This window comes from Gordonia malaquae NBRC 108250, assembly GCF_000344135.1.
Taxonomy (GTDB): domain Bacteria; phylum Actinomycetota; class Actinomycetes; order Mycobacteriales; family Mycobacteriaceae; genus Gordonia; species Gordonia malaquae.
The window spans coordinates 1-43684 of record NZ_BAOP01000038.1; the positions used below are offsets into that span (position 1 = coordinate 1).

At 65.1% G+C, this 43684-nt stretch carries 37 protein-coding genes, 2 tRNA genes and 2 pseudogenes; 23 read left to right on the plus strand and 18 right to left on the minus strand.

Going from position 1 to position 43684, the window contains the following annotated elements; all coding sequences use genetic code 11:
* Positions 1 to 44: 44 nt before the first annotated feature.
* Positions 45 to 2912, minus strand: coding sequence for a leucine--tRNA ligase (gene leuS / locus GM1_RS18460; protein WP_008381401.1), 2868 nt, complete (start codon positions 2910 to 2912; stop codon positions 45 to 47).
* A gap of 98 nt (positions 2913 to 3010) precedes the next feature.
* On the opposite strand from leuS, the gene GM1_RS18465 reads away from it, so the two are divergent.
* Positions 3011 to 3586 carry an SdpI family protein gene (locus tag GM1_RS18465; protein ID WP_008381403.1) on the plus strand — a complete coding sequence of 192 codons (576 nt, stop codon included), beginning with the start codon at positions 3011 to 3013 and terminating at the stop codon, positions 3584 to 3586.
* A 5-nt stretch (positions 3587 to 3591) separates the two neighbouring features.
* A complete protein-coding gene (locus tag GM1_RS18470) occupies positions 3592 to 4584 on the plus strand; it encodes a bile acid:sodium symporter family protein (RefSeq protein WP_008381405.1) in 993 nt (330 codons plus the stop codon).
* On the opposite strand, the gene GM1_RS18475 is transcribed toward GM1_RS18470, so the two are convergent.
* A complete protein-coding gene (locus GM1_RS18475; protein ID WP_008381407.1) occupies positions 4572 to 5186 on the minus strand; it encodes a DedA family protein in 615 nt (204 codons plus the stop codon). The genes GM1_RS18470 and GM1_RS18475 overlap by 13 nt on opposite strands.
* Positions 5187 to 5208: 22 nt before the next feature.
* On the minus strand, positions 5209 to 5802 hold the full coding sequence (locus GM1_RS18480; RefSeq protein ID WP_008381409.1) for a YqgE/AlgH family protein: 594 nt from the start codon (positions 5800 to 5802) through the stop codon (positions 5209 to 5211).
* A gap of 147 nt (positions 5803 to 5949) precedes the next feature.
* Here GM1_RS18480 and GM1_RS18485 point away from each other — a divergent pair, with 147 nt between their 5' ends.
* Positions 5950 to 7248: an MFS transporter gene (locus GM1_RS18485; RefSeq protein ID WP_008381411.1), complete on the plus strand. Its 1299-nt coding sequence runs from the start codon at positions 5950 to 5952 to the stop codon at positions 7246 to 7248.
* Positions 7249 to 7261: 13 nt separating this feature from the next.
* Here GM1_RS18485 and GM1_RS18490 read toward each other — a convergent pair whose 3' ends face one another.
* From GM1_RS18490 to GM1_RS18500, 3 genes are all read right to left on the minus strand, one after another.
* On the minus strand, positions 7262 to 7654 hold the full coding sequence (locus GM1_RS18490) for a hypothetical protein (RefSeq protein ID WP_052005478.1): 393 nt from the start codon (positions 7652 to 7654) through the stop codon (positions 7262 to 7264).
* 62 nt (positions 7655 to 7716) lie between these two features.
* Positions 7717 to 8808: an aminotransferase class V-fold PLP-dependent enzyme gene (locus GM1_RS18495; RefSeq protein WP_008381420.1), complete on the minus strand. Its 1092-nt coding sequence runs from the start codon at positions 8806 to 8808 to the stop codon at positions 7717 to 7719.
* A gap of 115 nt (positions 8809 to 8923) precedes the next feature.
* Entirely contained in the window at positions 8924 to 10402 is a 1479-nt protein-coding gene (locus GM1_RS18500) for a CCA tRNA nucleotidyltransferase (RefSeq protein WP_008381421.1), read from the minus strand.
* Between the two features lie 88 nt (positions 10403 to 10490).
* Here GM1_RS18500 and GM1_RS18505 point away from each other — a divergent pair, with 88 nt between their 5' ends.
* Genes GM1_RS18505 through GM1_RS18520 form a run of 4 tightly spaced genes read left to right on the plus strand, consistent with a single transcriptional unit; the run spans position 10491 to position 18169 of the window.
* Positions 10491 to 11465, plus strand: a complete 975-nt coding sequence (locus GM1_RS18505; protein ID WP_008381422.1) for an NUDIX hydrolase — start codon at positions 10491 to 10493, stop codon at positions 11463 to 11465.
* Positions 11455 to 14007 (plus strand): DUF6049 family protein, encoded by a 2553-nt coding sequence (locus GM1_RS18510; RefSeq protein ID WP_008381424.1) that lies wholly within the window; start codon positions 11455 to 11457, stop codon positions 14005 to 14007. Before GM1_RS18505 ends, GM1_RS18510 begins: the two co-directional genes overlap by 11 nt.
* Positions 14004 to 17561, plus strand: a complete 3558-nt coding sequence (murJ, locus tag GM1_RS18515) for a murein biosynthesis integral membrane protein MurJ (protein ID WP_008381427.1) — start codon at positions 14004 to 14006, stop codon at positions 17559 to 17561. The genes GM1_RS18510 and murJ overlap by 4 nt, the downstream gene beginning before the upstream one ends.
* Before the next feature lie 2 nt (positions 17562 to 17563).
* Positions 17564 to 18169: a DNA-3-methyladenine glycosylase I gene (locus tag GM1_RS18520; RefSeq protein ID WP_008381430.1), complete on the plus strand. Its 606-nt coding sequence runs from the start codon at positions 17564 to 17566 to the stop codon at positions 18167 to 18169.
* Between the two features lie 7 nt (positions 18170 to 18176).
* Here GM1_RS18520 and GM1_RS18525 read toward each other — a convergent pair whose 3' ends face one another.
* Positions 18177 to 19058: a sterol desaturase family protein gene (locus GM1_RS18525; protein WP_008381432.1), complete on the minus strand. Its 882-nt coding sequence runs from the start codon at positions 19056 to 19058 to the stop codon at positions 18177 to 18179.
* 57 nt (positions 19059 to 19115) lie between these two features.
* Between GM1_RS18525 and GM1_RS18530 the strand changes: the two genes are divergently transcribed.
* Positions 19116 to 19811 (plus strand): TetR/AcrR family transcriptional regulator, encoded by a 696-nt coding sequence (locus GM1_RS18530; protein ID WP_008381433.1) that lies wholly within the window; start codon positions 19116 to 19118, stop codon positions 19809 to 19811.
* On the opposite strand, the gene GM1_RS18535 is transcribed toward GM1_RS18530, so the two are convergent.
* Positions 19798 to 20118 carry a hypothetical protein gene (locus tag GM1_RS18535; protein ID WP_040520678.1) on the minus strand — a complete coding sequence of 107 codons (321 nt, stop codon included), beginning with the start codon at positions 20116 to 20118 and terminating at the stop codon, positions 19798 to 19800. The two genes, GM1_RS18530 and GM1_RS18535, sit on opposite strands and share 14 nt — an antisense overlap.
* A gap of 172 nt (positions 20119 to 20290) precedes the next feature.
* On the opposite strand from GM1_RS18535, the gene sigM reads away from it, so the two are divergent.
* The 5 genes from sigM (at position 20291) to GM1_RS18560 (ending at position 23843) form a co-directional block, all read left to right on the plus strand.
* On the plus strand, positions 20291 to 20851 hold the full coding sequence (sigM, locus tag GM1_RS18540) for an RNA polymerase sigma factor SigM (protein ID WP_008381435.1): 561 nt from the start codon (positions 20291 to 20293) through the stop codon (positions 20849 to 20851).
* 114 nt (positions 20852 to 20965) lie between these two features.
* Positions 20966 to 21157 (plus strand): hypothetical protein, encoded by a 192-nt coding sequence (locus tag GM1_RS18545; protein ID WP_008381436.1) that lies wholly within the window; start codon positions 20966 to 20968, stop codon positions 21155 to 21157.
* A 102-nt stretch (positions 21158 to 21259) separates the two neighbouring features.
* Positions 21260 to 22198, plus strand: a complete 939-nt coding sequence (gene trxB, locus GM1_RS18550; RefSeq protein WP_008381438.1) for a thioredoxin-disulfide reductase — start codon at positions 21260 to 21262, stop codon at positions 22196 to 22198.
* A gap of 32 nt (positions 22199 to 22230) precedes the next feature.
* Positions 22231 to 22560, plus strand: coding sequence for a thioredoxin (gene trxA, locus GM1_RS18555; protein WP_008381440.1), 330 nt, complete (start codon positions 22231 to 22233; stop codon positions 22558 to 22560).
* Between the two features lie 134 nt (positions 22561 to 22694).
* A complete protein-coding gene (locus GM1_RS18560) occupies positions 22695 to 23843 on the plus strand; it encodes an N-acetylmuramoyl-L-alanine amidase (RefSeq protein ID WP_008381442.1) in 1149 nt (382 codons plus the stop codon).
* Between the two features lie 401 nt (positions 23844 to 24244).
* Here the strand turns inward: GM1_RS18560 and GM1_RS18565 are convergent, their stop codons facing one another.
* The 9 genes and pseudogenes from GM1_RS18565 to rpmH form a co-directional block, all read right to left on the minus strand.
* Complete coding sequence (locus tag GM1_RS18565) at positions 24245 to 24961, minus strand: hypothetical protein (protein WP_008381443.1); 717 nt, start codon at positions 24959 to 24961, stop codon at positions 24245 to 24247.
* A gap of 97 nt (positions 24962 to 25058) precedes the next feature.
* Positions 25059 to 26120 (minus strand): ParB/RepB/Spo0J family partition protein, encoded by a 1062-nt coding sequence (locus tag GM1_RS18570; protein ID WP_008381444.1) that lies wholly within the window; start codon positions 26118 to 26120, stop codon positions 25059 to 25061.
* The gene (locus GM1_RS18575) at positions 26120 to 27064 is read right to left on the minus strand and encodes a ParA family protein (protein WP_008381445.1); all 945 of its coding nucleotides are present in this window, start codon (positions 27062 to 27064) and stop codon (positions 26120 to 26122) included. The genes GM1_RS18570 and GM1_RS18575 overlap by 1 nt, the downstream gene beginning before the upstream one ends.
* 61 nt (positions 27065 to 27125) lie before the next feature.
* Positions 27126 to 27842: a 16S rRNA (guanine(527)-N(7))-methyltransferase RsmG gene (gene rsmG / locus GM1_RS18580; protein ID WP_008381446.1), complete on the minus strand. Its 717-nt coding sequence runs from the start codon at positions 27840 to 27842 to the stop codon at positions 27126 to 27128.
* Positions 27843 to 27976: 134 nt separating this feature from the next.
* Positions 27977 to 28507 carry a Jag family protein gene (locus GM1_RS18585; protein ID WP_008381447.1) on the minus strand — a complete coding sequence of 177 codons (531 nt, stop codon included), beginning with the start codon at positions 28505 to 28507 and terminating at the stop codon, positions 27977 to 27979.
* Between the two features lie 51 nt (positions 28508 to 28558).
* The gene (yidC, locus tag GM1_RS18590; protein WP_008381448.1) at positions 28559 to 29689 is read right to left on the minus strand and encodes a membrane protein insertase YidC; all 1131 of its coding nucleotides are present in this window, start codon (positions 29687 to 29689) and stop codon (positions 28559 to 28561) included.
* Between the two features lie 61 nt (positions 29690 to 29750).
* A pseudogene (gene yidD, locus GM1_RS18595) lies at positions 29751 to 29996 on the minus strand (membrane protein insertion efficiency factor YidD); the annotation flags it as partial.
* Positions 29993 to 30406, minus strand: coding sequence for a ribonuclease P protein component (gene rnpA / locus GM1_RS18600; protein WP_008381450.1), 414 nt, complete (start codon positions 30404 to 30406; stop codon positions 29993 to 29995). The pseudogene yidD and the gene rnpA, both read right to left, overlap by 4 nt.
* A gap of 28 nt (positions 30407 to 30434) precedes the next feature.
* On the minus strand, positions 30435 to 30578 hold the full coding sequence (gene rpmH / locus GM1_RS22085; protein WP_006337454.1) for a 50S ribosomal protein L34: 144 nt from the start codon (positions 30576 to 30578) through the stop codon (positions 30435 to 30437).
* 302 nt (positions 30579 to 30880) lie between these two features.
* On the opposite strand from rpmH, the gene dnaA reads away from it, so the two are divergent.
* The 10 genes from dnaA to GM1_RS18650 all read left to right on the plus strand — a co-directional run bounded on the left by dnaA (position 30881) and on the right by GM1_RS18650 (position 42854).
* Entirely contained in the window at positions 30881 to 32398 is a 1518-nt protein-coding gene (gene dnaA / locus GM1_RS18605) for a chromosomal replication initiator protein DnaA (RefSeq protein WP_008381451.1), read from the plus strand.
* A 516-nt stretch (positions 32399 to 32914) separates the two neighbouring features.
* Positions 32915 to 34117, plus strand: a complete 1203-nt coding sequence (gene dnaN / locus GM1_RS18610; RefSeq protein ID WP_008381452.1) for a DNA polymerase III subunit beta — start codon at positions 32915 to 32917, stop codon at positions 34115 to 34117.
* 36 nt (positions 34118 to 34153) lie between these two features.
* A complete protein-coding gene (gene gnd / locus GM1_RS18615) occupies positions 34154 to 35068 on the plus strand; it encodes a phosphogluconate dehydrogenase (NAD(+)-dependent, decarboxylating) (protein WP_008381453.1) in 915 nt (304 codons plus the stop codon).
* 16 nt (positions 35069 to 35084) lie between these two features.
* Positions 35085 to 36308: a DNA replication/repair protein RecF gene (gene recF / locus GM1_RS18620; protein ID WP_008381454.1), complete on the plus strand. Its 1224-nt coding sequence runs from the start codon at positions 35085 to 35087 to the stop codon at positions 36306 to 36308.
* Complete coding sequence (locus GM1_RS18625) at positions 36305 to 36844, plus strand: DUF721 family protein (RefSeq protein WP_008381455.1); 540 nt, start codon at positions 36305 to 36307, stop codon at positions 36842 to 36844. Before recF ends, GM1_RS18625 begins: the two co-directional genes overlap by 4 nt.
* Positions 36845 to 37020: 176 nt before the next feature.
* A complete protein-coding gene (gene gyrB, locus GM1_RS18630; protein ID WP_008381456.1) occupies positions 37021 to 39078 on the plus strand; it encodes a DNA topoisomerase (ATP-hydrolyzing) subunit B in 2058 nt (685 codons plus the stop codon).
* Between the two features lie 147 nt (positions 39079 to 39225).
* Complete coding sequence (gene gyrA / locus GM1_RS18635) at positions 39226 to 41727, plus strand: DNA gyrase subunit A (protein ID WP_008381458.1); 2502 nt, start codon at positions 39226 to 39228, stop codon at positions 41725 to 41727.
* A gap of 52 nt (positions 41728 to 41779) precedes the next feature.
* Complete coding sequence (locus GM1_RS18640) at positions 41780 to 42589, plus strand: DUF3566 domain-containing protein (RefSeq protein ID WP_008381460.1); 810 nt, start codon at positions 41780 to 41782, stop codon at positions 42587 to 42589.
* A 76-nt stretch (positions 42590 to 42665) separates the two neighbouring features.
* A tRNA-Ile gene (locus GM1_RS18645) sits at positions 42666 to 42742 on the plus strand.
* Positions 42743 to 42781: 39 nt separating this feature from the next.
* A tRNA-Ala gene (locus tag GM1_RS18650) sits at positions 42782 to 42854 on the plus strand.
* Positions 42855 to 43117: 263 nt separating this feature from the next.
* Here GM1_RS18650 and GM1_RS22795 read toward each other — a convergent pair.
* Positions 43118 to 43684: pseudogene (locus GM1_RS22795) on the minus strand (hypothetical protein); the annotation flags it as partial.

The window sequence follows — 43684 nt, forward strand, 5'->3', positions numbered from 1 at the left end:
ATTCCCTCAAGTCTCGATCTGAGTACTGACTTTAGACGTAGCTGCTACGGGATGATGTTCACCATGCGGCCGGGAACGTAGATCACCTTGCGCGGTTCGCCGTCGAGCAGCGCCGCGATCTTCTCGTCGGCCAGCGCGGCGGCGACGACGGTGGCCTCGTCGGCGTCGGCGGCGACCGTCACTCGACTCCGGACCTTGCCCTTGACCTGGACCGGGATCTCGACGCTGTCGTCCACGAGGTACTGCTCGTCGACCTCGGGGAACGGTCCGTGCGCCAACGATCCCTCGTGGCCGAGGCGTCCCCAGAGCTCTTCGGCGAGGTGCGGAGCGAGCGGAGCGAGCATCAGCACCACTGCCTCCACGGCCGCTCGCGGTGCGCCCTTCGGGTACGCCTTCGTCAGGTGGTTGGTCAGCTCGATGAGCTTGGCGACTGCCGTGTTGGTCCGCAGGTTCGCGAAGTCGTCACGAACACCATCGGCAGTCCGGTTGACGGCCTTCAGGGTGTCCACGTCGGCCTCGTCGTCGATGACGCGGACCTCGCCGGACTCCTCGTCGACGACCAGACGCCACACACGCTGCAGGAAGCGCTGCGCGCCGACGACATCCTTCGTCGCCCACGGACGCGACTGGTCGAGCGGACCCATCGACATCTCGTAGACGCGGAGGGTGTCGGCGCCGTAGTCGCGGCAGATGTCGTCGGGAGCCACGGAGTTCTTGAGCGACTTGCCCATCTTCCCGTACTCCTGATTGACCTCTTCATCCTGGTAGAAGAACTTCCCGTCCTTCTCCACGACCTCTTCGGCAGGCACGTAGACGCCACGCGAATCGGTGTACGCGAACGCCTGGATCATGCCCTGGTTGAAGAGGCGACGGTACGGTTCCACGCTGGTCACGTACCCGAGGTCGAACAGCACCTTGTGCCAGAAGCGCGAGTACAGCAGGTGCAGGACCGCGTGCTCCATGCCGCCGATGTACAGGTCCAGACCGCCGGGGTCGTTCGGCCCGTGCAGGGCCGGACGCGGACCCATCCAGTACGCCTCGTTCTCCTTGGCGCACAGAGTCTCGTCGTTGGTCGGGTCGATGTAGCGCAGCTGGTACCAGGAGCTGCCCGCCCACTGCGGCATCACGTTGGTGTCGCGCGTGTACGTCTGTACGCCGTCGCCGAGGTCCAGCTCGACGCTCACCCAGTCGGTGGCCTTCGCCAGCGGGGGAGACGGCTCGCTGTCGGCGTCGTTCGGGTCGAACGCGACGGGCGCGTAGTCGGCCACCTCGGGCAGCTCGATCGGCAGCATCGACTCCGGCAACGCGTGCGGAGCGCCGTCGGCGTCGTACACGATGGGGAACGGCTCACCCCAGTAGCGCTGACGGGCGAAGAGCCAATCCCGCAGCTTGTACTGAATGGTTCCGGTACCCGTGCCCTCTGCTTCCAGGCGTTCGATGATCGCGGCCTTCGCATCGGCCACGTTCAGTCCGTCGAGGAAACCGGAGTTCACCAACGGGCCGTCGCCCGTGTACGCCGCCTCCGCGATGCCGTCGTCCGAGCCGATCACTTCCAGCAGTGGGAGGCCGAACGCCGTCGCGAACTCGTAGTCGCGGGTGTCGTGCGCCGGCACCGCCATGATGGCGCCCGTGCCGTACCCGATCAGGACGTAGTCGGCGATGAAGACCGGCACCTGCGCACCGTTGACGGGGTTGGTGGCGTACGCACCGGTGAAGACGCCGGTCTTCTCCTTGTTCTCTTGGCGCTCGACGTCGCTCTTGGCCGCGATCGACGCGCGGTACGCGGCGACGGCATCAGCGGGAGTGGCCGCGCCGGCAGTCCAGCGAGCATCCACACCGTCGGGCCATACGTCGGCGACCAGCGCGTCGACCAGCTCGTGCTCGGGCGCCAAGACCATGTAACTGGCGCCGAACAGCGTGTCGGGACGCGTGGTGAACACCTCGATCGGCGAACCGACGGCGGTCGCGAACTTCACCTGCGCGCCGCGCGACCGGCCGATCCAGTTGCGCTGCATCGTCTTGACCTTCTCCGGCCAGTCGAGCAGGTCGAGGTCGTCGATCAGGCGGTCCGAGTACGCCGTGATCCGCATCATCCACTGGCGGAGGTTCTTGCGGAAGACGGGGAAGTTGCCGCGCTCGGACTTGCCGTCGGCGGTCACCTCCTCGTTCGCGAGCACAGTGCCGAGCCCGGGGCACCAGTTGACGAGCGAGTTGCTCACATACACGAGGCGATACGAGTCGATGACGTCGTTCCGTTCGGCGACCGACAACGCAGACCATGCGCGTCCGTCATCCAGCGTCCGTGCGCCCGAAGCGAACTCGTCGACGAGCTCAGAGATCCGGCGGGCCTTGCCCTGCGAGGCGTCGAACCAGGCGTTGTAGATCTGCAGGAAGATCCACTGAGTCCAGCGGTAGAACTCGACATCGGTGGTGGCGACTCGACGTCGCTCGTCATGCCCGAGGCCGAGACGCCGGATCTGTCCGAGGTAGCGCTCGATGTTCGCCTCGGTGGTGGTGCGCGGGTGTGTGCCGGTCTGCACCGCGTACTGCTCGGCCGGCAGACCGAACGAGTCGAAACCCATCGTGTGCAGGACGTTCTTCCCGGTCATCCGCTGGAACCGGGCGAAGACGTCCGTGCCGATGAAGCCGAGTGGATGGCCGACGTGAAGTCCCGCACCCGACGGATACGGGAACATGTCCTGCACGAACAGCTTGTCGTCGGCGTCGGCGCCGGAGCCGTCGAACGCGCTGAAGTCGCCCGCGAGCGGCCCGACCGGGTTCGGTGCGTGGAAGGTGCCGTCGGTCGCCCAACGCTCCTGCCAGCGCGACTCGATCTCACCGGCCGTTGCGGCGGTGTACCGATGCCCGGGAACAGACTCGGCGGGACGATGCGAAGAATCAGCGGAGGTCACCCCACCAGGGTAAATCGTCGCTGTTCGACGCCCAAAAGCACGGTTGCCGTCGTCACACGATTCGAAACGGGAACGAGGTCGGTCGTACAGTTGGTTCTGTGCACATCTTGTCCGTCGTCACCGCCGTTCTCGCGCTCGTGCTCGCAGTGTTCTGGGCAGGCGTCGGCACGGCCGGCTTGCTCGGCGCGCTCAAGCGCAATCGGTGGATCGGAGTCCGATCCGATGAGACGATGCGCTCCGCCGAAGCATTCACCGCAGGCAACAAGGCGGCCTCGCCTGGTTTCCTCTTCACCGCACTGATTCTCGCGATCGGCGGTGTGCTCGGATTCTCCGGCGACCTCGGCTTCCTGTTCGCGATCGTCGCCATCGTCGCCGGTTTCGGAATCGCGGTCCTCGCCGCCGGATTCGGTGTCCGAGTGGCAGCAGCAGTCCCCGAGCCGGAGAACGAGGGCGGATGCAGCTCGGGCTGCTGCTCGGGTGAGACCACCGACTCGGCCGCCGACGACGGACACGGCGACGACCCGGCCTCCGACTGCGGGACCAGCTCGTGCGGCTCGTGTGCACTGCAGGGCATGTGCACCACCGACGACGCCGTGGCAGATCGGCCCGCTCACTCCGCTCCCGGCGCCGCGGCAGATCGGCCCGCTCACTCCGCTCCCGGCGCCGTGCACTGATCAGTATGCGCAAGCTACTCGAGAAGTCGCCGATCGACGGTTTCATCCTCTCGATCTTCGCCGCGGTCGTCGTCGCCGCAGTCCTCCCGGCAAGCGGAGTGTTCGCCGAGGTGATGGACTGGGTCGTCACCTGCCTGATCGCACTCCTGTTCTTCCTGTACGGCACCCGGCTGTCACCCCGCGAGGCGCTCGACGGTCTCACTCACTGGCGTCTGCACACCACGATCCTGGCCTTCACATTTGTGCTGTTCCCGATCGTCGGACTGCTGCTGAAGCCCGTCCTGACCCCGATGATCGGCTCCGACCTGGCCGCCGGTTTCCTCTACCTCACGCTTGTTCCGTCGACCGTGCAGTCGTCGATCGCGTTCACCTCGATCGCCCGCGGCAACGTGGCCGGCGCCATCGTCAGCGCATCGGCGTCCAACCTGATCGGCGTCGTCTTGACCCCGGCGCTGGTCGTGCTGACGATGAGCTCCACCGCCGGTGTTCACATCAGCGGGGACTCGATCCTGAAGATCTGTCTGCAGATCCTCGTCCCATTCATCGTCGGGCAGCTCGCGCGACCGCTGGTGAGCCCGTTCTTGAAGAAGTACGCCGAGCCTACGAAGTACGTCGACCGCGGCTCGATCGTCTTGGTGGTCTACGTCGCGTTCAGCGAGGGCGTGCAATCGGGCCTGTGGAGCAGTGTCACCGCGTTCGAAGTGATCATGGTTGCGGTGGTGTCACTGGTCCTGGTCTGCGTGATGCTCGCTTTGACGTGGTTCGTCCCGCGCCGGATGGGCTTCGACCGGGCCGACTCGATTGCGATCCAGTTCTGCGGGACCAAGAAGAGCCTCGCGACCGGCCTCCCCCTGGCGAGTGTCATGTTCAGTGGATCGATCGTCGGTTTCATGGTGCTGCCGTTGATGATCTTCCACCAGATCCAGTTGGTCCTCTGCGCCTGGCTGTCGGCCCGCTACGGCCGTGACGCTCCCGCGCAGGAGACTCAGGTCGCCTGAGTCTGGCGGATCCGCCGGTAGATCAGGAACGCCAACGACAGCAGTCCGACGCCGATCGCGACCATCAGTGCAACGTCGGCGCCGAGCGTGGCTCCGACCGCCCACGAGATCAGCAGGACGGTCGCCGTCCAACTGACCGCTCCGATGGCACTGGCTATCGCGAACCGCCGGAACGGCATCCGACGGGCACCTGCGACCAGCGGGATCAGACTTCTGACGAACCCGATCCAGCGTGCGGACGCGACTGCGACGATCGCGTCACCCGGACTCGGCGCCTGTTGTCGTGCCCGGATCATGCGCCGTGTCATCCGGCGACCCAACCGCGTGGCGCTCAATCGAGGACCGAATCCTCGTCCCACCCAGTAGCCAGTCCAGTCGCCTGCGATCGCGGCCATCGCGCTCAGCACGATGAGGACGCCGATGTGCGCGGATCCGATCGAGGCGACGACCCCCGCCGCGATCAGCACACCTTCGCTCGGCACCACAACACCCACGACGACGACCGACGTCTCGATGTAGACGACTCCCGCGGTGATCACGTACACCGCCCACGCGGGTGCCGCGTCGATCCATGACGTCAACTGATCGGTCAGGAAGTGCATTCTGGTGTCAACCGCGAGGCGGTCAGTTGTCTTCCGGGCGCAGGGGATACGTGGACAGCAGCGGCAGCGGCCACGGCTGTCGCTGCAGCACTCGCTGCCAGATGTCGACCGAGGGCTCCGACAACAGATCGGTCGGGAGTCCCGGAGCCACGATCCAGCTGCTCTCGGCGAGCTCATCGTCCAACTGCCCGGCCTCCCACCCCGCATATCCGGCGAAGATCCGGACACCGGTGAGCACGGTCGCCATCTCCTCCGGGTCTGCGTCGAGGTCGACCATCGCGACCGGCCCGAGCACCTGGTGGAGTTTGGGCTGCTTGGCGACGTCGACGCCGGCTTTCGCCACACCGAGGCACAGCGCCGACGACGTTCCCACCGGTCCGCCGACGAAGACAGCACGCGGACTGGCCGCCAGGTCGGCCCAGCGGGGGAGGATGTTGTGGACCGCGGCGTCGCTCATCCGGTTCAGGACGACGCCGAGCGTGCCCTGCTCGTCGTGCTCGATCACATAAACGACGGTCCGCACGAACGTCTCACCCGACAACGCTGTGGACGCGATCAGAAGCGCCCCGGGAGCCACCTCGGGTCGATCGTGAATGAACTCACCGCCGGACACCATCCCATCATGACACCAGATGGCCCGGTGTGGACGTGACGCGGCCACGACGTTGCCCGAATCGAGTCGTTCACGACAGGCCTGCGAATCATTCATGTGACGTGCGCCGACCGTGCGATCCGCGTTGTCTTCCGTCGGTAGGATCAAGAGGTGAGCTTCTGGTCGCAGGTCAAGTCCCCGGGCCTGCTTCGCCTGCTCGGAGTCAGGGTGTTGAGCCAGCTCAGCGACGGCGCGTTTCAGGCGGCGCTCGCGTTCTCGATCTTGTTCAACCCGGATCGGCACACCGACCCGATCGCGATCGCCGCCGGATTCGCCGTTCTTCTTCTTCCGTACTCGGTTCTCGGTCCGTTCGCGGGTGCACTCCTCGACCATTGGGACAGGCGCCGCGTCTTGGTCTGGGTGAACGTCTTGCGGGCCCTCGCGGTCGTTCTCGTGGCCATCACGATGAGCGCCAATGTCCCCGACACGGCTGTCCTCCTAGCGGCCCTGGTGGTGACCGGATGCAGTCGCTTCGTCGCGTCGGGTCTGTCCGCCGGACTGCCCCATGTGGCGCCCGCGTCGGTGATCATCGAGATGAACGCGGTCTTCACCACTCTCGGCGCAGCGATGCTCGCCGCGGGCGCAGCCGTGTCGACGGTGCTGAGGGCGGTTTTCGGCGCAGACAACGCCGGATCGGGCGCCACCCTTCTGTCCGGAGCGGTGTTCGCTCTCTGTTCCGGTCTGCTCGCCGCGACCTTCGCCCCCAAGCGTCTCGGACCCGACCGACCCGACGGCGCGGGGCACTCTGCGCTGTACTCGATGGGTCGTGGGCTCGCCCACGGCATCCGCGCCGTGGCCGACCATCCCAGCGTCGCCGTGGTCCTCGGCGCCATCGGCGTCCACCGCATCATCTTCGGCATGAACACGTTGATGTTCCTGCTGATCGTCCGCAACTTCGACCTCGGTTGGCCGCTGTTCACCAACGTCCGTGCGATGGCCGCGATAGGCGCCGCGGTCGCACTCGGCGCGCTGATCGCCGCCGTCTCGACGCCGTGGTCGGTCCACCACTTCGGACGACGCCGCACCATCGCGTGGGCACTCGTCGTCGGAGCGCTGGCCGAAGCGCTCATCGGACCGCTGCAGGCGGCGACCGTTCTGCTCAGCGCCGGTCTCCTCGGACTGGCAGGCCAGACGGTCAAGCTGTGCGGCGACGTCGCCATGCAGTGCGACGTGCCCGACTCGTACCGCGGTCAGGTGTTCGCCGTTCAGGACGCACTCTTCAACTCGGCCTTCGTGGCAGCCGCCTTCGTCGCCGCACTGGTGATCCCGGCCAACGGTTTCTCGGTCGGGCTGATCGCGGTGGGAACGCTTCTGTACGTTCTCGGCGCCGCATTCGTCTTGCGGTCGAACCCGGCGGCCGTCGAGGGCCCCGACCCGGCCGCCGTCGAACGAGAACAGCACCTCGTCTGACCTTCCGCCCTTCTCAGTCCATCGGTCGAGAGTCGTCGGCGTACCCGTCTCCGTCCGAGTCGATCAGGACGGTGTCGTCGGAGCCGTCCCCGTCAGTGTCCAGAGCAGATTCTCGCGGCCTCTCGAGCGGTGGTGCGGGCTCGACGGGACGTTCCCAGAGTCCCCTTCCACCGTCGGTGAACACCGATTCGGGGCGACCGTCATCGTCGAGATCGAGCGCCGAGCGGTCGGCGACACCGTCGCCGTCGGAATCCCACATGGCGTCGTCGGTGAAACCGTCACCGTCGAAATCGAGGCTCACGGCGTCGAGCAGACCGTCACCGGACAGGTCCAGATCGGCAGGCGAACGCCACGTCGAGAGCTCGCCGTCGCCGGTTCCGAATCCGTACTCGATGACGGGGTCCATACCAGTTAGACGCACAGACTCCGTCTGAGGTTCCGCCGCCCGCGGCGTGTCGCTGGTGTCGGTCAGTACCCCATGGTGCGGATTGCGTTGGCGAGATCGTCGAGCTGCTCGCGACGGACGTCGAGATGAGGGGAGACGCGTAGGAACGACCGGTCGCCTGCGAGCGGTGCCCGCCACGGCTCCGCAGCGGTCACCAGAATCCCCGATTGCAGCAGCTTTGCTTTCGCCGCGTGCAGGTCGGACGGTCCCCATCCGGGCGGCGGCGCGAGCGTCACCAGCGCAGACGCCTCGTCGACAGGCTCGACCACCTCCCAGCTGCCGATGCCGTTGAGACGTTCTCGGGTGATGCGGCCGATGGCCGCGAGCTCCGCGTACACGCGGTCCGGGCCGATCTCGACGACCTCGGCGACCGCTTGACCGAGTCCGAGCTGACCCGCGATGAACGACTCGGAGAAGAACACGTCGATGTGCGCGAGCGCGTCGGGCCGGACCGCGACGAAGCCGACCCCGCGTGGGCCGGTCAGCCACTTGCGGGCGGTGCCATACACCGCGTCCGCGCCGGTCACCGTCGGCACGTGTCCGACGGACTGGGCCATGTCGACGACGACGGGCACACCGGCGTTGTGGGCGACCTCGACGATCTGTTCCACCGGCTGCACCACACCGCTCGCCGAGCCGATGTGGCAGACGTGGATGAAGTCGGGCTGCTCGAACTGCAGCATGTTCTCCAGCGCATCGACGTCGATCCGCCCGTAGACGTCAGCATCGGGCAGCGCCCGGACCGCGAAGTTCCGTCGCTCGAACTCGGCGAGGTTCGGGCCGAACTCGTTCTTCCCGACCCAGACGATCGGCGACATGGGCAACGCCCAGCCGTTGAGCAGAGCCCGCAGCGCCGCCCGAGCGCTGTCGCGGTAGGAGAGCTCTTCCGGGCTGTGCCCGATCAGCGAGGCGATCGCAGCGCGGCTCGCGTCGAGCGCCTCGGCCTGATCGTCGGCGGCGACGTATGCGCCGCGTTCTGCCTCGCGTTGAAGGTGTCGAGTGATCGAGTCGACGGTCGACCGTGATGATCGACCCGCCGACGCCGCGTCCAGATGAGCGAGCGACGGCTCGACTCGCGCTGCATGCCACTGTTCCCCGAGTTCACTGCAGTACATGGCCACGAATCTACCCTCGGCGCTGATCCGGCGAACACGACGACGATCACAGCCCGGGAAACTATCCGAAGCGAGGTCTCTGGCCGAGTCGGACGGCTCAACGGCGCCCCGCCGATCAGCGAGCCGAGCGCTCCGCCCACCAGGCCCGGAGCGCCGCTTCGGCGTCATCGTGGCTCATCGGACCGGCGTCGAGCCGCAATTCCTTGAGGTACCGCCACGCTTCGCCGACGAGGGGACCCGGAGGGAGGCCGAGGAGCTCCATGATCGCGTTGCCGTCCAGATCGGGACGGACCCGATCGAGGTCCTCCGCCTCCTTGAGGACCGCGATGCGCAGTTCCAACTCGTCGTATGTCTCCTGGAGCTTTCGGGCACGTCGACGATTCCGGGTGGTGCAGTCCGCGCGCACCAGCTTGTGCAGTCTGTCGAGCAGTGGACCGGCGTCGGCGACGTAGCGGCGGACCGCGGAATCTGTCCACCGTCCGTCGCCGTACCCGTGGAAGCGCAGGTGCAGAAACACCAACTGCGACACCTCGTCGACGATCGCCTTCGGGTACTTGAGGGCACGCATGCGCTTGCGGACCATCTTCGCGCCGACCACTTCATGGTGGTGGAAGCTGACGCCGCCGCCGTCCTCGTGACGCCTGGTGGCAGGCTTTCCGATGTCGTGGAGGAGCGCCGCCCACCGCAGCACGAGGTCCGGGTCGCCCGTCTCCAGGTCGACAGCCTGCTTCAACACCGTCAACGAGTGCTGGTAGACGTCCTTGTGCTGGTGATGCTCGTCGATCGTCAGCTTCATTCCGGGGATCTCCGGGAGCACCCGGTCGGCGAGCCCGGACTCCACGAGCAGGTCGACTCCGTCGAGGGGGAACTCTCCGAGGATCATCTTGTCGAGTTCCACCCGGACACGTTCGACGGTGATCCGATCGATCTGTTCCGCCATCTCACGAGTCGCGTCGAGGACCCGGTCGGCGAGCGCGAATCCGAGTTGTGACACGAATCGAACACCGCGCAGCATGCGGAGCGGGTCGTCATTGAACGAGTTCTCGGGCGCAGACGGAGTATCGATGACACCCGCGAGCAGATCGCTCATGCCGTCGAGAGGATCGCAGAACTCCTGGGTCCCGTCCGGCAGAAGGCGCACGGCCATCGCGTTCACCCGGAAGTCACGCCGGATCAGGTCGCCGTCGAGCGTGTCGCCGAAGGTGACGATCGGGTTTCGACTCACCTGGTCGTACATATCGGATCGGAACGTGGTGATCTCGACCATGTGATCGTCGAACTGTGCGCTGACGGTCCCGAAATCGATGCCGGTGTCCCAGACCGCAGGCGCCCAGCCGCGGAGGATCTCGCTGATCACATCCGGTCTGGCGTCTGTCGTGAAGTCGAGATCGTTGCCCAGCCTCCCGAGCACCGCGTCTCGCACCGAGCCTCCGACCAGGTACAACTCGTGTCCACGGTCGGCGAACCGGGCCGCCAGCGGGGTCACGACGTCGCTCAGGGAGGAAAGGGTGACACTCGCCGCTGCAAGGAGGCGGGTACGACGTTCGGCGCGAGCGTCGTCCCTCGCGCCACCGCTCTGCGCACTGCCGGTCATGGGATGCAAGACTACCGACCCCGACATGCGGCTCGCGCGGTCAGCCTTCGATAGCTAACAGACGGTAACGAACGGCTAGCATCGGAGTGTGTCTGCCGAACCATCACTGCACCATACGGACGTCGCCTCCGACGCTCCGTCGGGCAGTGGTGCCGCAGACAAGGCGACGAGCGGCGGTCCGGATCAGCCACAGCGCAACCGTCGCAACCGTCGCGGTCGACGCCGCCGTGGACGCCGCTCCGGCAGGCCCGCCGATGCCGCCAAGGTCGATGAGGCGACTCAGGACGACCGATCGGCTGCTGACAGCACCCCGAAACCATCCGACCTCGCTGCGCGCTCCCGACGAGGCAACTCGTCCTCGTCGAACGCCGACAAGAACTCTCCCGCGTCGATGCCGCGCACCAAACGTCGCGGTGGACGCCGCGCACCCGAACCGGAACCGTCACCCAAACTGCGGACCGTCCGGGAGACGTCGGCGGGAGGTCTGGTGCTCGCCGACCTCGACGCGCCTTTCGACGACATGACGGCCGCACTCATCGGTCGGGTGGACCGCCGAGGCCGAACGATGTGGTCCCTGCCCAAGGGGCACATCGAGACCGGCGAGACGGCCGAGCAGACCGCCATGCGCGAGGTGGCCGAGGAGACGGGCATCTCCGGGACCATCGTCGCACCGCTGGGCAAGATCGACTACTGGTTCGTCAGTGAAGGCCGACGCATCCACAAGACCGTCCATCATTACCTTCTGCGGTTCACCGGCGGCGAACTCTCCGACGAGGACTACGAGGTGAGTGAGGTCGCGTGGGTGCCGCTCAGCGAATTGCCACGGAAGCTCACGTATTCTGACGAGCGACGTCTCGCCCGGATGGCCGAATCGGTGATCGCCGATCTCCGTAGCGACCCCAGCCGGTTGGCGCAGTCGGAGGCCTCCTGCATCCGTACCGAACCGAACGACTATGAGAAAGCCGCAGCCGCCCGCAATCAGCGCCGAAACGAACCGCCGCCCCCGGTCAAAGCCCGGCGGCGCAGGCGGCGACCGCGGCGCCCGGCCAACGGTGACTCGTAGCCGCGCGGGGCGCGGGGCGCGGCTGACGGCATTCGCCGCCGCAGTGTTCCTGATCGTCGGATTTGTTCTGGTCACCGGCGGCGTCGGGCCTGCCGCAGCCGAACCGGACGGCGGCCCCAACACTCACTACGCGTCTGTGGCCCTCACCGAGGTGACTCCGTCGACCGTCACCGGGAGCACGGGACACACGGTCACCGTGCGCGGAAGGGTGACCAACACCTTCGACCGTCCGATCCGCGACGTGATCGTCCGACTCCAGAGAGCGTCCGCCGCCACCTCGACGGATCTGCGCACAGTGCTCGACGCCGACCCGTCCGTCTACGAGACCTCGACGTCGTTCACAGACGTCGTCAAGGAACTCGCACCGCGGCAGAGCGCCGACTTCACCGTGTCGGTGCCGCTCTCGAACGGCGGGCTTGCGATCACGAAGGCGGGCGTCTACCCGCTGTTGGTCAATGTGAACGGAACCCCGGACTACGGCGGCCAGGCGCGCATCGCCGACTCCCGCACCCTGTTGCCCGTGTTGTCGCTTCCGGCAGACCGCACCCGGGCCCAACAGTGGACGGAGCCGGGGTCGGGCACCGACGTCGATCCTCTTCTGGGACGTGACGGATCCATCGCCGCGGACGACTCGAGCCCGACGGCGTTCACGTTCCTGTGGCCGTTGGCCGCACCTCCCCAGCAGGCCGCGGGAACCCTCGGCGGAGACACCGCCGACATGCGCCTCACCAGCGACGCCATGGCCGCTTCGCTCGAACCGGGCGGGCGACTGGGGCAGTCGTTGAAGGCGCTCGAGTCGATCGTCGGCGTCTCCGACAACGGTGACCCGAAACCGGCCGAGGCCGACGACCGCGTTCGCAGCGCCATCTGCATCGCCGTCGACCCCGACCTGCTCGTGACTGTGAAGGGGATGGCGTCGGGGTACGTCGTCACCGACGATCCGGCAGATCCGGCTGCATCCACCCGCAGCGGCGAAGGATCGTCGACTGCGAAGGCGTGGCTTCAGCGACTGTCCAAGGTCGCGTCATCGATGTGCGTGACGGCACTCCCGTACGCGCAGGCCGGCCTCGACTCACTGCACCGGATCTCCGACGCCGCACTGTCGGACGACGCGATCGCCGGTGGATACGACACCGTCGACGATCTGCTCGGAGTCACTTCGGTCCGCGGACTCACCGTGCCCGCGGTAGGTACGCTCACCGACCGAGGCCGCACCTTTCTGAACGGACGTGAGGGCTCAGGCGCGGCCGCAGTGGTCTCGACGTCCGTCGACCCCGGCCAGAGCGATCGCACCGGCTCATCGATCATCGGCCGATACCGTTCCGACGGATTCGCTCTCCAGACCTACGACGCCGGTGTCAGCAGTGCGCTCGGAGCCGTCGGCGCCCACGCGAGCGTGCCGTCGTACATTCCGGCGTGGCAGCGGGTCGACACGTCCGGCGAGTCGGACGTGTCGCGCAGGCAGACGGCCGCCGCTTCGCTCGCCCTGCCCATGCTCGACGTCCCGACCCGCACCGAAGGTGAGGGCCCGCCCGAGATCACCGAGGTGACAGGTCGCAGCGCGTTCACCGTGCCACCCGTGTACTGGTCGCCGACACCGGCCGACGCACGCGCCATCCTCGACACCGCCGGCCTGATGGTCGCCTCCGGGACAGCGAACCCGGTCCCGCTGAAGGACGTCGTGGCTGGACTGGCCGAGGCGAACTCGCGTGCCGATCTGGTCGTCCCCGGCGATGTTCCGCAGCTCGCTGCCAGCGGCTACCCGCTGTCGTCGAAAGACCTGACGACGGTACAGCGCGACCTCCGCCTCATCGGGCAGCTGGAGGACTCGTTCGCCACCGGTCACGATCTGCCGTTCACTCCCGACGAGTACCTCGATCCGCTTCGGCGCGATCTCCTGCGCGCGGTGTCCACTCCGGCGAGCACGGATCTCACCGTCTACCGAGTCGAACGGCCCCGACGCCTCACCGCGGTCGGCCTCACCCTCAGCCACATCAAACAGTCGGTGTCCCTGCTCGATCCGAGCGGGCGGTACACGCTCGCCTCCGAACGCAGTCCACTGCTGCTGGTGGTCCGCAACGACCTCGCACTGCCGATCAAGGTGCGCCTGGACATCACGGCACCGGACGAAATCAGCGTCGGCGACGTGGGTGTGGTCGAGATCCCGGCCCAGGGCACCCGGCAGTTGCAGCTGCCGACCCACGCGTCCAGCTCTCAGCCTGCGACTGTCCGGATCGCACTCGTCACCAGCAACGACGTTCCGCTGAGCACTCCGGTCGACTTGTCCATCTACGCGAACGCCTACGGCAAGCCGCTGTTCTACATCACGATCGCGGCCGGCGTCATCCTGATCCTGCTGACTGCGCGGCGCCTGTGGCACCGGTTCCGCGGCGAGCCCGACCCGGCCGATGAGGATCGGCCCGAACCCGACGAGCACGAACGTGAACTCGCCTCCGCCGGCTACCAGCAGCGTCTGGCCGCCGAGCGTGTCGTGACCGACACCCCGGAGCGCGAGAACCCCGACCCCGGAGAGCGTGCATGACGACCGAGCAGAAGCAAGCAGTCGACACCCCGTCCGACGAGAGCGTGATGCGGACCGGTGGGTCCATCGCGATCGCCACCCTGACGAGCCGCATCACCGGGTTCGTCCGCACGGTCCTCGTGCTGGCGATGCTCGGACCGGCGATCTCGTCGGCGTTCCAAGCCGCCTACGTCCTGCCGAACATGATCGCCGAAGTCGTGCTCGGCGCAGTGCTGACCGCCATCGTGATTCCCGTGCTGGTGCGCGCCGAGGCTGAGGACGACGACGGAGGCGTCGGGTTCATCAACCGCATCTTCACACTCACGCTCGTCGTGCTCGGTGCGGCGACACTCATCGCGCTCATCGCCGCACCGCTTCTCACCATGTTGAATGTGGGTGACGACGGCAAGGTCGATCGGTCCCTGACCACTGCACTCGCATATCTGCTGCTCCCGGAGATCCTGTTCTACGGCCTCTCTGCCCTGTTCATCGCGATCCTGAACATGAAGGGGATGTTCAAGCCCGGTGCGTGGGCACCGGTTCTGAACAACATCGTCCAGATCACGACGCTGGTTCTGTTCAAGCTGATGCCGGGCGAGCTCACCCTCAACCCGGCGCGGATGTCGGATCCCAAGCTGATCGTCCTGGGTGTCGGCACCACGCTCGGCGTTGTGATCCAGGCGGGCATTCTCCTGCCTTATCTGCGCAAGGCGGGCGTGAAGCTGAGCCTCAAGTGGGGCTTGGACGATCGTCTTCGCCGGTTCGGCAACATGGCGGTCGCGATCATCGGTTACGTCCTCGTGCTGCAGGTCGGCCTGGTGATCACCTACCGCATCGCGGCGCATGCATCCGATTCCGGCATCTCCGTCTACGCCACCCACTGGCAGCTCCTGCAGCTGCCGTACGGCGTGCTCGGCGTGACGATCCTGACTGCGATCATGCCTCGACTGTCCCGGAACGCCGCCGCCGACGACACCGCTGCTGTCGTCGACGACATGTCCCTCGCGACTCGACTCACGATGATCTCGCTGGTACCGGTCGTCGCGTTCATGACGTTCTTCGGGCCTGCCATCGGCATCGCGGTCTTCAACTTCGGGGAGTTCAACGCGCACACGGCGTCGCAACTGGGCTCGGTGCTCGCCTGGGGCGCCTTCACTCTCATCCCGTACGCGATGACCCTCGTACAGCTGCGAGTCTTCTACGCCCGTGAGGACGCCTGGACTCCCACCGCGATGGTCCTCGGCATCACCGTCGTCAAGGTCGCGGCGTCGTACCTCGGCCCGGTCCTCTTCGACGATCCGGAACTCGTCGTCCGGTGGTTGTCCCTCTCCAACGGCCTCGGGTACCTGGTCGGCGCGATTGTCGGCCACCTTCTGCTCAAGCGCACCCTCGGCGGGGCGGTGATGACCGATGTGGCGCGCTCGTCGCTGATCACGTTGGGGGTCTCCGTCGTGACCGCCGGAGCAGTGTGGGGGATCGCCGAAGTCACCGGCCTGCATCGCATGTCCACCGAGGCCGGCAAGATCGGGTCGGTCGCGTATCTCGCGATCACCGCGATCGTGGTGCTCGGTGTGGTCTATCTGATGTTGACGGCGCTCAAACTGCCCGACATGGTCGCGATCAGCAACACGGTGATGCGTCTGGTGGGCCGCTTCATCCCGAAGCTGGCACCTGCCCCCGAGCCGGAGGCGGATCGCGATTCGCACACGATGACGGTCCAGTTCCCGCGGATCTCGTCGGACGAATCATTCCCGTACGCTGGGCAAGTAGATGTCCGACGCCGCTTCGACCGTGGCACGGCCACGTGGCAGGAGTACTCCGCGTACTCCGGCGGGGCCGCGGGCGAGACGACCGTCATCCCTGTCATCCGTCCCGGACGTCCGGCGCGCCCGCCGATGCGCCCGGCCGCTGGGCCGACGCAGCCTCAACGCCCGCAAGGAGTTCAACCGATGTCCGCATCCGACTCGGACGACGACCGTCGTCCGTCGACGGAGCCGACACGGGCGATGATTCCGAAAGCCGATGTGCCCGCCCAACCGCGCGGGCCGAAGTTGGTGCCCGGTGCCGCCGTCGCGGGTGGACGTTACCGACTGCTCGAGCCGCAGGGCGGCACTCGCGGTCTGGCGTTCTGGCGCGCGAAGGACACCGGACTGGACCGCGAGGTCGGTCTGACGTTTGTCGATCCGCTGCAACAGGCTCCGCCGATCAATCCAGGCGATCGCGATCCGCAGGACGAGGGTCCACAGGCCATCCTTCACCGCACGCGGCGTCTCGGGCAGTTGCACACCGCGGGCGTGGCGCGCGTCCTCGACGTGGTGCGGAGCGCGTCCGGCGGCATCGTCGTCACCGAGTGGGTGAACGGCTCCACACTGGCCGAGGTCGCCGCGACCGCGCCGTCGGCCACGGGTGCCGCACGTGCAGTTCGGGCGCTCGCCGCAGGCGCCGAGGCCGCTCATCGTGCGGGCGCGGTGCTGTCCATCGACCACCCCGACCGCATTCGCATCAGCTCCGACGGCGACGCGGTGTTGGCGTTCCCCGCGATTCTGGCCGATGACGACAGGTCGTCTGACGTGCGTGGACTCGGCGCGGTCCTGTACGCGCTCCTACTGAACCGCTGGACGCTCGACGGCGAGACAGGCAAGGAACTGACGACCGCCGCCATCGCACGCGGCCTCGTCGGCGGCATGCGCCTCGCTGACCCCGATCCGCGGAATCCCGGGCAGCCGATAGCGCCGATGCAGGCTCGCCAGGAGATCCCGTTCGAGATCTCGGCGGTCGCTTCGCGTGCTCTCGAAGGCGACCGAGGCATCCGAACTGCCGCCACCGTGCAGCACGTTCTCGACCAGGCGACGGTCGTCGATCTGCAGACCGACATGCTGCCGCGAGTCGAGACGCGCATGCCTCCGGTGTCTGTCGCACCGATCAGCCGGACACGCAAGGAACGGTTGATGGGCGAAGGGCAGGCGGGAAAGCGGAACGTCGCACTGCTCGCGGGCGGCGCCTTGTTCATCCTGTTCGTCATCGTGGCGGTCATCGTCGCCGCAACCAACATGTTCGCCTCGCCCGACGACGAGAACGACCTCGACTCGTTCCTGCCGAACTCGTCGTCGAGTGCGTCGCAGACGCCCGGCACAGACGGCGGATCACCGTTGTCTGTCGCTACCGTCACTCTGCTGGATGTGTCGGATCAGGACCCGGACTCGTCGAGCAACATCACGAACGTGCTCACCGGTGCATCGCCGGCGTGGAAGACCGACAACTATCGCGGTGCCCAGTTCGCCGGCCTCAAAGACGGCCTCGGTCTGATGTTCCGGCTGAAGGCCCCGGGACCGGTCAAGTCCGTCACCATCGAGACGACGACGCCCGGCTTCAGTGTCGAGCTGCGCACGGCATCCCGCAGGCCCTCATCACTCGACGCGACGACCGAGGTCGGGAGCGGAACGGTCGACGCCAAGAAGGTGACGTTGAAGGTCGGGTCCCCGTCGAGCTCCGGTTACTTCATCGTGTGGTTGACGTCGCTCCCGGAGAACGGCAGCGGGTATCAGGCAGTCATCAACCGCGTCACCCTGCGCTGACGATGGACGACGGCGCGGTTCTCTGCGACGACGGGCTGCTCCGCACCCCGTGGGGCGCAGTGCCCGGCATGATGCGCGAGTACTACGACACCGAGTGGGGCCTCCCGGTGGTCGGGGAGAACGCCTACTTCGAGCGGCTGTCGCTGGAGGGATTTCAGGCAGGACTGTCATGGGCGACGATCCTCCGCAAACGTCCCGCGTTCCGCGAAGTGTTTGCCGACTTCGACGTCGACACGGTCGCAGCCTTCGGGCCCGACGTCGTCGACTCGCTGCTGTCGGATGCTCGGATCGTCCGCAATCGGGCCAAGATCGAAGCCACCATCGGTAACGCGCAGGCCACCGTCGGCTTGCGCGACGAGGGAGGGCTCGAAGCCTTCCTGTGGTCGTTCAAACCCGCGCAGACACCGTGCCCCGTTCGGATGAGTGAGGTCCCAACGACGTCCAACGAATCAGTGAGAATGTCGAAAGCTTTGCGCAAGAAGGGGTTTCGGTTCGTCGGTCCGACAACCATGTACGCACTGATGGAAGCTGTCGGCATTGTCGACACACATCTCGTCGACTCGCACCGCCGAGGCGCGTCCGGGGTCTGGCCCGTGCCGGCTTCCTGAGCCGAGACTAGGACGACGTCGCCGTCGGCACCCATCCCGGTGGTCCGAGGACGTATCCGAGCTTGTCGCGCAGGGTCGGGGCCGACCGGACGTCGCGCGCGATCGCGGCGTATTCGTAGGTCTGCAGAGTCCAGACGTTGTAGGTGTCGACCGGCTTGGTGAGTCCGTAGTGGGGACGGTGGAGTTCCGGTTGGAACGATCCGAACCACCGATCGAAGATGATGAACACCCCTCCGTAGTTGCGGTCGAGGTACTCGGCGTCGCTGCCGTGATGCACGCGGTGGTGCGACGGTGTGTTCATGACGTACTCGAACGGCCGCCACATGCGATCGATGTGCTCGGTGTGCACCCAGAACTGGTAGATCAGGTTCACCGCGTACGTCCCGAACACCACCGCGGGCGGAATGCCGAGCGCGGGGAGCGGAAGCCAGATGATCAGGCTCATCGTCGGATTCCACTTCTGCCGCAGTGCGGTCGCGAAGTTGTAGTACTCACTGGAGTGATGCGCCTGGTGCGTCGCCCAGACCAGGCGCACCCGATGTGCGATCCGATGCTGCCAGTAGTAGAGGAAGTCGACGGCGACGAACCCGATCACCCACGTGTACCAACCCGTGATCGGCAGCTGCCACGGTGCGACGTAGGCGAACAGCGCCGTGTAGACGGCCAACGCGACGATCTTGCCGAGAGCCGATGTGCCTATCGACACCAGACCCATCACCAGGGATGCCTTGGTGTCCGCTGCCGCGTACGCTCCCTTGCCGGGCCTGCCGTCGTCGTCGACGTCGGACAGTTTGGCGGCTGCTAACAACTCGAGGCCCAGCATCAGCGCGAAGAACGGGATCGCGAGCACTGTCGGTTCGCGCATCGCCTCGGGCAGGGAACTCCACATTTGTGGAACGATAACGAGTCAGTTCTGCCCGGTCCACTGTGGAATATGATTGGCACGATGAGCAGCACTGTCGGCGGACGCACGTACGGTGGGATGACAGCCGAGGATCGACTCGTTCAACGTCGAGAGTCCCTGATCGGGGCCGGGCTGGAGCTGTTCGGGACGCAGGGGTATCCGAAAGTCTCCGTGAAGCGGATCTGTGACGACGCCGGACTCACCCAGCGGTACTTCTACGAGTCGTTCCCCGATCGCGCGGCTCTGCTGGCCGAAGTGTACTCGCGGTGTGTTGACACGGCCCGTCACGCGACAGTCGCTGCTGCGGCGAGCGTCTTCACCGAGGCGGGCATCAGTGGGGGAGCGATACCGCCCGAGCTGATCCCGCGGGTCACCACCGAAGCCCTCGGAGCCATGATCCGGTGTCTGGCCGACGACCCCAGACGCGCTCGGATCATGATGATCGAAGTCGTCGGAGTGAGTCCAGAACTGGAGAAGCTCCGACTGACGGCGATTCACGAATGGGCGTCACTCATCGTCGGCATAGCCGTCGGCGACGATGCTCCGACCTCGCACCAACGCATGGCTGCGATCGGGCTCGTCGGTGCACTCACTCAATTGCTCGTCGAATGGCAGATGGCCGTCACCGATCCGATCACCCCCGAGATGGGACCGGAGCTCTTCGAAGTGGAAGCGATCCATGCCGTGATGACCGACATGTTCACATCCACCTACGAACGGATCTTCACGCCTTCGTGATCCATTGCGTGCGGATCCTGTCGGCCACCGCCTCCGCGTCCGGCACCACGAACAGAACTTCGGACCCGTCGCTCAGCGTCACGCACAAGCGATCCTGCTTGCCACCACTCCAGAACTTGCCCGTGCCCGGCGCCGTCCCGATCGCCGACGCGTATCGATGCTGGACAGCGAAGCGCGCGCCCTGCGTCCGCTTGCCCTTCGGCTCGAACACGATGTGAGTCTTCGTCAGCTCGAGCCGACCGGGTACAGCGACCATCCCCGCCGATCGGGCAGCAGTCCACGTCGCCAACGGCTGATCTTCGGTCATGGGTCGAGGATACCGATGTGGAGTGGTCGCGATCCTGGACCGACCACCACGTTGTGAACCCGCGACCTGGTTGTCCACAGATTCGACCCAAACATGCAGCAGAATCCGCGTGTTATCCACAACTACCTAGAAACCGCTGAATCGGACTGTCGATCTGCCTAGTCTCATTCGCATGACTCGGGGGACGATCGATTCGCGCAGCGACTACCAGTTGGTACAGGACCACGCCCGCGGCGAGGCCTCGGCATTCCACGAACTGATCGCACGCCATCAGAACAAACTGTGGGCCGTCGCATTGCGCACCACGGGAAACCACGACGACGCGTCCGACGCACTACAGGAGGCGTTACTGTCGATCCACACTCGGGCCGACAGTTTCCGCAACGACTGCAGCGTGTCGAGTTGGATGCACCGCATCGTCCTGAACGCGTCTCTCGATCGACTGCGACGCGTCAAGCACCACAGTGCCTCCCTGTTGTTCGAGGACGACGAGACTCTCATCGATCCCCAGGACCACAACGCCGACATCGACTTGTCCGTGTCGATCGGCCGGGCACTGGACGTCCTCCCTGCCGAACAGCGCGCGGTGATCGTGCTCGTCGACGTGTACGGGCACAGCGTCTGCGAGGCGTCACGATTGCTGGGCGTGCCCGAAGGCACGGTGAAGAGCCGGTGCAACCGGGCCCGCAAGAAGCTCGCCCTGGTGCTGGGTCATCTGCGAGACGATGAATGACAGATACCGGCGACACGCCCGGCATGCTCGTAGATGGAACCGAAGTCCGGGTTACATGCGTCTAACTGGTGAAGGGACCGAACAATCAACGTGAGGGCAGGCGGACAGATTCTGATGGAACACAACGGAGCGGTACGACGACCACTGGACGTCCCCGACTCCGAACCGACCGACAGCCCGACATTCACCGCCGCGGTCGACGCGACGATCGCCGACCTCCGCTCGCTGAGGGAGGAAGAGATGCCGGTGCCTGACGATGTCCAGGCCCGGATCCGAGAGACCATCGCAAGCCTGACCCACCGCTGAACCCGAACACCCCGGCCCGCCGGGAACATCAGCCCATATCCTTGTGTTGAACGTTGAGCCGCGCGAAAAGCACGCGCTCTACAAACGCGACACGGAGGATAGATGAGCGACACCGACAACCAGATCCACGAACTGATCATCGTGGGTTCGGGACCCGCCGGCTACACGGCTGCGATCTACGCGGCACGCGCTGAGCTGTCGCCCGTCGTCTTCGAGGGCGTGTCGTTCGGCGGCGCTCTGATGACCACCACCGAGGTCGAGAACTTCCCCGGTTTCCAGAAGGGCATCCAGGGGCCCGAGCTCATGGATGAGATGCGGGAGCAGGCCATCCGTTTCGGCGCCGACCTTCGCATCGAAGAGGTCGACACCATGCGCCTCGAGGGCGACATCAAAGAGGTCGAGGTCGGGGGAGAGGTGTACCGCGCACGCGCCGTGATCCTCGCGATGGGTGCTGCCGCACGCTACCTCGGAGTCCCCGGGGAGCAAGAGCTGCTCGGCCGCGGAGTCTCGTCGTGTGCAACGTGTGACGGCTTCTTCTTCAAGGAGCAGGACATCGTGGTGGTCGGCGGAGGCGACTCCGCCATGGAGGAGGCCACCTTCCTCACCAAGTTCGCCCGCAAGGTCAGCCTCATCCACCGTCGCGAAGAGTTCCGCTCGTCGAAGATCATGCTCGAGCGTGCTCGCGAGAACGACAAGATCGAATTCGTGACGAACACCGCCGTCTCCGCAGTCAAGGGCGACGGCTCCGTGTCTGAGCTCGAGCTCGTCGACACGGTCACCGGCGAGACCCGCACTCTGGCCGCCACCGGAATGTTTGTCGCCATCGGGCACGATCCCCGCAGCGAACTCGTCCGCGGACAGGTCGACCTCGACGACGATGGTTATGTGAAGGTCGACGGCCGTTCCACGTACACCAACATCCCCGGCGTGTTCGCCTGCGGCGACCTCGTCGACCACACCTACCGCCAGGCGATCACCGCCGCCGGCAGCGGCTGCTCGGCCGCCATCGACGCTGAGCGCTGGCTCGCCGAGCACGCCTGACAGTCCACCACTGATAACTAAGGAGCACTCCCATGGCAGTTCACACCGTTGATGTCACCGACGCCACGTTCGCGTCCGACGTCCTGGAATCGAACAAGCCCGTCCTCGTCGACTTCTGGGCCACCTGGTGCGGACCCTGCAAGATGGTCGCTCCCGTCCTCGATGAGATCGCCCGTGACAACGGCGAGAAGATCACCGTCGCCAAGATCGACATCGACGCCAACCCCGGAGTCGCCCGCGACTTCCAGATCATGTCGATCCCGACCATGATTCTGTTCGAGAACGGCAAGCCCACCAAGACCATTCAGGGCGCCAAGCCGAAGGCTGCGATCCTGCGGGAGCTCGCCCCCGTCCTCGAGTGACCATCGGGTCTCAATAGCCGACTTCATTTGTCGGCACCACCGGAGACCTGAGAGAATAGAGCGGTGCAGTGACGGCCGCCGATCTGCACAAGATCGGCGGCCGTCACCCTTTTGCGAGAGAAGTGGGGTTCTCCATGCCGGTATTGCGTCTGGGCGACCATGGCTCGGCAGTAGCCGAAGTCAGGGCGATCTTGGCATCACGGGGATTGCTCCCCGCCGCCCCGACAGCAGCGCCGAGCAACGAGCGAAGCCCGTGGTCGCCACCAGAGGCTGTGTTCGACGCCGCCTGTGATCGGGCAGTCCGTGCGTTCCAGCAAGAGCGTGGACTCATCGTCGACGGCATCGTCGGACACGCCACGTACAACGCACTCAGGGAAGCGTCGTACACATTGGGCAGTCGAGTCCTGCTGTACCGTCTCTCGGCCCCGATGACGGGCGACGACGTCGCAACCCTCCAGTCGCGATTGCAGAACCTCGGCTACTACCACGGGCTGGTCGACGGAGTCTTCGGCGATGTCACCCACAACTCCGTCGGCCTGTACCAAACCGAATACGGCCTCTCCTCCGATGGAATCTGCGGCCCCGAGACGCTTCGCTCTCTCAATCGTCTCGGCACCCGCATCACCGGCGGTTCCCCACATGCCATCCGGGAAGAGGAGCACGTGCGACGCTCGGGTCCCCAGCTCACCGGTAAGCGAATCCTGATCGACCCGGGCGCCACCGATGACTCGGACGCAGCGATCCTGTGGGACCTCGCATCGCGTCTGGAAGGTCGCATGTCGGCTGCGGGCATGGAGACCTTCCTGTCGCACGACGGCAAGTCCTCACCCGATGACGATGAGCGTGCCCGTGTCGCCAATCTCGCCGATGTCGATCTGATGATCTCGCTTCGTGCCGGCCACTACGCCAACGACAATGCCAACGGCGTCGCGACGTTCTACTTCGGCAACACCCACGGTTCGTTCTCGACCATCGGCCGCAACCTGGCCAGCTACATTCAGCGCGAGCTCGTTGCGCGCACCGACTTCCTCGACTGCCGCACCCACGAGCGCACGTGGAACATCCTCCGACTCACGCGCATGCCTGTCGTCCTCGTGGAGGCCGGCTACATCACCAATCCGCACGACGCTGCGATCCTTTCCGACGCCGCTGCGCGCGACACGATCGCCGAGGCTGTGCTCGTCGCGGTGAAGCGTCTCTACCTCCTTGGCGAGAATGATCGCCCGACAGGCACGTACACCTTTGCCGACCTCCTCGAGGCAGAGCGAATCACACCGATGTAGTTCATTTTGTTTCCCGTGAAACAACGGCCCGGCTGATTTCAGCCGGGCCGCTTTCGTATCTGTTCGTTGCTGTTCCCTCTCCTGCTTGTTGGCCGAGCGTCACATCTCTGCTCGTTGAGCGAGCGAAGCGAGTCGAAGCGTCCCACAACAACAGCGCTCGGAAGACGGCGGTTCAGCAGGCTGAAGGGCAACGCTTGCCCTACGAGCTGGAGGCAACGCGTGAGGAAGTGCGGCAGCCGTGAAACGAGCAGAAGAAGTGACGCTCGCGGTCAACACTCTGCCTTTCACGACCGCTCGATGCCACTGAACCCTGTCGGACCGGTGCTTGACTCCTACTCGAGCAATGCAGCGCCGCTTGATTCACGTGAAACATTCGCCCATCGAGGGCGGTCGCGTACAGATCAGCAGACGGGGGAGGGGAGGGGCGATGGGGCCGACAGGCTGATGTCGGCTTCAAGAACGAGCTTCTCAAGGGCACGTTCGACTGCTGATTTCCAGCCGAGGCCTTCGTCGAGCTCAAGCCGCAAGCGCGGGAGATACAGATCGGGCGCCACGACCTCGAATCCCGCGTCGAGTAAGAATAACGTCGGCATCAGACAGAGTTGGCAAGTATCCGATGCCATACCGCTGCCCAGCATCAGGCCGACGAGATCCTGCTCAAGGGGTTCACGATCTCCACTGAAACCGAACGCCTCAATCGCTCGGACACCGCGTCGTACGACATCGCTCACGACGGCGTCAACCAGAGTGTGTAGCGCGTCATCGAACCCCGGCTCCACGCGCACGGTGGTCAGCAGCACGGCATCGGATCCGACGGGTCCGGTGGGGAACCGTCGAGCCCGCGGCACACGATTCGGGGGAGCGTACAGTGCCGTGCCGACGACATTGCCCGTCGTCGACTCGACCGCCACTTGACCGCACGTACCCCATTCCAGGAGCAGTCCCGAGATCCACGCTTCTTTGTCGAACTCGCTTTCCAGCGTTCCACGTGAAACTGATGAGGATGGATCTAGCGTCTCGCCGTCGCCCTGAACCATCTCCCAGAACACGCAACGGCGTGTATGCGCCGGCAACGAATGGAACATCTCGAGTTCCAGAGGCGTCACTGACACGCTCATCGCTGCTCCAATCCGGCATGTTCTGGAAGTCCTGTCACTGTGACGTTTTGGACTAGTGCACCCGTACCACCGCTGGTAAAACGGGTATTTCGGTCATCTACTGGGAGTCTGTGTTCTCCGCAATCACGGTGACAATCCGCTCCAGATCATCAACGGAACCGAACTCGATGACGACCTTTCCCTTCCGCTTGCTCAGGCTCACCGTCACCTTGGTGTCGAGACGGTCCGACAACCGATCGGCGACGTCTTGAAGACCGGGCATCTGCATCTGCTGACGCTTACGCGGAGTGGCCGTCGGCACCTCACCATCGTGGTTGGCGAGAGTCACCGCCTCCTCGGTCGCACGAACGGACAACCCCTCGGCGACAATGCGGGCAGCCAGCGCCTCCTGAGCGTCGGCGCCCGTCTCCAGAGAGAGAAGGGCGCGAGCGTGACCTGCCGACAGAACGCCCGCTGCTACCCGTCGCTGAACCGGTATCGGGAGCTTCAGCAGACGGATCATGTTGGTGATCACTGGACGTGAACGTCCGAGCCTATTGGCCAGTTCTTCGTGCGTCACGTCGAACTCTTCGAGCAGCTGCTGATACGCGGCCGCCTCTTCCAAAGGATTCAGCTGGGCACGATGGATGTTCTCCAAGAGCGCGTCGCGCAGCATGTCGCCGTCAGGTGTCTGCCGAACGATAGCCGGAATGGCCTCGAGGCCTACGCTGGTGCCTGCACGCCACCGACGCTCGCCCATGATGAGCTGATACTTGACACCCGCTGCGGTGGGGGAGGGGAGCTCCCGCACCACGATCGGCTGCATCAGACCGAACTCTCGGATCGAATGCTCGAGCTCCGCCAACGCCTCTTCGTCGAACACAGTTCGCGGCTGGTGGGGATTCGGCTGGATCTGCGACGGCGGGATCTCACGGTAGACGGCACCCAGATCGTCACTGTCCGACGCGGTCGCAGATGTGTCCGCAAACGGATCCGTAGACACTGCCGAACCCGGGCGTGGAACCACACCGGACCCGCCACCGATAACCACGTCAGCGGCCGCTGCACCCATCCGGGTGGTGTTCGTCCCGTGGCCCTCTTCAGTCGGTCCAGTCGGAATCAGTGCGGCCAGCCCACGTCCGAGCCCGCCACGACGCTGCGCGTCACGCTGCTGTGCCATTACGCCAGACCTCCTTCGACCGCTGCGCGCTGTGCGAGTTCGCGGGACGCGTCCAAGTAACTCATTGATCCACGTGAACCCGGATCGTACTCGATGATCGTCATCCCGAAGCCCGGAGCTTCCGACACCTTCACGCTCCGGGGGATAATCGTCGACAGCACCTTGTCACCGAAGTGTCCGCGGACTTCAGCGGCCACCTGATCGGCCAGCTTGGTGCGTCCGTCGTACATCGTGAGAAGGATCGTCGAGACGTGCAGTTCTTTGTTGAGGTGCGCCTGGACGAGTTCGATGTTCCGTAGCAACTGGCCGACTCCTTCCAGCGCGTAGTACTCGCACTGGATTGGAATCAGGACTTCGCGTGCCGCCACCATCGCGTTCACGGTCAACAGACCGAGCGAAGGAGGGCAATCGATCAGGACGTAGTCGATGCCGAGCTCAGCCAACACGTCGTGATCCAACGCGTTGCGGAGTCGACTCTCACGAGCGACCACGGACACCAGCTCGATCTCTGCACCCGCAAGGTCCAAGGTGGACGGCACACAGTAGAGCCGTTCGTTGGCGGGAGAACGCTGAATGGCGTCGCGCAGCGACACGTCGTCGAGCAGCATCTCGTACACCGAGGCGATGCCAGGCTGACGATGATCGATGCCTAGGGCAGTGCTGGCGTTGCCCTGCGGATCGAGGTCGATCACAAGCACACCGAGTCCGTGGATCGCGAGGCCTGCGGCGAGGTTCACGGCCGACGTGGTCTTACCGACGCCGCCCTTCTGATTCGCAACGGTCATGATCCGCGGACGTGCCGGGCGGGGGAGGGTACCGGTGCCACCGGGGGTCAGCACCTGACTGGCGCGCTCGGCAGCTGCGGCGATCGGAGTATCCCCGTACGGCTGCGCCTGGGGAACGGACGGCGTTTCACGTGAAACAGAGGGTTCGTAGTGGGGCACCCCGGAGCTCCTTTTGTCGTTGCTTCCATTGTGCGCCCTGCGTCGAAAGGACACCAATTCTCTATCGCTTCCGCTTCGCACGACGCGCGGCTCGGCGTGCAGCAGCGATGTCACTCGCGAGCTCCACCCTAGTTCCGGTGAGTAGAGTCGTCGGTTCGTCCAGTACATCTACTCCGCATTGAGACACCCTCAGATCAGCGAGCCCAGCCTTTCGAACTGCGTCACGATCTCGTTCGATCTCGTCCACGACCGAGCGACCCTTCAATGCCACCAGACTGCCGCCGACCTTGATCAACGGCGCCGACCAACCGGCGAGACGAGCAAGGGGAGCGACTGCTCGAGACGTCACGATGTCTGCGGTGCCGACCGTGGACACGATCGCCTTCTCTTCTGCACGACCGCGGACCACCGTCACGTTGTCGAGCCCGAGCTCCGCAACCACTTCGTCCAAGAATGTCGTTCGGCGAAGGAGCGGCTCGATCAAAGTAATCGACACGTGACGTTTCGCGATGGCAAGGGGAATGCCCGGCAATCCCGCGCCCGATCCGATGTCGAACACCGTCGAACCATCGTCGATCACCTCTCCGAGCACACCGCAGTTCAGGATGTGTCGGGTCCACAGCCGCGACACTTCACTCGGTCCGATCAGCCCGCGAAGGACGCCTTCTTCCGTGAGCATTCGAGCGTAGCCCTCGGCCAGATCGAGTCGGTCACCGAAGACCTCAGTCGCGCTCGCCGGTGTCGGCTCACAGTCGATCGCCGCTTGTTCGTCTGTCATCTGTCCCCGTTCGCTACTTCCGCGTTTCACGTGAAACACGGTGAATCACATGCATGTCATTCTCCCCTGTGAAACGAGAGAAGTCCCGGCCGGGTGGCCGGGACTTCTCGATGCTCATGGGGGAGGGGAGTGGATCACTCCTTGATGACGACGACGCGCCGCTTCGGCTCCGCCCCTTCACTCTCACTGTAGACACCATCGACGGCGGCCACGGCATCGTGAACGATCTTCCGTTCAAACGGGGTCATCGGATCGAGCGACTCACGACCCCCGGCGTCACCGTCCCGCACGCGCTCGGCGACCTCGGTGCCCAGTCGGGCAAGACGATCACGACGGTCGGCCCGCCAGCGACCGACGTCGAGCATCAGTCGGCTGCGGTCGCCCGTCGCCTGCTGCACCGCGAGACGGGTCAGCTCCTGAAGTGCGTCCAGCACTTCGCCGTCGCGACCGACCAACTTCGACAGATCCTTGCCTCCGTCGATGCTGACGATCGCACGATCACCGTCGACGTCGAGATCGATGTCGCCGTCGAAGTCGAGCACGTCGAGCAGCTGCTCGAGGTAGTCGCCCGCGATCTCGCCTTCTTCGACCAAACGGTCTTCTTCGTCGACCTCCTCGACGTCCACATCGGGCTCGACGGGCGCCTGCACAGCGTCTCCAGTCATGGTTGTACCTCTATCTGTCTTGACGAAAAAGTTCTGGTGGGGCGAAGCGGCTCAGCGCTTGCGGCCCTGCTTGTTCTTCTTGTTGCGCTTGTTGCCGGCCTGCTTGGCGCCGCCGGGCTTGTTCGCGGGGCGCTGGCCGGGAGCAGGCTTCTTCGGCGCCTCGTCAACGACGGTCTCCGTCTTCTTCGTGAGATCGGTCTTCTTCTCGACCTCGACTGTCTCGTCGACGACATGTTTCGTCTTGGCACCGGGCTTCGCACCGGGCTTCGGGGCGTTGGCCTTGTTGCGCTCTTCCTTGGCGAGCTTGGCCTCTTCCTCTTCTTTCGCCATACGGCCGAACACGATGTGCTGCTGGGCGTAGGTCCAGAGGTTGTTGCTTACCCAGTAGATGAGGATGGCGACGGGGAAGAACGGACCGGTCACGAGGATGCCCAGCGGGAAGACGTACAGCGCGAGCTTGTTCATGATGCGCGTCTGCGGGTTGTCGGCAGCCTCAGCTGTCTGACGTGCGACCGAGGCGCGGGAGTTCATGTGCGTCGCGATCGAGGCGACGATCATCAGCGGAACGACGACAAAGGCGATCTGCCAGCGTGTGAAGTCAATGGCGCCGCCGGGTTCGACGAACGCCTTGAACTGCTCCACCGGCTCGGTGATGTACGACGACAGCGGAACACCGAACAGGCGAGCATCAAGGAAGTTCGCGACCTGATCGGGGCTGAACGCATAGTTCCCGATCGAGCGGGTCTCCTCAGCGGTCATAGCGTGGCTCGGTGCACCGAACGGCATCGCGGTTCCGGCGCCCATGCGGTTGAACGAGCGGAGGACGTGGAACAGACCGATGAACACGGGGATCTGCATGAACATCGGGAGGCAGCCGAGGAGCGGGTTGAAGCCGTGCTCCTTCTGGAGCTTCTGCATCTCCTCGGTCATCTTGACCCGGTCGTTGGCGTACTTCTTGCGAATCGCCTGCATCTGCGGGTTGATTTCCTGCATCTGCTTCGTCGTGCGGATCTGCTTGACGAACGGCTTGTACAGGATCGCACGGAGCGAGAAGACCAGGAAGACCACCGACAGCGCCCATGCGACGCCGTCGCCGCCGGGAGTGTTCGGTGTCAGGTGGTCGAACAGCCAGTGCCAGACCCACATGATCCAGGACACCGGGTAGTAGATGAAGTTGAGCACGGCTCAATGACCCCTATCTGATGACGACGCCGCGGCGTCGCTGGTGGAAAGCGTGGAGGGGACCGTTCTCCGGCACCGGGTCGTAACCGGGCTTGTGCCATGGTCCGCATTTGAGCAGTCGCCAGACCGACAGCACTGAACCCCAAAAGAATCCGTGCTTGGTCAAGGCTTCAACTGCGTAGCCACTGCACGTCGGCTCGAACCGACACGTGGGCATGCGAGTGGGAGAGATCCAAGTCCGGTACAGCTCGACCACGAAGATCAGCGACCGTCGAGGGAGCGAGTACAGACTGCGAAAGAACGTCATGAGGAAGAACCTGCCCGCGCGAACGCCTTCTGCGCCTTCGGGTGGGCGAATCCAGCCCGGAGTTGAGCAGCGAGTTCATCGGTCGACCGGGTCGCGATCGACGGGAACGCACGGAGGACGACAAATGTCTCCGGGTTCTCGAGCTCAGGACGGATCTGGGCGAAGGCGTGCCGAAGACGCCGAGCGACGCGATGACGGACGACGGCGTTGCCGACCTTCTTCGAGACGATCAGCCCGAGCCAGGGCCCACCGTGAAGCGCGACATCGGCCCGCAGACCGGTGGAGTCCGGCCACTGGGCGCCGACAGGCGCGAGATGAATCACCAGATCACGCGCCGAAACCCGCACACCGGAACCCAGTGTGCGGGTGAAGTCGGATCTCGTGGAGATCCGCCTGGAGTCGGCAGTCACCGATCAGCGCGATCGGAGGCGCGCCGAATCAGGCGGTCAGCTTGGCGCGGCCCTTGGAACGACGGCCGTTCACGATGGCGCGGCCGGCGCGGGTACGCATGCGCAGACGGAAACCGTGCACACGAGCGCGACGACGGTTGTTGGGCTGGAAAGTACGCTTCCCCTTAGCCACTGGGTACTCCTCGGGTCGAAACTGCAGGTGGTCCTCGGCCCATGCCCACCTGCGCGGTCTCATCCCACAAGGAATGACCAGCAAGCGTGCTTGGGCGACCCTCCGAGACTACTCAGAGCCGCCTCCCGAATCAAACCGCTCCCCACCAGGCTCGATCCGTCCCCGTGGAATTACAGCCTTGGGATTTGTTCACAGGTTTGTCCACAGATGTGGACAACTGTGTGGAGAAGTTCGCATCGGCGTCGGCGTTCATGGCACGCTTTAACCCTGTGCCTGTGGACAAACCAGTGAGGGGGCGAGGGATGCCGAGCGATCGGGAATCGTTCAACGATGTGTGGGGCAAGGTCGTCGCTGAACTGACCGATGGAACGGGACCCCAAGGTGCGCAGCCGCTTTCGCGCATGCAAAAGGCCTGGCTGTCGTTGGTTCAGCCGTTGACGATGACCGAGGGCTTTGCACTGCTCGCCGTCCCGACACCACTTGTTCAGGAGCAGATCGAGCGCGATCTGCGCGACCTGATCCGCGCCACCTTGAACCGTCATCTCGACCAGACTGTGGATATCGCGGTCCGCGTCGCCGAACCGCAAGAGGTCGCGCCGGCGCCTGTGGAGACCATGGGGACAACCTCTCCCGTCACACCAGTAACACCAGTGACCGATGCCACACCGTCAGGTCAGTTCGCGTCGCTCAATTACGACGATCAACCGACTCAAGGCCCACATCCCGGGCCTCGTGAGTGGACCACCTACTTCTCTGATCGCGACGTCGCTACGCCCGCGGAGAGCAGCACCACTTCGCTGCATCCGCGGTACACCTTTGACACTTTTGTCATCGGCGCGTCGAACCGCTTCGCGCATGCATCCGCGGTGGCCGTCGCCGAGAACCCGGCTCGGGCGTACAACCCCCTGTTCATCTGGGGTGAGTCCGGTCTGGGCAAGACCCACCTTCTTCATGCGGCAGGCCACTACGCTCAGCGGCTGTACCCGGGCATGCGCGTGAAGTACGTGTCGACCGAAGAGTTCACGAACGACTTCATCAACTCGCTGCGTGACGACCGTCGTGCCGTGTTCAAGCGGCGCTACCGCGACATCGACATGCTGCTCATCGACGACATCCAGTTCCTGGAGGGTCGCGAGGGCATCCAGGAGGAGTTCTTCCACACGTTCAACACGCTGCACAACGCGAACAAGCAGATCGTGGTGTCGTCGGACCGTCCGCCGAAGCAGCTGGCCACGCTCGAAGACCGACTCCGCACCCGATTCGAGTGGGGCCTGATCACCGACGTCCAGCCGCCGGATCTCGAGACGCGGATCGCGATCCTTCGCAAGAAGGCGCAGATGGACAAGCTTGCAGCGCCGGACGACGTACTCGAGCTCATCGCCTCGAAGATCGAACGCAACATCCGCGAACTCGAAGGCGCCCTGATCAGGGTGACGGCGTTCGCATCGCTGCAGAACGCCGAACTCGACCGTTCTCTGGCCGAAGTGGTTCTCAAGGCGCTCATGCCCGACGACGGGTCGATCGAGATCAGCGCCGCCAGCATTCTCGCGATCTCCGCGGAGTATTTCGACATCTCGATCGAGGATCTGCGCGGGCCCAGCAAGGTCCGCAACGTGACCCAGGCCAGACAGATCGCCATGTATCTGTGCCGTGAGCTCACCGATCTGTCGTTGCCGAAGATCGGCGAGGCGTTCGACCGCGATCACACGACCGTCATGCACGCGGTCAAGAAGATCAACAAGGAGATGCCCGAGCGGCCGAAGGTCTATGACCACGTCCAGGAACTCACCGCGCGTGTGAAGCAGCGCGCGAACCGTTGACCCTCAAGTGACCCACCAGAGTTGTCGCCAGTCGCCCCGGCACGTGTTCCCGTGTGTCGTCACCGGCGTGTCGCTCCTACAAAACCCCAGGTGCGCTTCGCCGACACCCTGTGGACAACTTGGTGACCACTGGCCGGAAAGTTGTGCACAGGAGTTGTGCACACTGTGGATAAATATCGGCGTCCACAGGGGCACAGATTTGTCCACAGGCGCCGTCCTTTCCGGTTCCACACGGCTAGGCACCGCATGACCTGCGATTACGACGGTTGTCCACAGATTTCACAGGCCCTACTACTACTTAGAATTTCTTTCTAGAGATCTTCCTTTAAAAGTAGGAGTGTGGATGCACAGCTCCACCGACTCCCGACCCGTCGCCGGGGTGCCCCAAATCCCACGGGTGTTGCGACCACCCACGGTGGTCGCTCTAAAGTGGGATTCATCGCGGCACTTGACGTGCCACCGGGCTTCGCACAACCGTGCTCCAGGGCCGAACCAGCAGAAGGGCAATCACCGCTGATGAAGTTTCGTGTCGTGCGTGACGAGTTCGCCGACGCCGTCGCGTGGGTCGCCAGGAGCCTGCCGTCTCGTCCGCCCGTGCCGGTTCTCGGCTGTGTGGTCCTGACCGCGGGCGACGACGGCCTGCGTGTGTCCGGCTTCGACTACGAGGTCTCGGCAACACAGACGATCTCCGCTGAGGTCGCCGAATCCGGAAAGTCGCTGGTCTCGGGCAGACTGCTCGCCGACATCACCAAAGCGCTCCCGCACAAGCCCGTCGATGTGACCATCGACGGGAGCCGGGTCGCGATCTCGTGCGGCAGCTCCAAGTTCTCGCTTCCGACGATGCCCGTAGAGGATTACCCCGATCTGCCGGACGTACCGGAGACCACGGGAACCGTCCCGGCAGAGTTGTTCGCCGAAGCCGTCTCCCAGGTGGCCGTCGCCGCAGGCCGCGACGACACGCTGCCGATGCTCACGGGTGTTCGTGTCGAGATCGAGGGCGACAAGGTCGTCCTCGCGGCCACCGACAGGTTCCGCCTCGCGGTCCGCGAACTGCAGTGGGCCCCAGCGGAATCCGGTGCGTCCGGTGCTGCGCTGGTCCCGGCGAAGACACTGTCCGAAGCGGCCAAGTCGGCCGGCTCGGATGCGACGGGAAGTGTCGAGCTCGCTTTCGGCTCGGTCCACGCGATCGGCTCCGACGGCATCCTCGGCATCACGAACAACGCGAAGAAGACCACCACTCGACTCCTCGACGCCGAGTTCCCGAAGTTTCGTCAGCTGTTCCCGGCAGGCCACACATCGGTCGCCACCGTCGAGAGCGCCCCGCTGATCGAGGCCATCAAGCGTGTGGCGCTGGTCGCCGAGCGCGGTGCGCAGGTCCGGATGGACTTCAGTCGTGACGCGGTCATGTTGACCGCAGGCGGCGACGAAGCCGGCAAGGCCGAAGAAGAGTTGCCCGTCTCGTTCTACGGCGAGCCGATCATCATCGCGTTCAACCCGACGTACCTGCTCGACGGCCTCGCAGCCATCGGCTCCTCGATCGTCGAGTTCGGATTCACCAACCCCGAGCCGGACGGCAGCGGACAGCGTCGCGCCGCCGTGCGTCCCGCAGTGCTGCGGCCCGCGTCGGGCGACGATCCTTCCGCGGACGAGTCCGGTCTGTATACAGCCCCGGACAGCGAGTTCAGCTACCTGCTCATGCCGGTCCGCCTGCCGGGCTGACCTGCACACTCACCACGCCTGAAAGAGGATCTCACCATGCAGCTCGGACTTGTCGGCCTCGGCAAAATGGGTGACAACATGCGGGCCCGCGTCAAGGCCGCAGGCCACGACGTGGTCGGCTACGACCCCCGTCCGGAAGTCTCCGACGTCGCCGACCTCGCCGGTCTCGTCGAAGCGCTCGAGGCGCCCCGCGTCGTGTGGTTGATGGTCCCGCACGGAGAGGTGACGCGTAACTCGGTCACCGAGCTCGCAGGCCTGCTCGAGCCCGGCGACGTGGTGATCGACGGCGGCAACTCGCGTTTCACCGACGACCAGCCGCACGCCGAACTCCTCGCCGTGAAGGGGATCGGTTACCTCGACTGCGGCGTCTCCGGCGGCGTGTGGGGACGCGACAACGGCTACGCACTGATGGTCGGCGGCAGCAAGGACGACGTCGCGAAGGTCATGCCGATCTTCGACGCGCTGCGTCCTGAGGGACCGCGGGAGAACGGCTTCGTGCACGTCGGACCCGTCGGTGCAGGTCACTACGCAAAAATGGTGCACAACGGCATCGAGTACGGCCTGATGCACGCCTACGCCGAGGGATACGAGCTCCTCGACGCGGAGCCGCTCATCGAAGACGTCACCGGCACGCTCCGCGCCTGGACACAGGGCACAGTCGTCCGTTCGTGGCTCCTGGACCTGCTGGTTCGTGCACTCGACGAGGATCCGGGCCTGTCCGAGATCTCCGACTACACCACTGACTCCGGCGAAGGCCGCTGGACCGTCGAAGAGGCGATCCGCCATTCGGTCCCCGCGAACGTCATCTCCGCCGCACTCTTCGCGCGCTTCGCGTCGCGTCAGGAGACGTCGCCGGCTCTGAAAGCGGTGTCGGCACTGCGCAACCAGTTCGGTGGACACGCCATGCGTGACGGTTCGGGCGCCAGCGTGGGCGAGACGTCCAAGCACTGAGGATTACGGATCACCGGTGTTCGTCCGGGAACTGAGTCTGCGCGACTATCGGTCGTGGCCGGCAGCGGAGTTCACCCTTGCTCCGGAGACGACGGTGTTCGTCGGTCGAAACGGATTCGGAAAGACGAATCTGCTCGAGTCGCTGTTCTACGTCTCGACACTCCGATCACACCGGGTGTCTGCTGATGCGCCGCTGGTCAGATCGGGATGTGAGGCTGCGAAAGTGTCGGTGACCGTCGAGAACGACGGCCGTGAACTGACCGTCGACCTGACGATCGCGGCGTCAGGCGCGAACAAGGCGGCGATCAACACACGTCCGGTACGGCGCACACGGGAAGTCCTCGGGATTCTGCGGACCGTGTTGTTCGCGCCGGAGGACCTGTCGTTGGTGCGGGGGGATCCGGGGGAGCGGCGCCGATTCGTCGACGAACTCGTGGCGCAACTCCGGCCGATCGCCGCGGGCGCCAAGGCCGACTACGACCGTGTCCTCCGTCAACGATCGGCGTTGTTGAAGACCGCGGGCGCAGCGATGCGTCGCGGCGAGACCGATTCGGTGTTGAGCACTCTCGACGTCTGGGACGGTCACCTCGCCGAGCTCGGAGCACAGGTCACGGCGGCGCGATTGGCCGTCGTCCGACAGATCGCACCCCATGTGACCGGCGGATACGCGTCGATCGCACCGCACTCGCGACCGGCGACCATCGCCTATCGATCCGCTGCCGGGCTCGAAGTCGACGCCTCCGACGGCGGCGACGAGGCGATTCCGCACATCCGTGACGTGCTCGCCGACCGCCTGGTGCAGATGCGCTCGAAGGAGATAGACCGGGGCCTGTGCCTGGTGGGTCCGCATCGGGATGACGTCGAACTGGTCCTCGGCGACGAACCGGCGAAGGGATTCGCCAGCCACGGGGAGTCGTGGTCGTTCGCCCTCGCACTGCGGCTGGCCAGCGTGGAACTGCTCCGCGACGATGGAGTGGACCCGGTGATCATGCTCGACGACGTGTTCGCCGAACTCGACGTCCGACGCCGCGAGAAGCTCGCCGAGTTCACCGCGGGCACCGAGCAACTGCTTGTCACAGCCGCCGTCGCGGACGACATCCCGGCGTCGGTCGGTGGCAGACGGGTCACGATCGGGGTGTCCGACGACGACGGACCGCGTCATTCGTTGGTCGTCGACGACGATTCGATGAGGGACGATTCACTGGTGGACGAGCCGAGCGGGGAGGTGCCGTCGGAATGACTGAGGACGATCCGCTCGCCGGGCGCAGCGGGTACGAGATGGCGCGCAAGGCGCTTGAAGACGCGCGCGCGGAGGCGAAGGCTGCAGGAAAGTCGGTCGGCATGGGGCGATCTGCGCCGATGCGTCCGCGTCGTTCCGGCGACCGGTCACGTCGTTCCTGGTCAGGCGCCGGACCGGACTCGCGCGATCCCCAACCGCTCGGCAGGCTCACCGGCAAGATCGCGAAGTCACGAGGCTGGGAGCCGAAGGTCGCCGAAGGCACGGTGTTCGGCATGTGGCCGACGATCGTGGGCGAGGACATCGCGTCGCACGCGACGCCGGAACGCATGGCCGACGGTGTCCTGCACATTCGTGCGGAGTCGACGGCGTGGGCGACGCAGCTGCGATACATGCAGGGGCAGATCATCGCGAAGATCGCCGCCGCCATCGGACACGGCGTGGTCAAGAGCCTGCGGATCGTCGGACCGCAGGCGCCGTCGTGGCGAAAAGGTCCCCGTCACGTATCCGGTCGGGGACCGCGCGACACGTACGGCTGATCGCCGATTCAACGCGCCGGAAGCGTTTTGAACGTCAACGGACTCGATGCAATCACTGATCGTCGCGCTACGAGCAAATCAGGGCGCGCCACACCACTGCTGAGCGCGGCTGCTCCGTGGCCCTGCGGGTACACTGACAGAGACTTACTCGCGAGATGAACAGGAGTGGACCCTTCGTGGCCGACACCAGTAGCAACGAGCCGAAGAAGAACAGCAAAGGCAAGGCCGGCGAATACGGTGCGGACTCCATCAGCATCCTCGAGGGACTCGAGGCCGTCCGCAAACGCCCAGGCATGTACATCGGCTCGACAGGTGAGCGCGGTCTGCACCACCTGATCTGGGAGGTCGTCGACAACTCCGTCGACGAGGCGATGGCTGGACATGCCACGCGCGTGGACGTCACGCTGCTGGCCGACGGCGGAATCCGCGTCGTCGACGACGGTCGAGGCATGCCCGTCGGCATGCACGCCACCGGTGTTCCCGCTGTTGAGGTCATCATGACCCAGCTGCACGCGGGCGGAAAGTTCGACTCCGATTCGTACGCCGTCTCCGGTGGTCTGCACGGTGTCGGCATCTCGGTCGTGAACGCGCTGTCCACGCGCGTCGACCTCGAGATCCGCAACAACGGTTCGTTCTGGAACCAGACCTACACCTACGCCGAGCCCGGTCCGCTCGTCGAAGGCGTCGCGACCCGCGAGACCGGAACGTCGGTCTCGTTCTGGCCGGACGCACAGATCTTCGAGACGGTGAAGTTCAACGCCGAGACCGTCGCTCGTCGTCTCCAGGAGATGGCGTTCCTGAACAAGGGTCTGACGATCACGCTCACCGACGAGCGGATCACCGAGGCAGATGTCGAAGCAGCGCCGGACGTGGAGGGCGACGACAGCGCGGAGTCGATCAAGACCGCCGATGAGCGTGCCGAGAAGATCGCCAAGGTCAAGACCCGGACGTACCACTACCCGGACGGTCTCGTCGACTACATCAAGCACCTCAACCGCACCAAGAACGCTGTGCACAAGTCGGTCGTCGGCTTCGCAGCCAAGGGCACCGGCCACGAGGTCGAGATCGCGATGCAGTGGAACGACTCGTACTCGGAGAGTGTTCACACCTTCGCGAACACCATCAACACGCACGAGGGCGGAACACACGAAGAGGGCTTCCGCGCTGCGCTGACCAGCACGGTCAACAAGTACGCCCTCGACAAGAAGCTGATCAAGGACAAGAAGGAAGATCGTCTCTCCGGCGACGACATCCGTGAGGGCCTCGCCGCGGTGATCTCGGTGAAGGTCGGCGACCCGCAGTTCGAAGGTCAGACGAAGACCAAACTCGGCAACACCGAGGTCAAGAGCTTCGTGCAGAAGGCGTGCAACGAGCACCTCGCCGACTGGTTCGAGGCGAACCCGGCCGAAGCGAAGATCATCATCCGCAAGGCGGCCGACTCCCACCAGGCTCGTGCCGCGGCCCGCCGCGCACGTGACATGGTGCGTCGCAAGACGGCGACCGACATCGGCGGACTCCCCGGCAAGCTCGCCGACTGCCGCAGCAAGGATCCGGAGAAGTCCGAGGTCTACATCGTGGAGGGCGACTCCGCAGGCGGCTCGGCCAAGTCGGGCCGCGACTCGATGTATCAGGCGATCCTGCCGCTGCGAGGCAAGATCATCAACGTCGAGAAGGCACGCATCGACCGCGTCTTGAAGAACGCTGAAGTCCAGTCGATCATCACCGCATTCGGCACCGGCATCCACGACGAGTTCGACATCGCCAAGCTGCGGTACCACAAGATCGTGCTCATGGCCGACGCCGACGTCGACGGTCAGCACATCGCGACGCTGCTGCTCACGCTGCTGTTCCGTTTCATGCGCCCGCTGATCGAGCAGGGTCACGTCTTCTTGGCGCAGCCGCCGCTGTACAAGCTGAAGTGGCAGAAGGGCGCCGCACCGGACTTCGCGTACAGCGACCGTGAGCGCGACGCGCTGCTGGAGGCCGGCAAGGCCGCAGGCAAGAAGATCAACATGGCCGACGGCATCCAGCGCTACAAGGGTCTGGGCGAGATGAACGCCAGCGAGCTGTGGGAGACCACGATGGATCCCGATGTCCGCGTCCTCAAGCAGGTCACCCTCGACGACGCCGCCGCCGCCGACGAACTGTTCTCCATCCTGATGGGCGAAGACGTCGCTGCTCGCCGCAGCTTCATCGCACGTAACGCCAAGGACGTCCGCTTCCTCGACGTGTGACTTCTCGACTGCGCTCGAAGACCCGGTGGGGAGCCCCCCGATCGTCGAGCGCAGTCGAGACCCAGTCCATCCAGATCGTCGAGCGCAGTCGAGATGTAAACCCCGGCCCGTCGAGCGCAGTCGAGACGAATACAAGAAAGTGAATCAATGAGCGACGAAACCGACCTGTCACCGCTGAACGGCGACGGAACCGGCGACCGCATCGATCCCGTCGACCTCGGCCAGGAGATGCAGAACTCCTACATCGATTACGCGATGAGCGTGATCGTCGGCCGCGCGCTGCCCGAGGTCCGCGACGGCCTCAAGCCTGTGCACCGTCGTCTGCTGTACGCGTCGTTCGACGCGGGCTTCCGCCCGGAGCGCGGCTATGTGAAGTCGGCTCGCCCGGTGTCGGAGACGATGGGTAACTACCACCCGCACGGCGACAGCTCGATCTACGACGCGCTGGTCCGCCTCGCACAGCCGTGGTCGATGCGCTACCCGTTGATCGACGGCCAGGGAAACTTCGGCTCCCGCGGCAACGACGGTGCGGCTGCCATGCGTTACACGGAGGCTCGTCTCACGCCGCTGGCGATGGAGATGCTCCGCGACATCACCGAGGAGACCGTCGACTTCGTCCCGAACTACGACGGCAAGACAGAGGAGCCGACGGTGCTGCCGTCGCGCGTCCCGAACCTGCTGATCAACGGTTCCGGCGGCATCGCCGTCGGTATGGCGACGAACATTCCGCCGCACAACCTGCGTGAAGTGGCCGACGCCGTGTTCTGGGCTCTGGAGAACCCGGAAGCGGATGAGGAGAGCACCCTCGAGGCGTGCATGGAGGCCGTGAAGGGGCCTGACTTCCCGACTGCGGGTCTGATCGTCGGCAGCCAGGGCATCAAGGACGCCTACATGACCGGCCGCGGCAGCATCCGCATGCGCAGCGTGGTCGACATCGAGGAGAACAAGGGCGCCACGCAGCTGGTTGTCACCGAGCTCCCGTTCCAGGTGAACCCCGACAACTTGATCGGGTCGATCGCCGAGCAGGTGAACGATGGCAAACTCAAGGGCATCAGCAAGATCGACGACGAGTCGTCCGACCGCGCAGGCATGCGGATCGTCATCACGCTGCGTCGTGACGCTGTCGCGAAGGTCGTGCTGAACAACCTCTACAAGCACAGTCAGCTGCAGACCAACTTCGGCGCCAACATGCTGTCGATCGTCGACGGTGTACCGCGCACCCTGCGTCTGGACCAGATGATCCGCTACTACGTGGCTCACCAGATCGAAGTGATCGTCCGACGCACCAGGTACCGCCTGCGCAAGGCGGAGGAGCGCGCACACATCCTGCGTGGTCTCGTGAAGGCTCTGGACGCCCTCGACGAGGTGATCGCTCTGATCCGCGCGTCGGCCAACACCGACGCCGCCCGCAGCGGATTGATGGATCTCCTCGACATCGACGAGATCCAGGCCGACGCGATTCTCGCGATGCAGCTGCGTCGTCTGTCTGCTCTCGAGCGTCAGAAGATCATCGACGAGTTGGCCGAGATCGAGCGCGAGATCGCCGACCTGAAGGACATTCTGGAGCGCCCCGAGCGTCAGCGCGCCATCGTGCGCGACGAGCTCAAGGAGGTCGTCGACAAGTACGGCGACGACCGTCGTACCAAGATCATCGCCGCCGAGGGCGACGTGACCGACGAGGATCTGATCGCTCGCGAAGACGTTGTCGTCACGATCACCGAGACCGGGTACGCCAAGCGCACCAAGACCGACCTGTACCGCAGCCAGAAGCGTGGCGGCAAGGGAGTCCAGGGCGCCGGCCTGAAGCAGGACGACATCGTCGCTCACTTCTTCGTGTCGAGCACCCACGACTGGCTGCTGTTCTTCACCACGAAGGGCCGCGTCTACCGCGCGAAGGCGTACGAGCTTCCCGAAGCGAACCGCACCGCTCGCGGTCAGCACGTCGCGAATCTCTTGGCGTTCCAGCCGGAGGAGCGGATCGCCCAGGTCATCCGGATCTCCGGCTACGACCACGCCCCGTACCTGGTGCTCGCCACCCGCAACGGCCTGGTCAAGAAGTCGCGCCTGGACGCGTTCGATTCGAACCGTTCCGGCGGTCTGGCCGCGATCAACCTCCGTGGTGACGACGAGCTGGTCGGCGCACAGCTGTGCAGCGGCGACGACGATCTGCTGCTCGTGTCGAAGAAGGGCCAGTCGATCCGCTTCACCGCGGGCGACGAGGCGCTGCGCCCGATGGGCCGTCAGACGTCCGGTGTGCAGGGCATGCGGTTCAACGACGACGACGAACTGCTGTCGCTCAACGTGGTCCAGGACGACACCTACCTGCTGGTCGCGACATCGGGCGGCTACGCGAAGCGCACCGAGATCAGCGAGTACACACCTCAGGGCCGCGGCGGCAAGGGCGTGCTGACCATCCAGTACGACCCCAAGCGCGGCGAACTGGTCGGCGCGATCATCGTCGACCTCGACAGCGAGGTGTACGCGATCACGTCCGGCGGCGGTGTGATCAGGACTCTTGCGAAGCAGGTCCGAAAGGCCGGACGTCAGACAAAGGGCGTTCGCCTGATGAACCTGTCGGACGGCGACAACCTGTTGGCCATCGCCCGCAACGCCGACGAGCCGGAAGAGGGCGCGGCAGAGCAGGAATGACGCCTGTTGCGTTTAGGGTGGGTGGTGTCACCCGTCCAGTGAGGAATTGCTTGTGAGCACACCTGACGACCAGAACGCCGACCGCGGCCAGGTCGTTCCCCCGTGGAAGCGGGGGGAGAAGTCCGCGTCGACCGGTCTGACTGCCGGTGAGATGGCCAAGGCCGTCTCGTCCGACGACGCGCGCCCCGCCGGCCCTGCTCCTCGTGGAGTCGTGTCGGGACAGCGTCCGTCGGCGCCGTCATCGGGCCCGATTCCGACCGTCGGTCCGCCGGCTGCGACACCCCCGAAGACACCGACGGGGCCGCAGCAGGCCGCGCCGCAGGCCCCCAAGCCCGCGTTTGTGGAATCAGACACGCGGAACATCCCGCGCGACGATCTGGCCAAGAAGGACCAGCTGCCCGATCTCGACGCGATTCACCAGGTGGAGGCGTCGAAGGACGCTAAGGCGGCCGCTGCGCGCGCACAGTCGCAGACCATTCCGTCGCGTGCCATCGGCGTTCCGCTGCGTGCGGCGGTGCAGATCCGGCGCGTCGACCCGTGGTCGGTGTTCAAGGTGACCGGCGTGCTCTCGATCGCGGGCTTCTTCATCTGGATGATCGCGGTGGCCGTCCTGTACGGCGTCCTGGCGGGCATGGGCGTGTGGGACCAGATCAACGGCTCGTTCGGCGACATCATCTCCTCGGACGGCACCAGCAGCGGCTCCGACATCATCGGAACAGGGATGGTGTTCGGGTTCTCGGCAGGCTTCGGTGTGGTCGCTGCGATTCTCATCACAGGTATCGCGACCATCTCGGCGTACATCTACAACGTGTGTGCCGACATGGTCGGCGGCGTCGAAGTGACGCTGGCCGACCTCGACTGAGGTAGTCGCCGCTAGGTATCTGACCAGCCGTTTTGGTACTTCCGGAATCGTCGGGTAACGTTCCATCTCGGTTCAAGGGCCTATAGCTCAGGCGGTTAGAGCGCTTCGCTGATAACGAAGAGGTCGGAGGTTCAAGTCCTCCTAGGCCCACCATGACCACCCGGCGATCGACTATCATTGTCGAAGCCACCCGGGGCCTTAGCTCAGTTGGTAGAGCGCCGCCTTTGCAAGGCGGATGTCAGGAGTTCGAATCTCCTAGGCTCCACAAGTGGGATATTTGGAAAAGTATCCTCGATGAATTTGGAAAAGCCCCAGGCTGTGATCGCCTGGGGCTTTTTCGTGCGATGTGCGTCCCTTGGGGAGGTGCGGAGGAGCTTAAAAGCCAGTCATGAATGGTGTACGGGGCCGGTTCTTCGGCGCTGTGAGCGGTTCTCGTTGACTTGACAGGCCGGCAAGGCGTTGAGGGCGTGGTTGGCCGACACGGCCTCGGATGTTGTGACTGTGTGATTCGGGAAACGACGCTGCGGCTCAGCCGCTGGGTGCGCGTGGTCGTGTGGTGGTGTGTCGTGGCGCCGGGGCTTGGGTGTCGGGTGTGAGTGGTCTGTGGGTGAGCGGGAACTGCGGCGGGACGTTCTGTCGGCGGAGGTGGAAGTGGTTGACGATGCAGCGTTGGTTGTGGGCGAAGATCGTGAAGCCGAGGAGAAACGCGTTCTTGATCCGGCCGAAGACTCGTGTGTATCCGCGTTCGAGCGGCTGCGCGTCTCGAAGTTGGCTGTTGGCCGATTCAACGGCGTTGCGCCTGTAATAGTCCTTGAACCACTTTGTGGTGCCGTAGGGGTTCCGCTGGCGGATGTTCGGAAGGTAACTGTCAGGAAGGGTGACGGTCCCACTGCAACCGCATCGACTAGCGCATGTGGTGGTGGGCCGGTCCTGGGAGCCGCGCATGGAGTACGGGGTGTTCGGGCACCGAATCGGCGAAGTGGCGCGGTCGGCTCGGACGGGGCCGCGGAACCGTGTCCGGCGGTTTCGGGTTGTCATCGGCTTGTACCCGTAATTGGCGTAGCGCTCGTCGTAGCGTTCGGCGAGTTCCTGGTG

Coding starts and splice junctions, on each gene's coding strand:
- GM1_RS18470 (WP_008381405.1), top strand. CDS start 3,592: ATGCGCAAGCTACTCGAGAAGTCGCCGATCGACGGTTTCATCCTCTCG.
- GM1_RS18475 (WP_008381407.1), bottom strand. CDS start 5,186: ATGCACTTCCTGACCGATCAGTTGACGTCATGGATCGACGCGGCACCC.
- GM1_RS18480 (WP_008381409.1), bottom strand. CDS start 5,802: ATGGTGTCCGGCGGTGAGTTCATTCACGATCGACCCGAGGTGGCTCCC.
- GM1_RS18490 (WP_052005478.1), bottom strand. CDS start 7,654: ATGGACCCCGTCATCGAGTACGGATTCGGAACCGGCGACGGCGAGCTC.
- GM1_RS18495 (WP_008381420.1), bottom strand. CDS start 8,808: ATGTACTGCAGTGAACTCGGGGAACAGTGGCATGCAGCGCGAGTCGAG.
- GM1_RS18500 (WP_008381421.1), bottom strand. CDS start 10,402: ATGACCGGCAGTGCGCAGAGCGGTGGCGCGAGGGACGACGCTCGCGCC.
- murJ (WP_008381427.1), top strand. CDS start 14,004: ATGACGACCGAGCAGAAGCAAGCAGTCGACACCCCGTCCGACGAGAGC.
- GM1_RS18520 (WP_008381430.1), top strand. CDS start 17,564: ATGGACGACGGCGCGGTTCTCTGCGACGACGGGCTGCTCCGCACCCCG.
- GM1_RS18525 (WP_008381432.1), bottom strand. CDS start 19,058: ATGTGGAGTTCCCTGCCCGAGGCGATGCGCGAACCGACAGTGCTCGCG.
- GM1_RS18530 (WP_008381433.1), top strand. CDS start 19,116: ATGAGCAGCACTGTCGGCGGACGCACGTACGGTGGGATGACAGCCGAG.
- GM1_RS18535 (WP_040520678.1), bottom strand. CDS start 20,118: ATGACCGAAGATCAGCCGTTGGCGACGTGGACTGCTGCCCGATCGGCG.
- sigM (WP_008381435.1), top strand. CDS start 20,291: ATGACTCGGGGGACGATCGATTCGCGCAGCGACTACCAGTTGGTACAG.
- GM1_RS18545 (WP_008381436.1), top strand. CDS start 20,966: ATGGAACACAACGGAGCGGTACGACGACCACTGGACGTCCCCGACTCC.
- trxB (WP_008381438.1), top strand. CDS start 21,260: ATGAGCGACACCGACAACCAGATCCACGAACTGATCATCGTGGGTTCG.
- trxA (WP_008381440.1), top strand. CDS start 22,231: ATGGCAGTTCACACCGTTGATGTCACCGACGCCACGTTCGCGTCCGAC.
- GM1_RS18560 (WP_008381442.1), top strand. CDS start 22,695: ATGCCGGTATTGCGTCTGGGCGACCATGGCTCGGCAGTAGCCGAAGTC.
- GM1_RS18565 (WP_008381443.1), bottom strand. CDS start 24,961: ATGAGCGTGTCAGTGACGCCTCTGGAACTCGAGATGTTCCATTCGTTG.
- GM1_RS18570 (WP_008381444.1), bottom strand. CDS start 26,120: ATGGCACAGCAGCGTGACGCGCAGCGTCGTGGCGGGCTCGGACGTGGG.
- rsmG (WP_008381446.1), bottom strand. CDS start 27,842: ATGACAGACGAACAAGCGGCGATCGACTGTGAGCCGACACCGGCGAGC.
- GM1_RS18585 (WP_008381447.1), bottom strand. CDS start 28,507: ATGACTGGAGACGCTGTGCAGGCGCCCGTCGAGCCCGATGTGGACGTC.
- dnaA (WP_008381451.1), top strand. CDS start 30,881: ATGCCGAGCGATCGGGAATCGTTCAACGATGTGTGGGGCAAGGTCGTC.
- dnaN (WP_008381452.1), top strand. CDS start 32,915: ATGAAGTTTCGTGTCGTGCGTGACGAGTTCGCCGACGCCGTCGCGTGG.
- gnd (WP_008381453.1), top strand. CDS start 34,154: ATGCAGCTCGGACTTGTCGGCCTCGGCAAAATGGGTGACAACATGCGG.
- GM1_RS18625 (WP_008381455.1), top strand. CDS start 36,305: ATGACTGAGGACGATCCGCTCGCCGGGCGCAGCGGGTACGAGATGGCG.
- gyrA (WP_008381458.1), top strand. CDS start 39,226: ATGAGCGACGAAACCGACCTGTCACCGCTGAACGGCGACGGAACCGGC.